The following is a 49,262-nucleotide window of genomic DNA, read 5'->3' as shown; positions in this document are numbered from 1 at the left end:
GGCCGCATCCCGCATCAGACGCTCATCCTCATCAAGCTGATCCTCAAGCAAAAACGGATCAGACCAGGAAAAGGCGAAGGTGTCGTGCTTGGGTGGTTGAATCGTCATGGAGGTTCCCGAATTATTTGAAGCTTGAAATATCAGCTTAGCGTGGATCGCCGGTCAGGGCAAAAGGCTTTTGCCACAGCTTCGCGCGAAAGCCGAATCCGCATAAGGTGCCCCCCATGCAGATACGCCAGCTTTCCGAAACAGTCATCAACCAGATCGCCGCGGGCGAGGTCATCGAACGTCCCGCCAGCGTCGTCAAGGAGCTGGTGGAAAACGCGCTCGACGCCGGCGCGAAAAAAGTCGAGATCGCCACCGCCGGCGGCGGTCTGGGGCTGATCCGCGTCATCGACGACGGCTCGGGCATCGCGCCGGAGGAACTGCCGCTCGCCATCGGCCGGCATTGCACCTCCAAGCTCGCCGACGACATCCACGACATCCGCTCGCTCGGTTTCCGCGGCGAGGCGCTGCCTTCGATCGGTTCGGTCGCCAAGCTCTCGATCCGTTCGCGCACGGCCACCGCGGAAAACGGCGCCGAGATCGCCGTCGAGGGCGGCAAGGTCGCGCCGGCGCGCCCGGTCGCGGCCAATCGCGGCACGCTGGTCGAGGTGCGGGACCTGTTCTTCGCCACCCCCGCCCGCCTGAAGTTCATGAAGGGCGAGCGGGCGGAGACAACCGCGATCGCCGAAATGGTCAAGCGCGTCGCGATCGCGTTTCCGGCGGTGCGATTCGTGCTTTCGGGCAGCGACCGCTCGACCATCGATTTTCCCGCCTGTGCGGATACGCCGGAGGGGCGCCTTTCCCGCATCGCGCAGGTGATCGGCAGGGAGTTCACCGAGAATTCGCTTGAGATCGACGCCTGGCGCGGCGGCGTGCGGCTTGCCGGCCATGTCTCCATTCCTTCCTACACGCGGGCAAATTCGCTCCACCAATTCGCCTATGTCAACGGCCGGCCGGTGCGCGACAAGATGCTCGCCGGCGCGATAAGGGGCGCCTATGCCGACGTCCTGCCGCGCGACCGGCATGCCGTCACCGTGCTCTTCATCGAGCTCGACCCGGCTCTGGTCGACGTCAACGTCCATCCGGCCAAGGCGGACGTGCGCTTCCGCGATCCCGGCCTGGTGCGCGGGCTGATCGTCGGTTCCATCCGCGAGGCGCTGGCGCGCGCCGGCATCCGCTCCTCCACCGCCGGCGCGTCGGCGATGATGGATGCATTCCGGCCCGGCGGCGCCGGCAACGCACATGCCGGCGGCAACGAATACCGGGCGGCTTCGAGCCACGTCTCCTACAGCACCCAACCCGCCTCCTTCGATGCGGCTTCCTCCTTCCACCGGCCGCTCGACATGGGCTTCGCCGAAGCCGCGCAGGCGGTCTTCGAGACCGGGTCGCCTTCCGCCGACGCACGCGCGGCATTCGCATCCGCACCGCCGGAACTCATGCAACGGCCGCTGGGCGCGGCCCGCGCCCAGGTCCACGAGAATTACATCGTGGCGCAGACCGAGGATGCGCTCGTCATCGTCGACCAGCACGCCGCGCACGAGCGGCTGGTCTACGAGGCGCTGAAACAGGCGCTGCATTCGCGCGCGGTTCCCTCGCAGATGCTGCTTCTGCCGGAGATCGTCGACCTGCCGGAGGAGGACGCGGCCCGCGTCGCCTCGCATGCGGATCTGTTGAAGCGCTTCGGCCTCGGGTTGGAGCGTTTCGGCCCCGGCGCGATCGCCATACGCGAGACGCCCGCGATGCTCGGCGAGACGGACGCGGCCCAGCTCGTGCGCGACCTTGCCGACGAGATCGCTGAAAACGACACGTCCGACACGCTGAAGGAAAGGCTGGAGAGGATCGCCGCCACCATGGCCTGCCATGGCTCGGTGCGTTCGGGACGGCGGCTGCGCCCGGAGGAAATGAACGCGCTTTTGCGCCAGATGGAGGCGACGCCCGGCTCCGGCACCTGCAATCACGGCCGTCCCACCTATGTCGAGCTCAAGCTTGCCGATATCGAGCGTCTTTTCGGCCGAAGGTAGAATACCTATCTGCGGCGGCACCCTCCGAACAGGCCGCTTGACCTCACCGCGGTTTTGTGGCGGAACCGTCGCAACGAAAGGCAGGAAGCATGAACCGCTTTGAAGGACCCGGCTCGAAGGAAGCGCGCATCCGCTACCTGGACGGCGATTTTCAGGTCATGACGCCGGGTTCGTTCGTGCGCTGCGCCATCACCGGCGAGTCCATCCCGCTCGACGAGCTGAAATATTGGAGCGTCGCACGGCAGGAGCCCTATGTCAGCGCCGCCGTCTCGTTGCAGCGCGAGATCGACGTCAATCCGGATCTGCGCCGCCGCGGTCGTCCCTGATCCCTAACGCGCCTCGACGCTGCGGCGCCTGAAGGCTTCGATGGTCTGTCCGATGATGGTATGCGGGCTCGTCTCCGGCTCGAAGACCGCGTCGATCTCGATCACCTCGAGCCGTTTCCTGAAGGCGTCGATCTTCGGCGAGCCGTGGTCGAGCCGCACCGCGTCCTTGGCGGTCGTCACCAGTTGCAGGCTTTTCGCGTCCGCCGTCGCCGCCAGATCGTCGATATCCTCCTCGGAATAATAGTGGTGGTCGGCGAAGCTCTTCGTCACCGCCAGCCTGCCGCCGACCGCCGACACGGTGTCGAAGAATTTCTCCGGCTCGCCAATGCCGGCAAAGGCGAGGCAATCCCTGCCGGCTATGCCCGCCGGCGAATGCGGACGCGCCGAGGCCTCGAAGATCGGCCTGCCGGCGCGCGCGGCATAGCGGATGACGAGGTCTGCCGCGTCACCCTCGCCCATCTTCAGGAGGGCGTCGGCATAGCGCATCTGGTCGACCAGCGTGGCACGCATCGGGCCGCCCGGTATGGTGTGGCCGTTGCCGATGCCGCGCCGCGCGTCGACGACGATCAGCGCATAGTCGATGTGGACGCGCGCGCTCTGGAAGCCGTCATCCATGATGATGAAGTCGCAGCCCTCGCGCGCAAGCAGATGCGCGCCGGCGATGCGGTCCGGCGTCACCGCCACCGGTGCCTGACGCGCCAGCAGCAAGGGCTCGTCGCCGACATGACGGGCGATGTCGTGTCCGGCATCGACGATATGCGGGTGCGTGAGGCTGCCGCCATGGCCGCGCGATAAAAAACCGGGCCTGAAGCCCATCGCCTGCGCCTCCCGCGCCAGCGCGATCGCGACCGGGGTCTTGCCGGAACCGCCGACCGTGAGGTTGCCGACGCACAGCACCGGCAGGTCGATCTTCTCGCGCCGCGCGGTCAGGAGACGGCGGCGGGCCACCATCCCGTAGACGGTCGAGAATGGGTAGAGAGCGAGGGCGCGCCAGTCGGCAGGTTGCCACCAGAACGGAGGAGCTTCACTGACCATGCGTCCGGACAATTCGACGTGCGGTTACGATAGGCCTTAATAACCTGCGAAACGCGACATTGCCACCCGACGCCGGCTCACCTCGGCATCGACGAGGCCTATCCGTGTCCATTGCCGTTTTCCAGACGCGACTTGACGATGAGGGGCTGGATGAACGGCTCCAGCGCCTGCAGTGTCTTGGAAAGCGCGCCGCGCATGTCCTCGACCGTCGCCCTGCCGGCCGACATCATCTCGTGGCGCACCTTGTCATTGTTCAGGAGATAGTTGACCGCGCCGGCCAGCATGTCGCGATCACGCACGAATTTCGCACCGCCGCTGGCAATCAGCTTCTGGTAGGATTCGCGGAAATTCTGCACGTTGCGGCCGGCAAGCACGGCCGTGTCCAGCATCGCCGGCTCCAGCGGATTTTGCCCTCCCTCCCCGGTCAGCGAACGTCCGACGAAGGCGACCTCGGTCAGACGGAGATAAAGCCCCATTTCGCCGATCGTATCGCCGAGGAAAATGTGAGTGTTGGGAGAAATCTTGTCGCCGAGGGTGCGCCGCGCGACGTTGAGGCCGAGCGCGGCGCAGCTCTCCGCGATCGCGCCCGCGCGTTCGGGGTGGCGCGGCACGATGATGGTGAGGATGTTCGGGTGGCGCTTGCCAAGCAGCTTGTGAACCTCGGCCGCCACCGTCTCCTCGCCTTCATGGGTGGAGATCGCCGCCCAGGTGGGACGCTGTCCGATCTGGTCTCGAAGCCTTTCCAGTTCCGCCCCGTCGACCGGCGGCGGCACGGTATCCACCTTGAGATTGCCGGATACGGTCACCGGCCGGGCGCCGAGCGCGCGGAAGCGCTCCGCGTCGGTCTCCGACTGGGCCACGACATGGGCGAGGTTCTCGAACAGCGCTTCGGCCAGATAGGAGCGCTTCGTCCAGGCCGCGAAGGAATTGTCCGACAGGCGGCCGTTGACGAGCACCTGCGGCACGCGCCGCCTGCCCAGTTCGAGGATCGTCATCGGCCAGATCTCGGATTCGGCCATGATCGCGAGGTCCGGCTTCCAATGGTTGAGGAAGCGGCTGATGGCAGGCTTCAAGTCGAGCGGCACATATTGATGTATGACGCGCTCGCCGATGCGCTCCTTGGCCACCTGGGCCGAGGTTACGGTCCCGGTGGTCAGAACGACGTTCACGCCGTAACCGAGAATATGCTCGATCAGAGGCACGACGGCGGTGGTCTCGCCGACGCTCGCCGCATGCATCCACACCAGCGGGCCTTCGGGCCTGGGACGTCCCGCCTGCCCGTAGCGCTCGCGGCGGCGGGCGCGGTCCTCCTTGCCCTTGCTGGCGCGCCAGGCGACGTAGCCGCCGACCAACGGGTAGACGGCGGCTCCGCCCCAGCGGTAGGTGGTCAGGATCGCGCGGGCCCAGCGCTCGCTCATCGGGCACCGCCGACAAGCTGGTAGGCGCGCGCCGTCGCCGCGTTGAGCGCGGCGGTCACCTCGCGGCGCTTTTCCTCCATCAGCTTCTCGTCGGCGTCGGACGGAACATGGACGGGTTCGCCGACGATCAGCGCGCTGCGGCCGAAAGGCAGGTTGATGGTGGTCTTGTCCCAGCTCCTCTCCAGCACCTTGCGGCGCGAGGTCGTCACCGCCATCGGCACGATCGGCCGGCCGGAAAGCTTGGCCAGAGTGACAATGCCGAGGCCCGCCTGGCGCGGCGTGCCGTGTGGAATGTCGGCGATCATCGCGACGTTCATGCCGCTGTCGAGCGTCTTCTTGAGCGCGATCAGCGCACGCGCCCCGCCCTTGTCGATGCCCCTGGAGCTCTCCCGGCCGCCCGAGCCGCGGACGACGCCGAAACCCATCTTCTCTGCCACCAGCGCGTTCAGCTCGGCATCGGCGCTGCGCGAGAACATCGCCACGATCTTGAGGTCGCGCGGCTTCATCGCGGGTGCGAGCAGGTGCTGGCCGTGCCAGAGCGCGGCGATCGCCGGCGTCATGGCCTTGAGCACAGGTTCGGGGTCGTGCGACCCCGCGACGCGCGGATTGGTTCGGTCGATGAACTTCATCGCCAGCGCGATCAGATTGACCAGGGCTTTCTTGGCCAGGGTCGACTGCGCGAGCGGCTCCCGCACCTTCTTCCAGACGGTTTTCATGAGACGCGGCTTCTTGCGCCTATCCGCTGTGACGTCAGGCAGTGGGGAAATAGCCTCTTTTTTCATCTGCTCTTTTTATTTGGCGTCCGGATCGAGCAGGCGATGGAGATGGACGACGAAATAGCGCATATGCGCGTTGTCGACGGTCTCCTGCGCCTTCGCCCGCCATGCGGCCTCGGCCGATTTGTAATCGGGATAAATGCCCACGAGATCGAGGCTTCCCAGATCGCGAAACTCGACCCCGCCAGACAGGGACGTCAATTCCCCGCCGAAAACCAGATGCAGGAGCTGCTTTTTTCCGTCTTCTTCTGCCATCGTCGTTTCACATGCTTTGAGGAGCGCGATTGGCGGCAAACAGCCGCTTGAGATGAATTTCCGTTTAAATCAATTCGTTACGATTTGAAACCGCCGCGTGAACAAATCATGTGTCGAAACCGGCGACGATCTCCGCCATCTCGCGTACGAGCCTGCCGCTGCCGGCAACCAAGGCTCCGTGGCGGGGCTCCGGCCCGGCATAACGGGGCGGCTGTCCGCTTGGATCCAGGACCGTCCCGCCCGCACGGCGCAGGATGAGATCGGCAGCGGCGAGATCCCAATCGTGAGAATTGGGCTTTATGAAGGTCGCGTCGATCTCGCCGCCCGCCACCATTGCGATCCTGTAGGCGAGCGAAGGCACATAGGGAAGCGTCGGCCCGCGAATATGAGCGGGGGCGCGATCGAGAAACTGCTTCGGGCCGCCGATCACCGGCCGCGCATGCGGCGGATTGACCGCGAGCGTCACGCCGTTCCTGGTCGCCGGTCCACCGGACATGGCCAGATAGACTTCCTGCTTCGCCGGGCAATCGAGCACGCCGACGAGCGAGGCGCCGTCCTCCACCACGGCGATCGAGACGCACCATGTGCTGTTTCCGGCGATGAAGGCGCGAGTGCCGTCGATCGGATCGACGACGAAGGTGCGCCGCGCCTCCAACCGCTTCTTGTCGTCGACGGTTTCCTCCGAGAGCCAGCCATAGTCCGGCCGCGCCCGCAGCAACGTTTCGCGCAGGAAGCGGTCGACCGCCATGTCGGCCTCGCTCACAGGCGAGCTGCCCTCCTTCATCCATACGTCCGGATCCTTGCGGAAATAGCGCATGGCGATGTCGCCGGCCTCGCGCGCCGCGTCGCGGATCAGCGCGAGTTCGCCCGCAAGGTTCCCGGCAGTCGCGTCACTCACCGGCAAGGGTCATCCCTTCGATGAGCAATGTCGGAGCGGCCGTGCCGAAGTTCCGATCGAGGTCGTTGGCGGGCGTCATGTTGCGGAACATGTCCTTGAGGTTGGCCGCGATCGTCACTTCGGAGACCGGATAGGCGAGCCCGCCGTTCTCGATCCAGAAACCCGACGCGCCGCGCGAATATTCACCGGTCACCATGTCGACGCCCTGGCCGAATACCTCGGTGATGTAGAAGCCGGTCTTCAGCGAACGGATCAGTTCTTCGGGGCTCCGCTCGCCTGGCTCTATCGCCAGATTGGTCGAGGACGGCGAAACCGAGGAGGCGGCCCGCGCGCCGCGCCCGTTCGTCTCCAGCCCGAGTTCGCGGGCGGCGGAGGTCGACAGAAACCAATGGCCGAGCACACCCTTGTCGACCATGACGAGCGCCGTGCCTTCCACGCCCTCGCCGTCGAACGGGCGCGAGGACGAGCCGCGCAGCCGCAGCGGATCGTCGGTGACGGTGATGGAGGCGGAGGCGACCTGCTTGCCCATCATGTCGCGCAGGAAGCTGGTCTTGCGGGCGACCGAAGCGCCGTTGATGGCGCCGGCGAGATGCCCGGCAATGCCACGTGCCACACGCGGATCGCAGATAATGTCGACGGGACCGGTCCGGGCCTTGCGGGCGCCGAGCCGGCGCACCGCCCGCTCGCCGGCCTTTCGGCCGATTTCCGTCGGCGCGTCGAGATCGGCGAAATGAAGCCTGGAAGACGATTCGTAGTCGCGTTCCATCGCCGTGCCCTCGCCCGCCACCACGCTGACGGAGCGCGAGAAGCGCGACGCCTGATAGTGACCGACGAAGCCTTGCGAGGTCGCAAGCACGAGGCCGCCCATGCCGGCGCCAGCACCCGAACCGCCGGAATTGGTGACGCCCGCGACCGCCAAAGCCGCCTCTTCCGCGGCAAGCGCATCCTCCCGCAGCCGGTCGGCACCGGTCTCGGTTCCGTCAAACAGGTCGAGATCCTTGATCTCCTTCGCCAGCAGCGCGGGATCGGCGAGGCCCTGATAGGGATCCTCCGGCGACACCCGCGCCATCGCGACCGCGCGCTCGGCCAATGCCTTGCGGTCCGCGCCGGCTGCCGCCGAGACGCTCGCGACCCGCCGGCCGACGAAGACGCGCAGCGAAATGTCGTCGCTTTCCGACGCCTCCGTCGCCTCGACCTTGCCGAGCCGCACCGACACGCTCGTCGAACGCGCGCGAATGGCGACGGCGTCGGCGGCATCGGCGCCCGCCGACTTCGCGGCCTCCACCAGCGAGGCGACGACATCGGCAAGTCCGTTCCTATCGAGCTTTTCGGTCATGAAATGGTCCTGAACTGGTTCGACGAAGGGCGAGAACCGTGGGCTTTCATTGCACCATCTATTGTTCCAGGCTTCCATGTGCAATGGCTGGCATTGCCGCATGATCATGGAAGAAAGGCTGATTGGCGTGGAAAGCTCCACCTTTTACATTCACGCGCTGCTGCTTTTGGGTGGCGCCGTCGTCGCCGCGCCGATCTTCAAGAAGGCCGGGCTCGGCACGATCCTCGGCTACCTCGTCGCCGGCATCGCGATGGGTCCGGTGGCGCGGCTGATCACCGGCGGCGAGGACATCCTCAATCTCGGCGAGTTCGGCGTCGTGCTGCTGCTCTTCATCATCGGACTGGAGCTCAAGCCGTCACGGCTCTGGGCAATGCGCCGGGCGATATTCGGCCTCGGCGCCGCGCAAGTGCTGGTCACCGGCACGGTGTTGAGCCTGCTCGTCGTGCTCCTCACCGAGTTCGCGCTGGATGCCAGCCTGGTCATCGGCTTCGGCCTGGCGCTCTCCTCCACCGCCTTTGCCATGCAGTGCCTGGAGGACGAGGGCGCGGTCAATCGCAAGCACGGGCAGATGGCATTTTCGATCCTGCTTCTCCAGGATCTCGCCATCGCCCCATTCCTGGCCATCCTGCCGCTGTTGTCGCCGGGAGGACACGGCGTCCATTCCGTCAGCGGCGCACAGTTCCTTGTTTCGCTCTCCTGCATCGCGTTCCTGCTGGTCGCCGGACGCTATCTGCTCAATCCGCTCTTTCGCGTCATCGCGAACACCGGCGCCAAGGAGGCGATGATCGCCGCGGCCCTCTTCGTCGTGCTCGGCTCCGCGCTTCTCATGCAGGCGGCTGGGCTGTCGATGGCGCTCGGCGCCTTCGTGGCGGGCGTGATGCTTGCCGAATCCTCCTTCCGCCATGAGCTGGAAGCCAATATCGAGCCGTTTCGCGGCATATTGCTGGCGCTCTTCTTCATGGCGGTGGGGCTCTCGCTCGACATCGCGGTGATCCGCGAGCACTGGGTGAGCATCCTTGCCGTCGTGCCGCTTCTGATGGGCATCAAGGCGGTCCTCGCCTATGCGCTCTGCCGGCTCCACGGTGCCGCCCACGACGACGCCGTTCGCGTCGCGCTGGTGCTGCCGCAGGGCGGCGAGTTCGCCTTCGTGCTCTTCTCGGTCGCCGCATCGGCGGCGATATTCTCCGCCTCGACCGCCTCGCTGCTCATCGCCATCGTCACCGTGACCATGGCGCTGACCCCGATATCGGTTCGGCTCGCACCCCTCTTCGTCCGCGGCGAGGAGCCCGACGAGATCGAGGAGACGTTCGACGGGGCGGGATCGGACATTCTCATGATCGGCTTTTCCCGCTTCGGCCAGATCGCCTCGCAGGTGCTTCTGTCCGGCGGCTCGGAAGTCACCGTCATCGACCATTCGGCAAAGCGCGTGCGGGCGGTGGAGAAGTTCGGCTTCCGCATCTATTTCGGCGACGGGCGGCGCAAGGACGTGCTGGAGGCAGCCGGCATCAGGCGCGCCAAGATCGTCGCGGTCTGTACCAGGGGCCGGGAAATGACGGACCAGATCGTCTCGCTGATCCAGTCGGAATTCCCCGACGTCAAGCTCTTCGTACGCTCCTACGACCGCAACCACTCGCTGAGCCTGCGCGCCCACGACGTGGAATACGAGATCAGGGAGACGCTGGAATCGGCGCTGACGTTCGGACGGCGGACGTTGGAGGAAACGGGCATTGCGGCCGAGCAGGCGGAGGAGATCGCCGACGACGTGCGCGAGCGCGACGAGGAGAGATTGGCGTTGCAGGCGTCGGGCAAGTTGAATACCGATGGTCGTCACCCCGGATTTGCTCCGGCGACGCCGGAACCGCTCTCCAAGCCGTTGCGCGAAGGGCGCAGGCTGGACAAGAAGCTGGCGGAAGAAGAGGGTGGCAACGCCGCTTGAGATTCCACCATCCATGAGAGATCACATGGCTTCCCTCCTTCCCGCTTTTCCCGGCCGCCGTCCTTTCGGCAACGCCCCGGAACCCGGGAGCCTTGCCTCCTTGGAGGTCTTCCCCCGGTGAGCACGGCGGCCAAGACGGGCGAGCACGCAAAATTCGTCACCGGCTCGACCATGCGCCACGTCGTGGTGATGACCGCGACCGGTTCGATCGGCCTCATCGCCGTCTTCATCGTCGACGCATTGAACCTCTTCTACATCTCGCTGCTGGGCATAGAGGAGCTCGCCGCCGCGATCGGCTTCGCGGGAACGCTGCTCTTCTTCACCGTCTCGCTCGCCATCGGCCTGACCATCGCCACCTCCGCCCTGGTCGCGCGCGCCCTCGGGCGGCGCGACCGCGAGGAGGCGGCGCGCATGGGCGGCGCCTCCATGCTCTTCGTCGGACTTTCCACCACCGCGCTCGCGGCCGCGGCATGGCCGTTCATAAGTCAGTTGCTCGGCCTGATCGGCGCCACCGGCGCGACGCGCGAACTGGCGACGCGCTTCCTGCAGATCGTGCTTCCCTCGACGCCGATCATCGCGCTCGGCATGTGCACCACCGGCATCATGCGCGGCGCCGGCGACGCGCGGCGCTCGATGATGGTGACGCTGGTCGGCGGCATCGCCACCGCCATCCTCGATCCGATCCTCATTTTCGGCTTCGGGCTCGGTCTCGATGGCGCGGCGATCGCAACCGTGCTTTCGCGCTTCCTGCTGCTCGCGGTCGGCCTGCACGGCGCGATCGTCGTTCACAAGCTCGTCAAGCTTCCCACCTGGCAAAGCCTTTCGGCCTCCACCCGCCCGTTCTTCGCCATAGGCATCCCCGCCGTGCTGACGCAGGTCGCCACACCCGTCGGCAACACCTACGTCACCGTCGAGATCGCCCGCTTCGGCGACGGCGCGGTGGCGGGCTGGGCGATCATCGGCCGGCTGATCCCGGTCGCCTTCGGCGTCATCTTCGCGCTTTCCGGCGCGGTCGGACCGATCCTTGGCCAGAACTACGGTGCGCGGCGCTACGACAGGCTGACGGACACGCTGCGCGACAGCCTGATATTCACGGTCGCCTACGTGATCGTGGTCTGGCTGCTGCTCGCGATCTTCGCCGGTCAGATCGCCTCCATCTTCGGCACCACCGGCGACGCGCGCGAACTGGTCATTTTCTTCTGCCTGTTCGCCGCCGGCAGCTTCCTCTTCAACGGAGCGCTGTTCGTCGCCAACGCAGCCTTCAACAATCTCGGCTTCCCGACCTACGCGACGGTGTTCAACTGGGGCCGCTCGACGCTGGGCGTGATCCCGCTGGTCTGGGTCGGCGCGCATTATTACGGCGCCAAGGGCGTCATCGCCGGTTGGGGGCTGGGCGCGGTGATCTTCGGCGTGGCGGCCGCGGTGGTCGCATTCCGCGTCGTGGCGAAGATCGGAGACGGCAAGCCGCCGGCCGATCTCGACGTGCCGGCGCCACCGCCTTCGGCCAATTCGCCGTTCTCGACGGGAAAGGCCGCGACGCTTTCATAGAAGCTTCGCGGGGATCAGTCGTTGATTTCGACCCGTTCGACCGCCGCGTCGATCGCCTGCTTCAGTTCATCCTTGACGGAAACCGTCTCCGAAAGAACGTGCTCGACCTTCAGGAAATCCAGCACCCGGAAGCGCGAGACGCGCGGGCGCAGCATGATCTGCGGACGGCTCCGCTGAAGCTTCAGGGCGATTATCGACTGCATCATGATCTGGTTGGCGCCCAGCATCAGGTCGACCGACGTCAGCTTGCCGCCGGTGGCGACCGGCGTGCCGACGACGTCGATCGCGATGACGATGTCGGCGCGGTTTTCCAGGAGATCGAAGGGAACGGGATTGGAGATGCCGCCGTCGACCAGTGTCCGCCCTTCATGCTTTATCGGACGGAAAACGGCGGGGATCGCCGCCGAGGCCGCCAGCGCGGGCAGGAGCGCGCCCTTGTCGAGCACCATCTGGCTGTGGGCGAAGAAATCCGTCGCGGTGACCTGCAGCGGGATCTGCAGTTCCTCGAAGGTCGCCGGAATTTCTGGCGGCAGGAAGGATTGCAGGATGCGTTCGACATTGAACTGCGTGAAGCCGACGCCCGCGACCATCTCACCGAAGCTGCCGGGGCGCGCGCGCCACATGCGGCTTGCCACCTCGGACGGATGGGCGAGGACATCTCGGGAATAGTCGTGGATGTAGCGCCCGGAGAGCCCAGCCGCCATGCCCGCTCCCATCAACGCGCCGATGGAGGAGCCCGAAATCGCAACCGGCTTTATGCCGAGCTCGTCCAGCGTCTCGATGATATGGATGTGGGCGAGGCCCCTCGCCCCGCCCCCGCCGAATGCAACGGCGAAGGTAGGGCCTGCGGATTTGCCTGAATGCTGCGGGACCTTGCCGGTTTCCGTTTCAGTCTCCGCAGCAGTCTTCATTGTGCCTCTTTGGCCTCGGACTTCGCTTCCGGCCCGATGATCAGCGACGCCGGCTCGCTCGTCAACAATCGTTGCGCCGCGGCCTTCACTTCGTCAAGCGTCACCGCGTTGATCAGATCCGCGCGGCGGTCGATATAGTCGATGCCGAGATCGTCCTTCTGCAGCTCCACAAGCGTGCGCGCGATCGCCGAGGACGAATCCAGATTGTTGATCGGATAGGCGCCGATGACGAAGGTCTTCGCGCCGGCCAGTTCCTCCGGCGTCGGCCCTTCCTCGGCCATGCGGCGTATCTCCGCGCGGATGAGCTCCAGGGTCTCGGCCGCCCTGTCCGACCTGGTCGAGGTGCCGATCACCAGCGTCGAGGCATAGTCGCTGTTGTGAAGCGCCGAACCGACGCCATAGGCAAGCCCGCGCTTTTCCCGGACCTCGTTGAACAGGCGCGAGGAGAAGGTGCCGCCACCCAGTATATGGTTCATCAGATAGGCCGCGAAGAATTGCGGATCGTCGCGCTTCACGCCCGGATAGACGAGCTGGAGGCTCGCCTGCGGCAGCGGGTAGTTGTAGGCCACCTGCTGGTCGAGCTTCAGATCGGCCTCGTTCACCGGCGTGCGGCCGTCCTTTTCCGGCAGATTGCCGAAGACGCGGTCGAGCTCGGTCTTGAGCGCCTCGGCGTCGATCGCGCCCACCACGGCGACATGCAGGTTCGATCTCGCGAAAAGCCTGTCGTGCTGCGCGTGCAAATCGTCGAGCGTGATCGCCTTCAGCGTGTCCGGCGTGCCGTCGCTCCTGCGTGCATAGGGGTGGTCGCCATAGAGCGCCTTGGCGAATTCCTGTCGCCCCTGCGATTGCGGATCGCGCTCGTCGGCGAGGATGCCGGTGAGGATCTGCGAGCGGATGCGGTCGACCGGCGCCTGGTCGAAGCGCGGGCTGTCGACCGCGAGCTGCAGCAGTTCGAATGCCGCGCCCCGCTCCTCGGCAAGCATGCGCATCGAGCCGTAGATCGCATCCCTGCCCGCGTTGAAGCGCATGTCGGCGCCAACCTCGTCCAGGCGTTCCTGGAAGGCGTCGGAATCGAGCTCGCCCGCGCCCTCGTCGAAGAGGCCGGTCATCAGGTTGGCGATGCCTTCCCTGCCGGCGGGATCCTGCGTGCTGCCGCCCTCGAAGGCGAAGCGGATGGTGACGATGGGAACCGTGTAGTCCTCCACCAGCCAGGCGGTAATGCCCTTGTCGGAGACCACTTCCTGTATCTCGACCGCAGCCCGCGCGGGGATCGCGAGCAGCATGGAGAAAAGAGCGAGTGGCAGAAGGAGAAGGGCCAAACGCGTCGCGGCGAAGTTTCTCATGTCCATCCTTCTCATGTCCGGTCGCCTTCCTCGGGCAGCAGGTAGCCGGTCACCGACCTGCGTTGATCGAGATGGCGCCGGGCGGCGTCGCGAATCTGCTCGACGGAGACGGCGCGGATGCGGTCGGGCCATTCCTGGACGCTGCGCACCGTGCCGCCGGTCGTCAGCGTCGAGCCGTAGATGCGGGCCATTCCGGACTGGTCATCCCTGGCAAAGATCATGCTGCGCAGGAAACGTTGCTTCGCCTTTTCGAGCTCGTCCTCGCTGACGCCGTCGGTGGCGATCTTGGCCACCTCCGCGTCGATGGCCTTCTCGACCTCGTCCAGCGTGGCCTCGCCCCGCGGCGAGCCGTAGACGGCGAAGCTCGAATCGTCGAGCGAATTGCCCTGGTAATAGGCCCCGGCCGAGGAGGCGATGCCCTGCTTGACCACCAGTTCCTGATAGATGCGGCTGCGCACGCCGCCGCCCAGGATCTCGGACAGAAGATCGAGCGCCTCGGCCTCGCCGGGCTCGGCCGAGGTGTAGGACGGCACCACCCATTGCTTGGAGAAATTCGGCACGCTGACGCGCGCATCCCGCATCGTGACGGTACGCTTGGTGTTCTGCTCGGGCTCGCTCGGGCGGATGCGCGGCGGCAGTTCGGGACCGCGCGCCACCTGGCCGTAGGTCTCCTCGGCCATTTTCCGCACCTCGGCGGGGTCGACGTCACCCGCGACCACCAGAACGGCGTTGTTGGGAGCGTAATAGGCATCGTAGAACTCGATCGCGTCCGCGCGATTGAGCTTCTCGATCTCGTGCATCCAGCCGATGATCGGCACGCCGTAGGGGTGGTTCTGATAGAGCGTCGCGTTGATCTCCTCGCCGAGAAGCGCGTCGGGACTGTTCTCGACCTGCGAGCTCCGCTCCTCCAGAATCACGTTGCGCTCCGGCTCAATCACCTCGTCGGTGAGGACGAGATTGCGCATCCGGTCGGATTCGAACTCCATCATGGTGCGGAGCTGATCCGGCGCAACCTGCTGGAAATAGGCCGTGTAGTCGTAGGAGGTGAATGCGTTCTCCCGGCCGCCCACCGCCGCGACGCGGGCGGAGAACTCGCCGGCGGGATGTTTCGGCGTGCCCTTGAACATCAGGTGCTCGAAGAAATGCGCGATGCCGGATTTGCCGGGTCTCTCGTCCGCGCTTCCGACCTTGTACCACACCATGTGCGTGACGACGGGCGCGCGCCGGTCGGGAATCACCACGACTTCGAGCCCGTTTGCGAGCTTGAAATCCGCGACCGGATTCTCGTCCGCCTGCGCCAGTTGCGGCCCGGCAATCATGACGAGGCTGAAGGCGGCAAATGCCGAGCGGATCGCGTTGCCTGAGTTTCTTCGCATTCGCGTTTCCTGTTTCTCCACGCAATGGACATATCGCCGCTTGCTGTCGTGGGCAAACGACGGGCAATGACTTGTACGTGAAGCTGGGCCAAACTCGGGCAGAATCGCACGAATGTTCAGTCCAGCCTGCAGAAAGTCACCGTGGTATCGCCGTAGTCGCGGCTGTCGAGCAGCGAAAAGCCGGCGGGCGGACGGAATTGCGCGCTCGAGGCCTCCTCCACCATGCAAAGGGCGCCCGGAATCAGCCAGCCGCCCGCAAGGGCGGCCGCTAGGGCTTGCTCGCCGAGCCCCTTGCCATAGGGCGGATCGGCGAAGACCAGCCCAAAGGGCGCGATCGTGCCGACATCGCCTATGGCGGTCGCGTCGCGGCGGAAGATCTTGGTGCGGCCCTGCAGGCCGAGCGTCTCGACATTGGTGCGGATCAGACCACGGCCTTCCGCCGATTCCTCGATGAAGATGCAATGCGAGGCACCGCGCGACAGCGCCTCGAGCCCCAGCGCTCCCGTTCCGGCGAAGAGATCGAGCACGCGGGCGCCTTCCAGATCGCCGCCGAAATTATGGGCGATGACGTTGAAAACGGCTTCGCGCGCACGGTCGGTGGTCGGTCGGATCGCGCTGGAACGCGGCGCGGCGAGAGGCCGCCCGCGAAACTCGCCGCCGACGATGCGCACGCTCAGCGCTCTCCGCGCGGCTTGCGCGGACCGGTAGGCCGCGGCTTGCCAGCATAGCGCCTGTCCTTGTTGCGCTCCGTCGCGGCCGCCTTCTTCTTCTCGCCCATGGGCTTCGCCCCGGGCGCCATCCACACGTTCGACGTGCGCGAGCGCGGTTGCTCGAACGGCTTTTCCTCGCGTTTGCCCGGCTTGGCGCCGGGTCCAAACGGCTTGCCGCCCCGCGAGGGCCTGGTTTGCAGACGGTCGAGAGCGTTTTCGCGCTTTTCCTCGCGCTCGCGCTTGCGGTTGGGACGAAATTCCTTCGACTGGCCGCCTCTTTCCTCCTCGCGAGCCGCGTCGCGGGGACGCGAAACCGGCTTGTTGGAGAATTCGTTCAGGATCGGCGCATCGAAATTGGCGCCCGATTCCTCGATCAGCCGGTCGCCGAGTTGGTCGCGCAGCAAGCGCCCCTTCAGTTCGCGCACCTCGCCTTCCGCCAGCTCTCCGAGCTGGAATGGTCCGAAGGAAACGCGGATGAGCCGCGTCACGTCGAGCCCGAGCGCGCCGAGGATGTTCTTCACCTCACGGTTCTTGCCCTCGCGCAGGCCGATGGTGAGCCACGCATTGGAGCCCTGCTCGCGGTCGAGCGAAGCCTCGATCGAGCCGTAGAACACGCCATCGACCGCAATGCCGTCCTTGAGGCCCGCGAGCGCCACTTCGTCCACCTTGCCGTGCACGCGCACACGATACCGCCGCAACCACCCGGTCGCGGGCAGTTCCAGGACCCGCGCCAGCCCGCCGTCATTGGTCAGGAGCAGAAGACCCTCGGTGTTGATGTCGAGGCGACCCACCGTCATCAGGCGCGGGAGATTGGCCGGCAAGATGTCGAAAACGGTCTTGCGGCCCTCGGGATCGCGGCTCGTGGTGACCACTCCTCCAGGCTTGTGGAGCAGGAAGAGCCGCGTGCGCTCGATCGGCGGGATTTCCTTGCCGTCGAGTTCGATCCTGTCGCGCGCGGTGACGTTGAGGGCGGGCGATTCAAGCACCTTGCCGTTCACGCTGACGCGCCCGGCGGCGATCATCTCCTCGGCATCGCGGCGCGAGGCCACGCCCGCGCGCGCCAGACGCTTGGCGATGCGCTCGCCCTCGCCGGCTTCCGCGGCCTCCTCACGCGGCTTGAAGGGCTTTGCGCGCGGGCGATCACCCGCTCCGGCGCGAAACTGCTCGCGTTCGGCCCGGCCCGGCCGCTCGCCCCGGGCAGAGCCGCCTTCCTCGCGCTTGCGGTAAGGCTTGGCGCCTTCCTCCCTCGACCGGAAAGGCTTGCCTTCACCGTCACGCTTGCGGAACGGCCGATCTCCTTCACCGCGTTCCCGGAAAGGGCGGTCGCCTTCCTCTCGCGCGCGGAATGGTTTGCGCTCGTCGTCGCGCTTGCGGAAAGGCTTGCGCTCGGATCTCGCCTCGCCGGCATCGTCGCGGCGCTTGGCGAAGGGTTTCTTGCCCTTGTCCGCGCGCGACGGCCCATCGGCGCGGAAGCCCGGCTTCTTCGAGCCGTCGCGCGCTTCGCCCCTGCGATTGTCCTTACCCGCGCCGCCGCGTGCCGGTCGTTTTCGTTCGTCGTTCATGTGGCCTTTGCCTTTCCGGGCGGCTAGTTATCAGAGGTGAATCTCCCTTGCGAGAGAAATGTAGCAGGATGACACGGACGAGACGCCCGGATTTTATGGAAATCGCCTTCGCCGAGGCGGAAGCGGCCCAGGAGCGCGGCGAGGTGCCGATCGGTGCCGTCGTCGTGCGCGACGGCAAGGTGATCGCCAGTGCCGGCAATCGCCCGCGCGAGATGAAGGATCCGACCGCCCATGCCGAAATGCTGGCGATCCGCGAAGCCTGCCGCGTGCTCGATACGGAGCGGCTGGTGGATGCCGATCTCTACGTGACGCTGGAGCCCTGCCCGATGTGCGCGGCCGCCATTTCCTTCGCGCGCATCAGGCGTCTTTATTTCGGGGCTTCGGACGAAAAGGGCGGCGCGGTGGTCAGCGGCATGCGCTATTTCAGCCAGCCGACCTGCCATCACGCGCCGGAAATCTACGCCGGCATCGGCGAGGTCAAGGCCTCAGAAATGCTCAGAGGCTTCTTCAGGGAGCGGCGGAAGGCCTGAAGGTCCGCCGCTTCACAGCCAGGGAACGATGTCGCGCCAGCTCTTGCCCGAAGCGCTGTTGTTCTTGCGCTCCTTCAGCCATTCGTCCTCACCAACGTCGCCCACGGGCGCCGCGTCGGAAGGCTTGCGATAGGCGGTCGGCGGCTCGCTCAGATATCTGCGGGTATTCGGGTCGCCCTGGCGGTTCTGGCGCACGCGCTGATTGAACTGCTCGCGCGTGCCGCGAACGTCCATGGTCTGCGCGCCAGGCGATGAGTCGCGCGTGAAATCGGTCGTCTCACCGGTACTGTTGCGGTTGCCGGTCCGCGCCAGGGGTTCGTAGAACGGGTTGTCCTGGTTCGCCGTCGCGTCGGCGCGGATGCGGGCGCGGCGCTCCTCGGGCGATTCCGGCCATGCCGGGTTTCCGGCGGCGGCGACGTTCTCCTGCGGCTGGGGCAGCACCTCGAGAGAGGCGGGCTTCACCAGTTCCGGCCGCGGCGTATAGGCGATTTCCGACTTCTTGTCCTTGCTTCCGCCGATGGCGAGAATGCCCGTCACGTCGTCCATCAGCTGTGCGTTGGCCGACTTGCCCGTGCCATAGGTGGGGGAGGCTATGCAGCCTGCCAGAAGCGCGCTCAGGCACACAGCCGAAAGGCTGGCGACGAGGGGTATACGTCCCTCATGAGGAATGCGGTTCATCTTCACGTCCAAATCGCCTCTCGCACCGGTGACAAAATCCGGCACGCCACATTTCGCCGAAAAATCCGGCGACAACATGGCGCCCATGCTTCCGTATTCGCGCGATGGCCTTGTAAACCATGCGCCTTGCGAGGGCAACGACCACGGACGAGGCCGCCATCGTTGCCCTCAACTTAGCTGTCAGAGCATGTCTCCCGAAAGTGGTATCCGGTTTCGGGATAAAGACATGCGTAAAAACAAAGACCTAAAGCGCGGTCAGCGAATCTGAAAGATCGCGTCGCGCTTTAGAGCCGCCCCAACGCCTTCAGTTCGTGAAGTGCCGCCGCGTCGCGCGCCGAAACGTCCGGGAATTCCGGATCCGAACCGACATCCTTGGTGATGCGCCATGAGCGGGCGCATTTGGTGCCGCTGGCAAGCGCCGGCACCACGCCTACCCCCTTCACCTCGTCGAGCGTAAATGCGCCTTCCGGCGCGGTCGTGTCGAGGATCGAGATGCCGCTGGTGATGCAGATCTCCGCCATGTCGAGACCGGCGATGGCCGTGCGGAGATCCGGATCCATGACATGGACGATGGGTGCCGCCTCGAGCGAGGAGCCGATGCGCTTCTCACGCCTCTCGATCTCGAGCGCGCCGGTGACGACGCGGCGCACCTGACGAACCTTGCGCCATTTGGCGGCCAACTTCTCGTCGCGCCACTCGGCCGGAACCGCCGGGAACTGCTCCAGATGCACCGAAACGGCGTCGGGATAGCGCTCCAGCCACGCCTCCTCCATGGTGAAGGGCAGCATCGGGGCGAGCCAGGTCACCAGGCTGTCGAAGAGGCGACGCACGACGACGATCGCCGCCTTGCGCTTGCCGCTCGACGGCGCGTCGCAGTAGAGCGAATCCTTGCGCACGTCGAAATAGAAAGCGGAGAGCTCGACCACCATGAAGTCGATCAGCGCGCGGGTGACGCGCTTGAAGTCGAAGGCGTCGTAGCCCTTGCGCACCAGTTCGTCGAGCTCGGCGATCCGGTGCAGCATCAGCCGTTCCAGTTCCGGCATCTCGGCGACCGGCACGTCCTCGCCCTCGTCATGGGCGAGCGTGCCGAGCATCCAGCGGATGGTGTTCCTCAGTTTGCGGTAGGCGTCGATATTGGTCTGCAGCACGTTCTTGCCGAGGCGCTGGTCTTCCCAATAATCGGTCGTCATCACCCAAAGGCGCAGTATGTCGGCGCCCGACTGCTTCATCACGTCCTGCGGCACCACGGTGTTGCCGAGCGACTTCGACATCTTGCGGCCGTCCTCGTCCATGGTGAAGCCATGGGTGATGACGGCATCGTAGGGCGCCCTGCCCCGCGTGCCGCAGCTTTCGAGCAGCGAGGAATGGAACCAGCCGCGATGCTGGTCGGAGCCTTCGAGATAGACGTCGGCCGGCCATTTCAGGTCGGGACGGTCCTCCAGCGTGAAGACATGGGTGGAACCGGAATCGAACCAGACATCGAGAATGTCGGTCACCATCTGCCAGGGCTCGTTGGCGCGGGAGCCCAGGAAGCGCTCGCGCGCGCCTTCGGCAAACCACGCGTCGGCGCCCTCGGCCTCGAACGCTTCGACGATGCGGGCGTTCACGGCCTCGTCCTTCAGCACCTCGCCGTTCTCGTCGGCGAAGACGCAGATCGGCACACCCCAGGCGCGCTGGCGCGACAGCACCCAGTCCGGCCGGTCCTCGATCATCGCGCGCAGGCGCGTCTGGCCGGCGGCGGGCACGAAGCGGGTGGCGTCGATGGCCTTGAGCGCGCGCGTGCGGAGCGTGTCCGGCTCGTTGGAAGTTTCGGCCGCGTCCTTCCCGTAACCGTCCAGTTCCTTGTCCATATAGACGAACCATTGCGGCGTGTTGCGGAAGATGACCGGCTTCTTCGACCGCCAGGAGTGCGGATAGGAATGCTTCAGCCGCCCACGCGCGAACAGCATGTCAGCGGCGATCAGCGCCTCGATGACGGCCTTGTTGGCATCGCCCTTCTTGCCGTTGTCGTCGATGACGCGCGCAGGCCCGCCCTCGCGATCCGGCCCGAAGCCCGGCGCGTCCTTGGTGAAGAAGCCCGCATCGTCGACGGTGAAGGGGATGCGCGTGTCGATGCCGCGTTCCTGCAGCTCCTTGGCACCGTCCATCCAGGCGTCGAAGTCCTCGCGGCCGTGGCCCGGAGCGGTGTGCACGAAACCCGTGCCGGCATCGTCGGTGACGTGGTCGCCGGGGAGCAGGGGCACGGCGAACTCGTATCCGCCGGCTAGTCCCTTGAGCGGATGGGCAAGCGTCATCGCCGCGAGTTCCCTGGCGGGAACATCGCGCAGGCGCTTGAACTGCAGCTTCGCCTTGGCAAAGGATTCCTCGGCGAGCGCGTCGGCGAAGATCAGCTTCTCGCCGGCCTGCGGACCGAAATCATTCTCCGCTCCCGTCACCTCATAGAGGCCGTAGAAGACGCGCGGCGAGTAGGCCACGGCGCGGTTGCCCGGGATGGTCCAGGGGGTGGTCGTCCAGATGACGACATGCGCGCCGGCAAGCTCTTCCGATCCCGACGCGACAGGGAACTTCACCCACACCGTGTCCGACTCGTAGTCCTGGTACTCGACCTCGGCCTCGGCCAGCGCGGTGCGCTCCACCACGCTCCACATCACCGGCTTGGAGCCGCGATAGAGCTGGCCGGACATGGCGAATTTGAGCAGCTCGCCGGCGATGCGCGCCTCGGCATGGAAGTTCATCGTCGTATAGGGATTGTCGAAGTCGCCCTCGACGCCCAGCCGCTTGAACTCCTCGGTCTGCACCTTGATCCAGTGCGCGGCGAAGTCGCGGCATTCCTGCCGGAATTCGTTGATCGGCACCTCGTCCTTGTTCTTGCCCTTGGCGCGATACTGTTCCTCGATCTTCCATTCGATCGGCAGGCCATGGCAGTCCCAGCCCGGCACGTAGTTGGAATCGTAGCCGCGCATCTGGAAGGAGCGGGTGATCACGTCCTTCAGGATCTTGTTGAGCGCATGGCCGATATGGATGTTGCCGTTGGCATAGGGCGGGCCGTCATGCAGAACGTAGAGGGGCCGGCCGGCCGCGCTCTCGCGCAGCTTCCCGTAGAGGCTCATCTCCTGCCAGCGCTTCACCAGAAGCGGCTCTTTTTCGGGCAGGCCGGCGCGCATCGGAAATTCCGTCCGCGGCAGGTAGAGCGTTTTCGAATAGTCGATCTTCTCGGATGTGGTCATCGTCTTGTCGTGTCATCGGCCCGGGGCACGACGCTCGCCGGGCGTTGCTTCAATCAATCGAGCGGATGGCGCGCGGAAGAAGGCGCGCGTAATTTCCCGGACCTTCCGGCAGCCCTTCAGGCCGCCCGGAAAGCCGGGCAAGTAATTCGTATCGTGATCGCGATGTCGAGGACGCGCTTTTTCATGGCTCCGCGCTTTTAGCGGAGCCTTGGCAAGGAATAAAGGGGCTATTGTTCCTGCCCCGAACGCGTCACATCGAGAAATCGAAGCGGTAGGTCGCCATCGCGCCCACCATGACCGGGTTGCGTGACCCGCGCTCGCGCACGAGGCTGGAATCCGCGGCCGGTCCCATCAGCCGGGAATATTCGGCAAACACGCTCGCATTGATCTTGTCGGTTGCCCGCCAGGTGACGGCACCGCCGAGCCCCATCGATTTCACACCGCTGCCCGGCTGATATTCCGAGAGCCCGGACGAAGCCGATTCACCCGACGACACGCCGTAATAGGCATCGAAATAGTCGCTGGTGGCGTAGGACAGGCGCGGGCCGCCCGAAAACTGGATCGTTTCGGTGAAATCGAGGAAGGCGTCGGCCGAAACATCCGTCACCAAACCGCTATGCGATCTTACTCCGCGGCGCATCTCGGCGCGGAAGCGCAGCCAGTCGGTCGGGTAGATTTCGGCGAAGCCCCCGACTTCCGCGCCCATCTTCACCCTGTCGAGACCGGCGAGGTCGCTGGAATCGTCCTCGTCGCGGCGCGGCACGAACTTGCCCGCCATGCCGGCGCGGAAGCCGCCAGTGTCCATCAGCGCCAGCGAGATGTTGTCGTTGCGCGAGGAGAAGCGCGCCGACCTGCCGTGCTTGCCGAGCGAGACCAGCGGCGCGACCTTGAACGCGCTGCTGCTGGAACCCTCGAATTTGGGTGCCTGGATGCCGGCCGCGCCGACCTTCAGATACCAGTCGCCCGAGAACCATCCGAACGGGCCGTCGGCCGCGAGGCCGTTCGACGCGGATGCAAGAAGACACGCGCCCGACAAGAGCGCGACGAGCTGTCGCCTGAACAAGTTTGAAACCCCGCACACTGAACCAATTCGAAGTTGCAGCCGAGATTTCCGTCTTTTGGGTAAAGTTTGATTTAAAGGCGACGCGGTTCAGAAAGCGATTGCGGCATCGAGCGCCGAAAGCGGTCTCACGCCAGCAAGCAGCGCCCTCGCCTCCGCATCGTCGCGCTTCATCTGCTCGACCAGCGCGTCGAGGCTGTCGAACTTCTCCTCGCCGCGCAGGAAACCGAAGAGAGAGACCGCGCAGGTCTCGCCGTACAGATCGGCGGAGAAGTCGAAGACGAAGGTCTCGAGCAAAGGCGCGCCGTCCTCGTCGACCGTCGGGCGGCGGCCGAAATTCGCCACGCCATCGTGCAGCGTGCCATCGGCCCGGCGCAGCCTGACCGCATAGATGCCATGCCTCAGCTCGGCGGATGCCGGCAGGGCCATGTTGGCGGTCGGAAAGCCGAGCGTGCGGCCGAGCCGCTTGCCGCCGGTCACCTCGGCCTCGACGGTGAAGCGGTAGCCGAGCAGGCCCGCGGCCTGCGCGACCTCGCCTTTCTTCAGCAATTCGCGGATGCGGCTCGACGAGACGATTTCGGCCGCCTCGTCGCGGAAGGCATCGACCAGCGCGACGCCGAAACCGAGTTCCTCGCCCTTTTCCATCAGATAGGCCGGGCCGCCCTGGCGGTTGTGGCCGAAATGGAAATCGAAACCGGTCACGACATGGACGATGCCCAGGCCGTCGACAAGCACCCCGCGCACGAATTCGTCGGCGGAAAGACCGGCGAACTGCTTCGTGAAAGCCTGTTCGATGACGGCGTCGAAGCCGAGGAATTCAAGCAGGCGCGCCCGTATCGGCGCCGGCGTCAGCCTGAACAGCGGCAGGTCCGGCCGGAAGACGGTGCGCGGATGCGGCTCGAAGGTCAGGACGAGCGCCGGTACGCCGCGCGCCTGCGCCTCGTCCAGCGCGCGCTGCAGCACGGCCTGGTGCCCGCGGTGCACGCCGTCGAAATTGCCGATGGCGACGACACCGCCGCGCAGCGCGGACGGCAGTCGGGACAAGCTGGATATTCGCTGGAACGCGGTCTCTGGCATCGGCGGAGGATTATCCCAGGCGGGGCATGACGGCCACCGGACTATAGCCGTGCTTTTCCAGAAATGCGGCAAGCCGCTCGGGGTCCGGCGAGGCGGGGTTGCCATATTCCTGGGCGTGGATGCCGGCCGAAATGTAGAGCACGTCGAAACCGCTGTCGGCCGCGCCCTTGACGTCCGTCAGCACGCCGTCGCCGATCGCCAGCACGTCGCCGGCTTCGACCTCACGGCCGAGAACCCCGGCCGCCGCCTTCCTCGCCGCCTCATAGATCGGACGGTGCGGCTTGCCCGCGATCAGGGTGCGGCCGCCGAGTTGCGCGTAATCGCGCGCCAGCGCTCCCGCGCACCAGATCAGCCGCTCGCCGCGCTCGACGACGATGTCGGGGTTGGCGCAGATGAAGGGCAGGTCGCGCGCCCGCAGCCGGGTCAGGATTTCGGCATAGTCCTCCGGCGTCTCGACCTCGTCGTCGACGAGCCCGGTGCAGACGACGGCGGAGGCTTCGAATTCCTCCACGAGGTCGATGTCGAGCCCGTCATAGATCGACATGTCGCGGTCCGGACCGAGATGGAACACGCGGCGCGGTCCCTCGGCGATCAGGTCGCGCGTGACGTCGCCGGAGGTGACCACGCGGTCCCAGGCGTCTTCCGGCACGCCGAGAAGCCCGAGCTGGACCTCGACGCCGTCGCGCGGGCGCGGGGAATTGGTGATGAGGACCACGACGGCGCCCTTGTCGCGGGCACGCCTGAGTGCCGCGGCGGCGGCCGGGAAAGCGGCCTCGCCATTGTGGACGACGCCCCATACGTCGCAAAAGACCACGGAATAATCGCCCACCACCTGATCCAGCGTTTCGATCAGTCCCGTCATTTCAAGGCCACCCAGTCTTTCCATCGACCGGAGTTTTCTCCGGCCGCCACGGGGCTTAGCCGAAGCCGCCCCGCATGTCACCAGCTTTCGCGAAAGGGGCCTTTCGGGCGATGCGGCAACAGCCGGAGGATTGGTTAACGAAAGGTACGGCGGCAGCGGCTTTTTGAAACCCGGCGCAAAACGCCACCTTAACGACTTGCCCCTAGATTGCGCTGCTTCGCAACGAACAGCCATTGGGGGGTTGGGCAGTGCTGCGCAGTTTCATCGAAGACATTCGCGGCAACTTTTCGATTATCACCGCCATAGCGATGGTCCCGATCATGGGTGGTCTGGCACTGGCGGTCGACTATTCGGAAATGGTGCGTCAGCGACAGCAGGCGTTGAACGCGCTGGACGCGGCCGGCATCGCGACGGCAAGACGCGCCGTCGAAGGCGCGACCGAGGCCGAACTCAAGGTTTACGCGAAGAACTTCTTCGAGGCCAATCTCGGCGGCATCGACCCCGCCAAGGCGTCGCTCAATATCGCGCTGCCCAGCAGCGATGCCGGCGGCGGCACGCTGAAGCTCTCGGCCGACCTCAGATACGAGCCCTATTTCTATCCGGTCTTCACCGCGTTGATCGGCACGGGTCAGACGTCGACCGAGCTGGTCTTCGACGCCAGGTCCGAGATAAGGCTGAAGAACACGCTCGAAGTCTCGCTCGTCCTCGACAATTCAGGGTCGATGGACGACAAGGGTTCGGGTTCCGGCAAGAAGCGCATCGTCCTCCTGAAGGACGCCGCCAAGCAGCTCGTCGACACCATCGCGCAGCAGGCCGTGCAGATGAAGCAGGTGGACAAGCCGGTGCAGTTCGCGCTCGTGCCGTTCGCGGCCTCCGTCAATGTCGGCGCCGACAACGCCAATGCGAGCTGGATGGACACCGACGGCCGCTCCCCCATCCACCACGAGAATTTCGACTGGGCGACGATGACGGGCGATCGCAAGGTCCAGTTGCAGTCGGGCATCCACCAGAAGGTCGGCAAGGGCTGGGGCGCCCAGGAAGGCCAGAAGGTCACGCGCTTCACGCTTTTCGACGATCTGCAGCGCATAACGAGCAGGAAATGCAGCGGCACGGAGAGAAACGGCGAATGCCAAAATGGTAGCTGGAGCTACACCTATGCCAGCTATGCGCGGTGGGAGGGCTGCGTGGAAACCCGCCCGCACCCTTACGACAAGGACAACACCCCGCCCAGCCAGGGCAATCCGGCGACGCTCTTCGTGCCGATGTTCGCGCCGGACGAGACGGACAACCTGGACAGCAGGAACAGAAAGGCTCAGGGAAACTGGCGGGCGGATCTCACGACCAGCAGCAACAACGCCTCGCGGCAGGGATACATGCCCAAATATTTCGAAGCCGCGTCGCTCGGAACCGCTGCCGCCGCCACGGGCCAGGGTCCGAATGCGAGCTGCACCACCAACCCGATAACGGCGTTGACCGACGTCTCCACCGCCGCCGGCCTCAACAAGATCAAGGCCGCGATCGACGGCATGCAGCCGCTCGGCGGAACCAACGTGCCGGAAGGCCTCGCCTGGGGCTGGCGCACGGTTTCCGGCGGCGAGCCCTTCGCGCAGGGCCGCCCCGACCACGAGAAGGGCAACGACAAGGTCGTCATCGTGCTGACCGACGGCGAAAACACCTACTACACGCCGGAATCCCTCGGCTCGAACGATCTCGCCGGCAACAAGTCGATCTATTCGAACTACGGTTACGCGGCGAGGAAGCAGCCCGGCGAAACGAAGAGCCGGCTGTTCATGGGCACCTCCTTCAGCGGCGGCAATTCCGACTACGACAATTCGAAATACACCACGGCGATGAACGAGCACATGGACAAGCTCTGCACCAACGCCAAGAACGCCGGCATCATCCTCATGACCGTCTCGCTCGACCTGAGCGAGAAGGACAGCGGGCAGAAGAAGCAGATCGAGGCATTGCGGAAGTGCTCGTCGGATTCACGCTTCCGCAAGGATCCGAACGACCCCTCGAAGCCCGACAAGCTCTTCTGGAACGCCACCGGCGGCGATCTTGCCGACACCTTCAAGAAGATCGCCGACGAGCTTTCGAACCTCCGCATCGTCGGCTGAGGCCGTTGTTTCCGGAGCGGGCGCATGGTAGACGAACCGCGCGCCCGCACATCCGCCGAAAGAGCGCGGCGACTTTGCTTGACTCTTCCCCACGCTGCCCCTATTTCAACGTCGCGTTAGCACTCACTCATTGCGAGTGCTAACGTTGTCCGGCGACGCCGGATGGAGGAACAACCCCTTTATTCCTTATCGAGGACAGACAAGACATGGCAAAGTCGAAGTTCCGCCCGCTCCATGACCGCGTGGTCGTTCGCCGGGTCGAATCCGAAGAGAAGACCTCCGGTGGCATCATCATCCCGGATACGGCCAAGGAGAAGCCCCAGGAAGGCGAAGTCATCGCCGTCGGTTCCGGCGCGCGCGACGAGGCCGGCAAGCTGGTTCCGCTCGATGTCAAGGCTGGCGATCGCGTGCTTTTCGGCAAGTGGTCCGGCACCGAGGTCAAGCTCAATGGCGAAGACCTTCTGATCATGAAGGAATCCGACATCATGGGCATTATCGGCTGATCAGGCCGATTCACCCGGAATTTTTGGATTATCAGGCCGGCTTCAACGCACGGTCTTGAACACAGGAGCTGAACATGGCTGCTAAAGACGTAAAATTCTCCCGTGACGCCCGCGAGCGCATGCTGCGCGGCGTCAACATCCTCGCCGATGCGGTGAAGGTCACGCTCGGCCCGAAGGGTCGCAACGTCGTCATCGACAAGTCCTTCGGCGCTCCGCGCATCACCAAGGACGGCGTCACCGTCGCCAAGGAAATCGAGCTTGAGGACAAGTTCGAGAACATGGGCGCCCAGATGGTCCGCGAAGTCGCTTCGAAGACCAACGACATCGCCGGCGACGGCACCACGACCGCGACCGTTCTCGCCCAGTCGATCGTTCAGGAAGGCCACAAGGCCGTTGCCGCCGGCATGAACCCGATGGACCTGAAGCGCGGTATCGACCTCGCCGTCGGCGAAGTCGTCGCCCACCTCACCAAGACCACCAAGAAGATCAAGACTTCGGAAGAAGTCGCCCAGGTCGGCACCATCTCCGCCAACGGCGAGAAGGAAATCGGCGAGATGATCGCCGAGGCCATGCAGAAGGTCGGCAACGAGGGCGTGATCACGGTCGAGGAAGCCAAGACCGCCGAGACCGAGCTCGAGGTCGTTGAAGGCATGCAGTTCGACCGCGGCTACCTGTCGCCGTATTTCGTCACCAACCCGGACAAGATGGTTGCCGAGCTGGAAGACGCCTACATCCTTCTCCACGAGAAGAAGCTCTCCAACCTGCAGGCCATGCTGCCGGTTCTGGAAGCCGTCGTTCAGACCTCCAAGCCGCTCCTCATCATCTCGGAAGACGTCGAGGGCGAGGCCCTGGCCACGCTCGTCGTCAACAAGCTGCGTGGCGGCCTCAAGATCGCTGCCGTCAAGGCTCCGGGCTTCGGTGATCGCCGCAAGGCCATGCTCGAGGACATCGCGATCCTGACCGGCGGTCAGGTTATCTCGGAAGACCTCGGCATCAAGCTCGAGAATGTCGGCCTCAACATGCTCGGCCGCGCCAAGAAGGTGCAGATCTCCAAGGAGAACACCACCATCGTCGACGGCGCCGGCAAGAAGGCCGAGATCCAGGGCCGCGTCGCCCAGATCAAGCAGCAGATCGAGGAGACCACTTCCGACTACGACCGTGAGAAGCTCCAGGAGCGTCTCGCCAAGCTCGCGGGCGGCGTTGCCGTCATCCGCGTCGGCGGCGCGACCGAGGTCGAGGTCAAGGAGAAGAAGGACCGCGTCGACGACGCCCTCAACGCGACCCGCGCGGCCGTCGAGGAAGGCATCGTTCCGGGCGGCGGCACCGCGCTGCTGCGCGCTTCCGCCAACCTGAAGGTCAAGGGCGAGAACGCCGACCAGGACGCCGGCATCAACATCGTCCGTCGCGCCCTCCAGGCCCCGGCTCGCCAGATCGCTTCCAACGCCGGCGCCGAGGCGTCGATCGTTGCGGGCAAGATACTCGACAACAAGTCGGCCACCTACGGCTTCAACGCCCAGACCGGCGAGTATGGTGACATGATCCAGCTCGGCATCGTCGACCCGACCAAGGTCGTCCGCACGGCTCTGCAGGACGCCGCTTCGGTTGCCGGCCTGCTGGTCACCACCGAGGCCATGATCGCCGAGGCTCCGAAGAAGGAGTCCGCGGCTCCGGCGATGCCGGGTGGCGGCATGGGCGGAATGGGTGGCATGGACTTCTAAGTCCAGCCATTCGGCCAGTGACTATGGAAAGGGCGCCGCAACGGCGCCCTTTTTGCTTGGCCACGCCTGCCGAAAAAAATCAAAAAAGTCGGGAACCTTTTCCCGTGCCAGCTGTTTCATGCCTGTCGAAAGCTATTCAGACGGAGAAATCCAGAAGAAGAAGCTGACGGCAAAAAGCGCTCCCCCATCCTTAAATGCGATGCGGGGAGCGTTTTTGTTTTGAATCACACGCATTTTCCGCCTTTCTTGCCCTTCGCAACCATTCCGCGCCGTCGCCGTTAACGAGAGCCTGAATTTCAGACGGCTCGCGAAGGGAGTGGAAATGGTCAACAAGGATCAAGTGAAGGGTCTCGCCAAACAGGGCAAGGGCGCGGTCAAGGAAGCAGCGGGAAAAGCCACCGGCTCGAAGAAGACCGAGGCCAAGGGCAAGATCGAAAAGGCCGCCGGCAAGGTTCAGAAGGCCGCGGGCGATGCCAAGCAGAAGATCAAGCGCGCGATCTAGGTTCCTCAGCGCGGACTTTATGGAGAGGGCGGCCCCCATGCCGCCCTTTTCCGCGTCCGGAAAAGCGGCGGGCAGTTGCCGCCGCGGGGTCAGGGCGATAGAAGGCAGGCTCATTCGCCGCCTCGCCTCCGTAGATCGACCTAGTGCCCGACGGACCTCCCGCCCTTTTCGGCCTCGCGCTCTCCGCCTTCACGTCGGCCACGCTCCTGCCGGGCACGTCGGAGGCGGTGCTGGTGGCGCTTCATGCCTCGCGGGCGGCGCCCGGCTGGCTGCTGCTCATGGTTGCCGCGGTCGCAAACGTCGCCGGCTCCTGCGTCAACTGGGCGCTCGGCCGTTTCGCACTGCACTTCCGCGACCGCAGATGGTTCCCGGTCGGCGAAGCCGCGCTCGCCCGTGCCCAGAAATGGTACGGCAGGTACGGATGGCCGACACTGCTCCTCTCCTGGCTTCCCGTCATCGGCGATCCGCTGACGCTGGCCGCGGGCATTTTGCGCGTGCCTTTTCTTTTCTTCGTGATTCTTGTGGCCTTCGCGAAGACGGCGCGCTATGCCGCGCTCCTGTGGCTCGCGGGTTTCTTCTGACGAAAACTGGTTTGCAAGACGCGCGATGATGGCCCATACCATCGCCGGCAAGTTAGGGAGCATATGATGACATCGACACGCACCGAGACCGATACTTTTGGCCCGATCGAAGTTCAGGCCGACCGCTATTGGGGCGCGCAGGCGCAGCGTTCGCTCGGCAATTTCAAGATCGGCTGGGAAAAGCAGCCGCTTCCGGTGGTTCGCGCCCTCGGTATCGTCAAGCGCGCCGCGGCCGAAGCCAATATGGAGCTCGGCAGGCTCGATGCACAGCTCGGCAAGGCGGTCGTGCAGGCCGCGCAGGAAGTGATCGAAGGCAAGCTCGACGAGCACTTCCCGCTGGTCGTCTGGCAGACCGGCTCGGGCACGCAGTCGAACATGAACGCCAACGAGGTCATCTCCAACCGCGCCATCGAGATTCTCGGCGGCGAGATGGGCTCGAAGAAGCCGGTCCATCCCAACGACCACGTCAATATGAGCCAGTCGTCGAACGACACCTATCCGACGGCCATGCACGTGGCCTGCGCGGAAGAGATCGTCCATCGCCTGCTGCCGGCGCTGCAGAAGCTTCGCAACGCGCTGAACGACAAGTCCGAGGCCTGGAAGGACATCATCAAGATCGGCCGCACGCACACGCAGGACGCCACCCCCCTGACGCTCGGCCAGGAATTCTCCGGCTACACGATGCAGGTACAGAACGGCATCGAACGCATCGAGAGCACTCTGCCCCGGCTGATGGAACTCGCGCAGGGCGGCACGGCGGTCGGCACCGGCCTCAATGCGCCGATCGGCTTCGCCGACAATGTGGCGGAAAAGATCGCGGCGATCACGCAGCTTCCCTTCACCAGCGCGCCCAACAAGTTCGAGGCGCTGGCGGCACACGACGCCATGGTGTTCAGCCACGGCGCCATCAACACGGTCGCCGCCTCGCTGTTCAAGATCGCCAACGACATCCGCTTCCTCGGCTCGGGCCCGCGCTCGGGCCTCGGCGAACTCGCCCTGCCGGAGAACGAGCCCGGCTCCTCCATCATGCCGGGCAAGGTCAATCCGACCCAGTGCGAGGCGCTCACGCAGGTCTGCGTGCAGGTGTTCGGCAACAACGCGGCGCTGACCTTCGCCGGCAGCCAGGGCCATTTCGAGCTCAACGTCTACAATCCGGTGATGGCCTACAATTTCCTGCAATCGGTCCGCCTGATGGCCGACGCGGCGGTCTCCTTCACCGACAATTGCGTGGTCGGCATCGAGGCGCGCGAGGACAACATCAAGGCCGCGCTCGAGCGCTCGCTGATGCTCGTCACCGCGCTCGCGCCGACGATCGGCTACGACAACGCGGCGAAGATCGCCAAGACCGCCCACAAGAACGGCACGACCCTGCGCGAGGAAGCGCTCGCCACCGGCCTGGTGACCGGCGAAGACTACGACCGCATCGTCCGCCCGGAAGCAATGACGCAGCCGGGCTGAACGCATTCGCGGGGCCGGCTCGACGGAGCCGGCCCTTCGCTTCCGACGCCCGGTTCGCCGGAATGAACGCTGTGTCGTCAAATACGCGTCTTTGGTGAACGGTCGCAATCGACTATCTGTCGGCGATCGATCCACCGGAGACCTACCGATGTCCAACACCGTTCTCGCCGGCCAGAAGCCCGGCATCGCGGCAAACAGCCCGGCCCTCATCCTCGCCGGCCGCGTGCTGCTCTCGATCCTCTTCATCATTGCCGGTTTCGGCAAGCTGACCGCCATCAGCGGCACCGCGGGATGGTTCGGCAGCCTCGGCATTCCGATGCCGACGGTCGTCACCGTCGTCGTCGGCCTGCTGGAACTGTTCGGCGGCCTCGCGATCCTGGTCGGCTTCCAGACGCGCCTTGCGGCCATTGCGCTGGCGGTATTCACCATCGCCGCCTCGCTGATCGCGCATCTCGACTTCGCCGATCAGATGCAGTCCCTGCTCTTCCAGAAGAACCTCTCCATCACCGGCGGCCTGCTGATCCTCGCCGCCGTCGGTGCCGGCGCCTTCTCGATCGACGCCAAGCGCGGCTGACGCAAATCGTCGGCAACGCTGCTGTCACAGGGCCCGCCTCGCGCGGGCCCTTTTTCGTTCCGGCCTGCCTCTCCGGCCGTTCTTCGCAACGAACGGCACGGTTTTTCCGCGGCATCTGGATCAGAACCCTCGCCAGGGAGTATATTCTCCCGCGCAGGTTACGTTACGTAAGGATTGCAAGCTGAGGTTAGCGCGCCACATGCGCCGCAACATCAAGGAGGGAATAATGTCCAGCAGCGTAATCACACTGATCGGCCGCATCCTGCTGTCGGTCATCTTCATCCTGTCCGGCTTCGGCAAGCTGGTCGACCCGGGAACCGCTGAAAACGCCATGTCGACCGCCGGCATGATCGCCTCCAAGGGCCTGCCCGCCTCCGTCTTCCTCGCCTATGTCGTGGGGCTGGTCGAGCTGCTTGGCGGACTGGCCGTGCTTGCCGGCTTCTTCACCAGCGCGGCCGCCTGGGTGCTGGCGCTCTTCTGCATCGCCTCCGGCCTCATGTTCCATGTCGGGGCGACTGGCGATCCGACGATGGATGCGATCAATCCCGCCATGCTGATGAAGAATCTGGCCATGGCCGGCGGCCTGCTCGTGCTCGCGGTCGCCGGGCCCGGCTCGATTTCGGTGGACGCGCGGCGGGACTGATCGCCACGTCCGGAAACGGGCCGATCCGGCAGCTCGGCTCCGCTTCGGAGGAACCCCTTGGCCATCGACATCGCAGCTCTCGTGGCGCGCATACTGCTCGCCGCTCTCTTTCTGGAAGCAGGCGTTTCCGGCCTGTTCGACATGGAAGCCGTGGCCGGCTATTTCTCCGGCCTCGGCCTGCCCTTCGCCTATGCGTTGAGCTTGGCGGTGCCCGTCTTCGAGACAGCGGGAGCGCTCTGCCTGCTGCTCGGCCTGGCGATGCGCCCGGCCGCGCTTGTGCTTGCGCTTTTCGCGGTCTCGGCTGCCTTCATCGGCCATTACGGCCAGGGCGTCGGCGATCCGGTGCTCGCGCTGATGCACCGGCAGGCCTTCATGAAGGACATTGCCGTCGCCGGCGGGCTTGTCGCGCTGGCGGCGCTTGGACCGGGAAGGTTTGCGCTAATGCCGCGACGCCCTCAGGAGCCCGACTGAACTCTCGCCACGATCTCGTCTACCACCGCCGCGTCGGCGGCGCTGCGCGCGCGGCGCGAGGCGACCAGGCAGGCCTCCGACCGCAGGATCACGCCATCGTCCAGTATCTTCAGATGGTTGGCGCGCAGCGTCGAGCCTGTGGTGGTGATGTCGACGATGACGTCGGCCGAGCCGGCCGCCGGCGCGCCCTCCGTGGCGCCGAGGCTTTCCACGATGCGGTAGACCTGGATGCCGTGCTTCTGGGAGAAGAACTGCTGCGTCAACCGCCAGTACTTCGTCGCGATCCGCAGCCGGCGGCCATGGCGCTGGCGGAAATCGGCGGCGACGTCGTCGAGATCGGCCATGGTGTCGACGTCGAGCCATGCCTCGGGCACGGCGACCACCACATCGGCGCGGCCGAAGCCGAGCCTGGCACCGATCGCCACCTTGGCCTCGCAATCGGCGAGCGTCTCGCGAACGAGGTCCTCGCCGGTGACGCCGAGGTCGACCGTGCCCTGCCCCAGCTCGCGCGCGATCTCGGAAGCCGAGAGGAACGTCACCTCGATGTCGCCGCGACCTTCGACGCTCGCGCGGTAGCGGCGCTCGTCGCCCGGCTGCGCCACGGCGAAGCCGGCTTTCGCCAGAACCGCCATCGCCTCGTCCTTCAGCCGGCCCTTTGAGGGCAATGCCAGTGTGACCGTCATGCCTGCCCCCGCAGCGTTTCAATGCGGTCGAGCCAGACCGAGAAGCCGACGCCAGGTATCGACGTCTTCGCGCCGAGAAGCGTGAGCAACCGGTCGTAGCGGCCGCCGCCGACCAGCGGACGCTCGCCGTCTTCCGCGGATATCTCGAAGACGAGGCCGGTATAGTAGTCGAGCGGGCGGCCGAAACCCGCGTCATAGGCGATCTTCGCCATCGGCAGGCCGTGCCGCGCCACCGCCTCGGCGCGCGCGGCGAAGAGATCGAGCGAGGAACCGAAGGAGATGCCGGCGCCCGCGGCGAAGCCGCGCAACTCGTCGGCGGCCTTCTCCAGCGGCGCGCGGATGGCCAGGAATTTCTTCAACGCATCGAAGGCGTCCTTCGACAGCCGCACGCTCCTGAGCTCGGCTTTCTCGATGAGGCGCCGGGCGATCTCCTCCGGCGCGCGGCCGGCGGAGGCGGAAAGGCCGGACGCCTCCATTATGCCCGCGACATGCCCGGCGAGACCGGCATGATCGCCGTCGGCGACGAAGGAGGAGACCGGCTCCGCCGGCGCGGCCTTCTGGGAAGGATTGGCGAGGTCTTCCAGCGCCGCGCTCAACTGCTCGGCGGAACCGAAGGCGCGCGCGAGGCGCTTCTGCCAGCCGCGCGGCAGTCCGAGCGCGGCCAGCACCGCCTCGAAGATGCGCTGGTCGCCGAGCGTAACGGCAAGCTCCACGCCGGGCAGAGCGCGAACGAGCAGCTCATGCGCGTCGGCCACCGAGCGGGCGTCGGTCCCAGCGATGTCCGCCCCGCCCAGATCCTCGATGCCGGCCTGGAAGAATTCGCTGCCGCCCTCGCGGCGCTGGCGGAACACCTCGCCCAGGTAGGAATAGCGGCGCGGCGTGCCCGAGCGCGAGCGGATGTGGTCGAGACAGACCGGGATGGTGAATTCCGGCCGCAGGCACAGGCTCTCGCCGGTCTCGCTCTCGGTGAGGAATATGCGGCGACGCAAATCCTCGCCCGCCATGTCGAGGAACGGGTCGGCCGGCTGGATGATCGCCACGTCGGTGAGCGGCGCCCCACGCTCGGCGAACAGCGCGATAATGTCGGGCGCGAAGTCGGGATAGCGGGAGGTCATGGGCGCAACATGCTTTCTCGAATATCGCCGCATGCCGAAAGAACACCCCCCTCCGGCCTGCCGGCCATCTCTCCCTCCAGGAGAAAGATCAACCCAAGCGAACGCTTTCGCCAATCGGCAGGGTCTGAGGAGAGGTGAACTCGTCGAAACCGCCGATCTCCTCCCTTGAGGGGGAGACGGCCGGCAGGCCGGAGGGGGGTGAACATCACAATTTTTCCGCCCGGTCGGCCGCCTGCGCGGCGAGCACCTTGCGCACCGCCTCGACCAGTTCGCCCTCGGCGACCGAGAACTGCGCCGGCCGGCCTTCGCGCCATGCCTCGTTGTCGGCGATCTCGGCCGACAGCCGCGCCCCCTCGATCAGATCCTTGATCTGAACCTCGCCCTTGGCGCGCTCGTCGCCGCCCTGGATCACGACGCACGGCGCGCCACGGCGGTCGGCATATTTCATCTGCGCCTTCATGCCGGCGCCGCCGAGATACATTTCGGCGCGGATGCCGGCCTGGCGCAGGCTCGCCACCATGCGCTGGTAGCGGCCGAGGCTCTCCGTGTCCTTGTCCATGACGAGCACGACGACCGGCGCGATCACATCCGACATGTCGAGCTTGCCGAGGCTCTTCAGCGCAGCCGTCAAGCGCGAGACGCCGATGGAGAAGCCGGTCGCGGGAACCGGCTCGCCGCGGAAGCGCGACACCAGCCCGTCATAGCGCCCGCCGCCGGCGACGGAGCCGAAGCGCACGACCTGGCCCTCGTCATTCGTCACCTCGAAGGTCAGTTCGGCCTCGCAAACCGGACCGGTGTAATATTCGAGGCCGCGCACGACGGAGGGATCGATGCGGACGCGCCCGTCATCATAGCCGGCCGCAGCGACAAGCGCTGCGATCTGATGCAGTTCCTCCACACCGGCGCGACCCTTTTCATTGTCGGCGACGACCGCGAGCAGATTTTGCGCGGTGATCTCGGCGGACGCGGCGCCTGCCTCGGTGAAGGCAATGACGGTTTCGACCGCCTTCTCCTCCAGCCCGGCGCCCTTCGTGAAATCGCCGCTCTCGTCGAGCCGGCCCTTGCCGAGCAGCGCACGCACGCCTTCCGGCCCGAACTTGTCCAGCTTGTCGATGGCGCGCAGCACGGTGAGCCTGCGTCCGGCATTCTCGTCACCGCCGAGGCCGATCGCCTCCAGTACGCCGTCGAGCACCTTGCGGTTGTTGACCCGCACGACATAGTCGCCGCGCCGGATGCCGACGGCTTCCAGCGTATCGGCCATCATCATCGCCATCTCGGCATCGGCCGCCGCGCCAGGCGTTCCGACGATGTCGGCATCGAACTGCATGAACTGGCGGAAGCGCCCCGGACCCGGCTTTTCGTTGCGGAACACCCAGCCGGACCGGTAGGAACGGTAGGGCTTCGGCAACGTCTCGAAATTCTCCGCCACGAAACGGGCGAGCGGCGCCGTCAGGTCGTAGCGCAGCGACAGCCATTGCTCATCGTCGTCCTGGAAGGAGAATACGCCCTCGTTCGGCCGGTCCTGGTCGGGCAGGAATTTTCCGAGCGCGTCGGTATATTCGATCATCGGCTGCTCGCCCGGCTCGAAACCGTAGAGCTCGCAGACCTCGCGGATCTTCGCCGTCATCGCGTCCACGGCGCGGATGTCGCCGGGATGGCGGTCGACGAACCCACGAGGGAGCCGCGCCTTCATCCTGTCCGCCTTGTCAGCCATGGTTCGATCCGTCTGTTTTCGAGGAAAATCCGCCCCTTCAGGGAGCGCGGGTTTCCTAGCCGATATGCCGGGGAGCGGCAAGGGCGGCGGGAACCTCTTTCCTTTCGCTTCATCCGCCCCTATGTCTGTCGTCATGCGACGCGCCGCGCTCATCCTGATGGTCCTGTGTTCCGCCCTGCTCGGCTGGGTGCCGGTCGCCAACAGCGCACTGCATGCGGCGATGGCGATACCGGCTGCCGGGCACTCGCATGAACACGGCGAGACCGCCGGGGATTGCGTGCGGACGAGCGGGCATGATTGCGACAAGGCGGCAAAGAGCGTCCATCCGACGGCGTGTCCCGCCTGCATCGGGCTGGCGGCGGTGCCGCTCTCGGTGCAGCAGAACGCGGGCCGACCGGCGCGCAACGCGTTGAAGGCGGCCATGTTGGAGACCGACGGACCGGACCTGCCGACGCCACCGCCGCGACGCTGATCGATTTCGTCCGCGTCCCGCGCAGCACCCTGCAGCGCGGGAGAACCAACGCTTCAAAACGAAAGAGATCGAAAATGAAGATCAATCATATCGCCGCTACGGCCTCGCTGGCGCTTGCCCTCGGCATCGCCGTTCCTTCCCTCGCCCAGACGAACCATGACGGGCACGGTTCCATGGGGCACTCCATGATGGAAATGGGTGCTCCGAAGGGCGACCAGGGGCCGTCCAGCAAGGCCTTCGCCGAAGCCAATGCGAAGATGCATGAAGGCATGGACATCGAGTTCACCGGCAATGCCGATGCCGACTTCGTGCGCGGCATGATCGCCCATCACCAGGGCGCGATCGACATGGCACGGATCGAGCTCGAATTCGGCAAGGATCCCGAGCTTCGCAAGCTCGCCGACGAGATCATCTCGGCGCAGGAGGCGGAGATCAGGATGATGCAGGGCTGGCTCGAGAAGAACGGCGGGTAAACTCCCCCTCGTCATCCCGGGCAACCGAGCGCAGCGAGGGCGACCCGGGACCCATTGAGCGGCACGGCCGGGCGGCAAGTTTTCACCGACATAGGTGAAACACGCCGCCCGGTACGTCCAATCCGGAAAACAACTCCGTATCAAAGGCCTCGTAGTCAATGGAGGACCGGGCCGCGCTCGACGATGTTCGGACCAATGGATCCCGGATAGCCTTCGCTTCGCTTCGGCTTCCGGGATGACGATGTGTGATACGTAGCCTTTCGATGCCATCGACGATGAGAAACGCATCAAGAAGTGGCGCCGCAAATGGAAGCTCGAATTGATCGAGGCGATGAACCCCGATTGGCGCGATCTCTACGAACTTCTCGGCCGGTGACTACGTACCCGGCCGCTCGAAACGGGTGCGGTCGGCCTCCACCTCCGCGCGGCAGAAGCAGCCCTCGATGTGGTCGTTGACGAGGCCCATGGCCTGCATGAAGGCGTAGATCGTGGTCGGGCCGACGAAGGTCCAGCCGCGCTTTTTCAGATCCTTGGAAATACGGGTCGAAACCTCCGTCTTCGGGTTTGCCCGCAGCGTCGGATAGTCGAGCACGGAGGGGCGCTCGTGCGGCCGCGGCTCGAACGACCAGAAATAGCGCGCCAGCGAGCCGCGTTCCTTGCGCAGTTCCACCGCCCGGCGGGCATTGTTGTAGACCGAGGCGATCTTGCCGCGATGGCGGATGATGCCGGCGTTCTGGAGATGTCCTTCGATGGCCGCTTCGTCCTCGCGCGCCAGCCGCTCGAAGTCGAAGCCGTGGAACGCCTCGCGGAAATTGTCGCGCTTGCGCAGGATGGTCAGCCAGGAAAGCCCCGACTGAAAGCCTTCCAGGCAGAGCTTTTCGAAAAGGCGGACGTCGTCGCCGACGGGGCGTCCCCATTCGAGGTCGTGATAGCGCAGATAGTCCGGCAGATTGCCGTGCCAGAAGCAGCGCGTCCTGCCGTCCTCGCCCCGCACCAGCCCCGTGTTTTCCTCGTCCATGTCCGCCTTCCGCCTCTCGTTAAGCGTGTCTTTACCAACCTGTTCAACCGCGCGGTAACCACAGCAAAAGCTTTACGGGAAATCGCGCATTTTATGAAAGCGCATTCACGATTTCGTGGCGCGATCTCCTGACAATCGCGGCAACAGGAAGGGAAAGCCACCCGCTTTCCGCCTCAACTGTCGCTTGGAGAACGCATGCGATGAAGAAGTTCCTTCTGTTGACAGGCTCGGCCCTCCTCATCGGCCTGGGGCAGCAGCCGGCGGCGGCTCAGGACCGCTATGCGCAGCGCCCGCCCGTGGTCGTCAGCCCCGACCTTTCCGCACCGTGGGTGATGCAGCTTCAGCGCGCGCCGGTCGCCGCCCACAAGCGCCAGCTCCGCAAGGAGCTTCCCGGCGTGACGATGGGGGTCGCCCGTGAACCGGTCGTGCGTAACCGGCCTCGCGTCGAGGCCCGCCCGCGGCGCTCCGACATTGTGCAGACGGCGGCGGTCGCGGGCGCCGCCAGGGACGTCAAGCCGGCGATCGATTCGAAATACCTGCCGCAGACCGTCGCCTATGACGGGCCGCACAAACCCGGCACCATCGTCATCGACACGCGCGAGAACCTGCTCTATCTCGTCGAGGCGGGCGGCCAGGCGCGACGCTACGGCGTCGGCACCGGCAAGCCGGGCTTCGAATGGGCGGGCGAGCACAAGGTGACCTCGAAGCGCGAATGGCCCGATTGGCGGCCGCCGGCCGAGATGATCGCCCGCGAGAAAAAGAAGGGCCGCGTCCTGCCGGCCCACATGAAGGGCGGCCCGGAAAATCCGCTCGGCGCGCGCGCCCTTTACCTCGGCTCCACGCTCTACCGCATCCACGGCACCAACCAGCCCTGGACGATCGGCCGGGCCGTTTCCTCGGGCTGCATCCGCATGCGCAACGAGGACGTGATCGACCTCTACGGGCGGGTCAAGGTCGGCACGAGGGTGATCGTCAGCTAGCGGGGGAATCTGGAGCGGGGGAAAGGCCAGCCCGCCAACGGGGCCGGCCACAAAAAGGCGGCAGGTTCGCTCCGCTGCCGCGCAAAAAGGGCAGCATGGTCGGGGGGCCATGCTGCCTTTGCCTTTCTGGATGCCGGGCACGGGGCCGGACGACGGCAATTTGTCCATTTTCCTGCCCTGCCCTATAAGAAACGCGGCTGGAGGAGCAGCCGAATCGGGAGGGGGACGCATGGACAGTCTGATCACTGTATTTCTGCCGCTTGCGCTGGCGATCATCATGTTCTCGCTGGGGCTCGGCCTCACGCTCGATGATTTCCGCCGCATACTGGTCAAGCCGAAGGCCTTCGCGGTCGGCGCCTTCGCCCAGCTCATCCTGATTCCGGTCGTTGCCTATATCCTCGCGGTTCTGTTCAAGCTGCCGCCCGAGCTTGCCGTCGGCATGATGATCCTGGCCTTCTGCCCCGGCGGCGTCACCGCCAACCTGCTGACCAAGCTCGCGGGCGGCGAAGTTGCGCTGTCGATTTCGCTGACCGGCGTCATAAGCCTCGTCGCGGTGTTCACCGTTCCGGTTCTCGTGGTCTTCTTCGCCAATCATTTCATGGGGCTCGACGCGCCCGCGATCAACGTCACCGCGCTCGGCGTCTCCATGTTCCTCATCACGCTCGTACCGGTCGCCGTCGGCATCCTGGTACGACGCTTCGCGAAAGACTTCGCCATCAAGCTCGAGGGAATCGTCTCGAAGATCGCGGTGGTGATGTTCGTGATCGTCGTGGTGGGCGCGCTTGGCGCCAACTGGCGCGTCTTCATGGACAACGCCTTGATCCTCGCCCCGGCCCTCGTCATCCTCAACGTCATCCTGCTCGCGGCCGGCCTCGCCTTCGGCAGGCTCTTTTCGCTCACCGAGGCGCAGGGCCGCGCCATCGCCCTGGAGACGGGCATACAGAACGCCACGCTCGGCATTACCGTCGGCTCGCTTATCGTCGAGCAGGCGAGCGCGCTGCCGCCCTTCAGCCTACCCTCCGGCGTCTACGGCATCACCATGTATCTGGTGTCGATCCCGTTCGTGTTCTGGCTGAGGCGAAGGCGGGTTGAAGCCGCCGCGATTCGTTGAAACGGCGTCACCGCAGCCCTATTCGGCGGGCGACCAACTCCGGACCGGTATCCGCCTCCGTCACGCCCCGAGGCCGCGCGCCGCCATAGGCCCAGTCGAGCAGCTTCACCGTATGAATGACCGGCAGGTCCGATCCAGAGGCGATCTGGGTCATGCAGCCGATATTGCCGGTGGCGACCACCGTCGCGCCGGTCGCCTCGATGTTCTTCACCTTGCGGTCGCGCAGGCGGGCCGAAATCTCCGGCTGCAGGATGTTGTAGGTGCCGGCCGAACCGCAGCACAGATGCCCCTCGCGCGGCTCGCGCACCTCGAACCCCGCCTTCGCCAGCAATTCCCTGGGCTGGCGAACGATCTTCTGACCGTGCTGCATCGAGCAGGCCGAGTGATAGGCCACCACAACGCCCGGCCGGATGGCGGGCTCCGGCAGATCGAGCGTGGCCAGATATTCGGTCACGTCCTTGGCCAGTGCCGAGACCCGCTTCGCCTTTTCGGCATAGGCGGGATCGAGACGCAGCATGAAGCCGTAATCCTTGATCGTCGTGCCGCAGCCCGACGCGGTGATGACGATGGCGTCGAGACCGCCTTCGTCGATCTGCCTCGTCCACGCGTCGACATTGCGCCGCGCGCTGTCGAGCGCCTGTTCCTCGCGGCCCATGTGGTGGACCAGCGCGCCGCAGCAGCCCTCCCCTTCCGGCACCACCACCTCGATGCCGAGCCTGGTCAGGAGCGAGATCGCGGCTTCGTTGATGCCCGGCTCCAGCACCGGCTGGGCGCAGCCGGTGAGGATGGCGACGCGTCCGCGCGGCGCGCCCTTAGCCTCGTGGACGGACGGCCTTGCCGCCGCCGATACCGGCGGGACGGCGCCCGGCGCGAGCTTCAGCATCGCCGCCACCGGCTTCAGCGGGCGAACCGCGTCGAACAGCCCGGCAAAGGGTCGCCCGAGCCCCGCCAGCCGCAGGGCGAAGCGGAAACGCCCGGGATAGGGCAGCACGGCCGCAAGAACCGTCCGCGTCAACCGGTCGAAAAACGGGCGCCGATAGGTCTTCTCGATATGCGCGCGGGCATGGTCGACGAGATGCATGTAGTTCACGCCCGAGGGACAGGTCGTCATGCAGGACAGGCAGGAAAGGCAGCGGTCGATATGGGTGACGACCTCCTTGTCGGCCGGCCGGCCGTTCTCCAGCATGTCCTTGATGAGGTAGATGCGGCCGCGCGGGCTGTCGAGCTCATTGCCGAGCGTCACATAGGTCGGACAGGTCGCCGTGCAGAAACCGCAATGGACGCATTTGCGCAGGATCTTCTCGGATTCCGCGACATGCGGATCGGCGAGCTGCTCGGGCGTGAAGGTGGTTTGCAAGGGTTAGAGCATCCAGCTTTCGGGGTTCCTGATGGGCTCGCCCCGGCTCACTGCCTGAAGGCCGACGATGCAGCGCACGATCACCCAGATCGCGACGGCGATCGCCAGCAGGAAGCCGATGAAGACGAACATGAGAAGAATCGACACGAAGCCGCCGAGCAACGCGATCCAGAAGGTACGGATCGCCCAGGTATAGTGCGTCTCGATCCAGCCGCCGGCCTTGCCCCGATTCATATAGGCGAGCACGATCCCGATCAGCGTGGTTATGCCGATCACGAAGCCGACGAGATAGAGGATGTAGATGATCTGGACGTTCGTTGCCCCGGGCTCGAGCCAGCGATCGGTCTGGCGGGCGGGCGGCGGGGGCGGCGTGTTCTGGTCAGTCATGGCATTGTCTCCCATTGGCACGGACGAAAGGCTATCACATCCTCACGTTGCGGCCATCCTGCCGGGGTTGAGGATGCCATTGGGATCGAACTGCTCCTTCAGGCGCGCCGAGAGCGCGGCAAGCGCGGGCGGTTGCGGCTGGAACACCGGCACGGCGGCGCGGATGGCGGGCGCGGCGCGCACCAGTGTGGCGTGCCCGCCGCCGAATTGCGCAAGGAGACGACGCACGGCCTCGACTTCCGGATCAGCCTCCATGCGCAGCCAGACGAGACCGCCCTGCCAGTCGTAGAAGGCATCGACGGCCGCCTCCATGCGCAGCGCCATCACCATCCCGTGGGCCGCCATCGGCGCCATTGAGACGCGCCAGACCGGGCGCCGCGTGCCGTCGGCGAAGGGCATGCAGTCGCGGATTTCGCTCCACAGCAGGCGCGACTGCGGCTCCTCGATCCGCTCGACAACGCCATATTCGCCGAGCAGCCGGACCAGACCGTCGAACCTGTAGGCGACCGACGGGCCGAAGCCCTCGAGCCTGAAAAGCGTCGAGCCCTTGCCCTTGAGCGCGCCGTCGATGACGCGGCCGGTGACGCTTTCGGGCAGATGCGCGGCACCCGCCACCTCGCCGCTCGAGCCCATGGCCAGCGCCATGGCCGAAGCGGCCGCTTCCTCGGTCAGCCCGCGGAGCGCGAAGGTCACTTCGGTCTGTGCGGCCGGCAGGACCTTGAAGGTGAGATCGGTGACGACGGCGAGCGTCCCCCATGAGCCGGCCATCGCCTTGGAGAGATCGTAGCCGGTAACGTTCTTGACCACCCGCCCGCCCGACTTGAACGCCTCGCCCCGGCCGGAAACGGCGTGCACGCCGAGGATATGGTCGCGCGCGGCTCCCGCCTTGATGCGGCGCGGGCCGGCGAGGTTCGCCGCGAGCACGCCGCCGATCGTGCCGCTCTTGCGCCCGCCATCCGCTTCGCCGCCGAGCAGCGGGGCATAGTCCATCGGCTCGAAGGCGAGTTCCTGGCCATGCTCCGCCAGCAACGCTTCAATCTCGGCAAGCGGCGTGCCGGCACGCGCGGAAAGCACCAGCTCCTCCGGCTCGTAGAGCGTCACGCCGGAAAGCCGGGAAAGGTCGAGCGCATGCTCGCTCTGCGCCGGGCGGCCGATGCCGCGCTTGGTGCCGTGGCCCAGCACTTCCAGCGGCGCCTCCTCCGAGACCGCCCATTGCACGGCGTCGAGCACCTCCGCGGATGTCGAGGGTGTGAAGGTGGTCATGGCAGCGCCACCGCTTCTTCCTCGCCCCCGCAAAGCGGGCGAGAGACGTCGAGGCGCAGCCGAGACGGAGAGGGGGACCACGCCTCAACAAGCATCTTCGTTTCCGTTCTTTGGATTGCCATATATGAACCGCGGATCCGCCGAAGCGACATCGCGGCGCGATGGATTCAAGCGAACGACAGCGTTCCGCTCCGCAGCCACCCCTCAAAACCTCGGAATGTCGGGAAACGCCACCTGGCCGCGATGAATGTGCATGCGGCCGAGCTCCGCGCAGCGGTGGAGCTGCGGGAAGACCTTTCCCGGGTTGAGCAGGTGATCCGGATCGAAGGCGCATTTCACCCGGATCTGCTGGTCGAGGTCGGCCTTGCCGAACATTTCCGTCATCAGGTCGCGCTTCTCGACGCCGACGCCGTGTTCGCCGGTCAGCACGCCGCCGACCTTGACGCACAGCCGCAATATGTCGGCGCCGAACTGCTCGGCCTTGTCGAGCTCGCCTGGCTTGTTGGCATCGTAGAGGATCAGCGGATGGAGGTTGCCGTCGCCGGCGTGGAAGACGTTGGCGACCCGCAGCCCGTATTTTTCCGAAAGCTCGCGCATGCCGGAAAGCACTTTCGGCAGTTCCTTGCGCGGGATCGTGCCGTCCATGCAATAATAGTCCGGCGAGATGCGGCCAACGGCCGGAAAGGCCGCCTTGCGACCGGCCCAGAAGATCAGCCGTTCCTCTTCCGAGGTCGAGATGCGGCAGGTGGTGGAACCGTTCTTCAGCGCGATCGCCTCGACCTCGCCGATCAGGTGATCGACCTCGGCGGCGGGTCCGTCGAGCTCGACGATCAGCAGCGCCTCGACGTCGAGCGGATAGCCGGCGTCGAGGAAATCCTCCGCCGCATGGATCGCCGGCCGGTCCATCATCTCCATGCCGCCGGGGATGATGCCGGCGCCGATGATGTCGGCGACGCACTGGCCGCCCTGCTCGCTGGTCGGGAAGCCGAGAAGCACGGCGCGCGCCGTCTCCGGCTTCTTCAATATACGCACGGTGACCTCGGTCACCACGCCGAGCAGGCCTTCCGAGCCGGTCATGATGCCGAGCAGGTCGTATCCTTCCGCGTCGAGATGCTTGCCGCCAAGGCGTACCACCTCGCCGTTCATTAGCACCATCTCGATGCCGAGCACGTTGTTGGCGGTCAGGCCGTATTTGAGGCAGTGCACGCCGCCCGAATTCTCCGCGACATTGCCGCCGATCGAGCAGGCGATCTGCGAGGAAGGGTCGGGGGCGTAGTAGAAGCCCTCGTGCTGGACGGCATTGGTGATGCCGAGATTGGTGACGCCCGGCTGCGCGGTGACGGTGCGATTGGCGTAGTCGATGTCGAGAATGCGGTTGAAGCGGCTCATGACGAGGAGCACGGCGTCCTCGAGCGGCAGCGCGCCGCCGGAGAGCGAGGTGCCGGAGCCGCGCGGCACGACGCGGATGGCACGGTCCGAGCAATATTTGAGGATGCGGGCGACCTGCGCGGTCGTCTCCGGCAGCACCACGACCAACGGAAGCTGGCGATAGGCGGTCAGCCCGTCGCTTTCGAAGGCACGCATCGAATTCTCGGCATCCACCACGCCCTCGCCCGGGACGATGATGCGCATGTCGGCGACGATCTCGTCCCGCCGCGCGATCGTCGCGGCGTCGGGCTTCGGCATGATCAGGCCGGTCATGGGGCTGCCTCATCTCCAAGTGGTAAAATCTCTTTACCAGTTATACGGAAGGCCTGCAACAATCTCTTTCGAAAAGCAGTCAAAGCCGCACGCCTACGTCACTTGCGGATAAAAAATTTGACCACGCCTGCTTCTCGGCACTATTCTAACGTGCCCGGTTCCACATATGAAAGCCAAGTGAGCGACATCTTTTCCCGCATAGAGCATTCGCGCACGGCGGATGACGTGATCGAGCAGATCGAGATGCTGATCCTCGAGGGCGTCGTGCGCGTCGGCGACCGGCTGCCGGGAGAGCGCGAGCTTGCCCGGCAGTTCGACGTGTCGCGGCCGATCGTGCGCGACGCCTTGAAGGCGCTGGAGGCGCGCGGGCTTGTCGTGACCCGTCCAGGCGGCGGGACGATGGTCGCCGACGTGATCGGCGAGGTGTTCGCGCCGCCGGTGATGGAGCTGATTACCCAGCACCGCAAGGCGGCGGCCGACTATCTCGAATACCGGCGCGAGGTCGAAGGCATCGCCGCCGAATTCGCGGCCAGGCGCGCCACCGCCGACGACCGTGCGCTCCTCTCCGACATCATGAGGCGCATGGAGGAAGCCCATGCGCGCGGCGATTTCGAGGAGGAGGTGGCGATCGACGTCGAGTTCCACAACGCGGTCGGCGAATGCGCGCACAACATCGTGCTCCTGCACACGCTGCGCTCCTGCTACCGGCTGCTTTCCGACGGAGTCTTCCTCAGCCGCAGCCTGATCTACGCGACGCCGGCGGCGCAGGACGTTCTGCTCGCCCAGCACCGTGCGATATTCGACGCCGTGGTCTCGGGCGATGCCGCCGGGGCCAGGCAGGCCGCGCGCGGCCATATCGACTATGTCGAGCGCGCCATGGCCGAGGCCGAGCGCTCCGGCGAATGGCAGCGCGTCGCGCGGCTTCGGCTGCGGCAAAGAAAGAACGCCGACGGCATACCCATCGACGCCGAGACCTGATTTACTCCACCGAACGAAGCAACCCACAGGCTCCAGGAAGCAATCGTGCATCTCCCGAACAACCAGAAACCCCGCGTCGGCCTGTTCGTCACATGCCTCGTCGACCTCTTCCGCCCGACCGTGGGTTTCGCCGCCGTCAAGCTGATCGAGGATGCGGGCTGTGCCGTGGAGGTGCCGGCCGCGCAGACCTGCTGCGGCCAGCCGGCCTACAATTCCGGCGACCGGGCGGACACGCGAGCGATCGCCGAGAACACGATCGCGGCCTTCGAGGAATACGACTACGTCGTCGCACCTTCCGGTTCCTGCGCGGGCATGCTGAAGAAACATTATCCGGCGCTCTTCAAGGGCGACGCGGCATGGGAGAGCCGCGCGGCCGCCTTTTCGGAAAAGGTGCACGAGCTGGTGAGCTTCCTGGTCGACGTGCTTCACGTCTCCTCGGTGGAGGCGCGCATGCAGGGCAGCGTCACCTACCACGATTCCTGCTCGGGCCTGCGCGAGCTCGGCATCCGCGAACAGCCGCGCAAGCTGTTGGGCTCGGTGGAGGGCCTCGCCCTCAAGGAGATGCAGGAAGCCGACGTCTGCTGTGGCTTCGGCGGCACTTTCTGCGTCAAATATTCCGACATCTCCAATGCCATCGTCTCGAAGAAGACGGAAAACATCCGCGAGGCGGGCGCCGGCACATTGCTCGCCGGCGATCTCGGCTGCCTCATGAACATGGCGGGCAAGCTGAAGCGCGAGGGCTCGGCGGTCGAGGTGCGCCACGTCGCCGAGGTGCTCGCCGGCATGAGCGACGCGCCGCCCATCGGCGGGAGGGGGTGAGGGTGACGATTGCAGTGAAACCGCTCGATTTCGCACCCCCTCCACCACGCTTCGCGCGGTCCTTCGTGGCGAGCCGCTTGTCTCGCCCGTTCTTCGAAACCCTCGCTTCGCAGGGAAGGATCCAGAGTGCGGCCGATCGCAACGCCCGTTCCTCCCCTGCGAAGCGGGGGGTCCGAAGGACGCCCGAAGGGCCGGAGGGGGCGCTAGGCGCCGGCGTTGCAACGGCTCCCTCATACAGCCGGGAGCTCCGCTCATGCAGATAACCTCTCCCTCCTTCAAGGAAAACTCCCGCGGCGCGCTGGCTGACGCCCAGCTCCAGCGCGCGCTCGGCAACGTCCGCGCCGGCTTCATCGACAAGCGCAGGAAGGCGATCGAAGCGCTGCCGGAATTCGACGCCCTGCGCGACAGCGCGCGCGACATCAAGAACCACGTTCTCGAAAATCTCGACCTCTATCTCGAAGCCTATGAGAAGCAGGTGATCGCGGCCGGGGGGCACGTGCACTGGGCGGAAACCGCCGAGGACGCACGGCGGATCGTGCTCGAGATCTGCCGTAATGCCAAAGCGAAAACGGTGACCAAGGGCAAGTCGATGATCACCGAGGAGATCGGGCTCAACGATTTCCTCGAGGAGAACGACATCCGCCCGGTCGAGACCGATCTCGGCGAATACATCATCCAGCTTCGCGGCGAGCACCCGAGCCACATCATCGCGCCCGCCGTCCACCTCAACCGCGACCAGGTCGAGAGCGACTTCCGCCGCGTGCACACGCATCTGCCCGCCGCGCGCGACCTCACGGAGCCGGAAACGCTGCTCTCGGAAGCGCGCGAGGTGCTGCGCAAGGAATATTTCGCCGCCGATGTCGGCATCACCGGCGCCAATTTCCTCGTCGCCGAAACCGGCTCGTCGATCATCGTCACCAACGAGGGCAATGGCGACCTGACGCAGATCCTGCCGCGCGTGCACGTCGCCATGGCGTCGATCGAGAAGATCGTGCCGACGCTCGAGGACGCGGCACAGATCCTGCGGGTGCTGGCACGTTCCGCGACCGGCCAGGACATGAGCGTCTACACCACGGTCTCGACCGGCCCGCGGCGGCCGGGCGACCCGGACGGGCCGGAGGAATACCACGTCGTCCTGCTCGACAACGGCCGCTCCTCGATGCTCGGCACCGAGTTCCAGGACATGCTGCGCTGCATACGCTGCGGCGCGTGTATGAACCATTGTCCGGTCTATCACGCCGTCGGCGGCCACGCCTATGGCTGGGTCTATCCCGGTCCGATGGGCGCGGTCCTCACGCCCTCGCTGATCGGCGTCGAGAAAGGCGGCCACCTGCCCAACGCCTCGACCTTCTGTGGCCGCTGCGAGAGCGTTTGCCCGATGAAGATACCGCTGCCGAAGATGATGCGGCACTGGCGCGAGCGCGAATTCGAGCGCGGCCTGAATCCCGCCGTGCCGCGCTACGGACTCAAATTCTGGGCCTGGTTCGCGAAGCGGCCGACGCTCTACCGGTTGGCCTCGTCCATCGGCGTTCCCGCACTTTCCGCCCTCGGCGGCGCGAAGAGACGCTTCCGCTCCCTGCCGCTTGCCGGCGGCTGGACGAAATACCGCGACCTTCCGGCACCGGAAAGCCGTACTTTCATGCAGCAATGGAAGCAGCGCGAGGCGCTGAAGCAGGAGGCGACGCGGTGAT

The 49,262-nt window shown here is 65.7% G+C and carries 45 protein-coding genes and 1 pseudogene; 22 read left to right on the top strand and 24 right to left on the bottom strand.

Going from position 1 to position 49,262, the window contains the following annotated elements; translation table 11 throughout:
• The first annotated feature begins 224 nt into the window (after window positions 1-224).
• Window positions 225-2,066 carry a DNA mismatch repair endonuclease MutL gene (mutL, locus tag XW59_RS28725; protein WP_047149018.1) on the top strand — a complete coding sequence of 614 codons (1,842 nt, stop codon included), beginning with the start codon at window positions 225-227 and terminating at the stop codon, window positions 2,064-2,066.
• An 89-nt stretch (window positions 2,067-2,155) separates the two neighbouring features.
• A complete protein-coding gene (locus tag XW59_RS28720; protein ID WP_047149019.1) occupies window positions 2,156-2,392 on the top strand; it encodes a DUF2093 domain-containing protein in 237 nt (78 codons plus the stop codon).
• A 3-nt stretch (window positions 2,393-2,395) separates the two neighbouring features.
• On the opposite strand, the gene lpxK is transcribed toward XW59_RS28720, so the two are convergent.
• From lpxK to XW59_RS28690, 6 genes are all read right to left on the bottom strand, one after another.
• Window positions 2,396-3,427 carry a tetraacyldisaccharide 4'-kinase gene (gene lpxK / locus XW59_RS28715; protein WP_047149020.1) on the bottom strand — a complete coding sequence of 344 codons (1,032 nt, stop codon included), beginning with the start codon at window positions 3,425-3,427 and terminating at the stop codon, window positions 2,396-2,398.
• A 98-nt stretch (window positions 3,428-3,525) separates the two neighbouring features.
• The gene (waaA, locus tag XW59_RS28710) at window positions 3,526-4,845 is read right to left on the bottom strand and encodes a lipid IV(A) 3-deoxy-D-manno-octulosonic acid transferase (protein ID WP_047149021.1); all 1,320 of its coding nucleotides are present in this window, start codon (window positions 4,843-4,845) and stop codon (window positions 3,526-3,528) included.
• Window positions 4,842-5,561 (bottom strand): lysophospholipid acyltransferase family protein, encoded by a 720-nt coding sequence (locus XW59_RS28705; RefSeq protein WP_136068563.1) that lies wholly within the window; start codon window positions 5,559-5,561, stop codon window positions 4,842-4,844. Before XW59_RS28705 ends, waaA begins: the two co-directional genes overlap by 4 nt.
• A gap of 75 nt (window positions 5,562-5,636) precedes the next feature.
• Window positions 5,637-5,876, bottom strand: coding sequence for a DUF4170 domain-containing protein (locus tag XW59_RS28700; RefSeq protein ID WP_047149054.1), 240 nt, complete (start codon window positions 5,874-5,876; stop codon window positions 5,637-5,639).
• Between the two features lie 106 nt (window positions 5,877-5,982).
• Window positions 5,983-6,774, bottom strand: a complete 792-nt coding sequence (locus XW59_RS28695; RefSeq protein ID WP_246666263.1) for a 3'(2'),5'-bisphosphate nucleotidase CysQ — start codon at window positions 6,772-6,774, stop codon at window positions 5,983-5,985.
• Complete coding sequence (locus XW59_RS28690; protein WP_047149055.1) at window positions 6,767-8,110, bottom strand: TldD/PmbA family protein; 1,344 nt, start codon at window positions 8,108-8,110, stop codon at window positions 6,767-6,769. The genes XW59_RS28695 and XW59_RS28690 overlap by 8 nt, the downstream gene beginning before the upstream one ends.
• Before the next feature lie 106 nt (window positions 8,111-8,216).
• On the opposite strand from XW59_RS28690, the gene XW59_RS28685 reads away from it, so the two are divergent.
• Together XW59_RS28685 and XW59_RS28680 are read left to right on the top strand one after the other, a co-directional pair.
• Window positions 8,217-10,046, top strand: coding sequence for a monovalent cation:proton antiporter-2 (CPA2) family protein (locus XW59_RS28685; RefSeq protein WP_047149056.1), 1,830 nt, complete (start codon window positions 8,217-8,219; stop codon window positions 10,044-10,046).
• 117 nt (window positions 10,047-10,163) lie between these two features.
• Entirely contained in the window at window positions 10,164-11,594 is a 1,431-nt protein-coding gene (locus tag XW59_RS28680) for an MATE family efflux transporter (protein ID WP_047149024.1), read from the top strand.
• 14 nt (window positions 11,595-11,608) lie between these two features.
• On the opposite strand, the gene XW59_RS28675 is transcribed toward XW59_RS28680, so the two are convergent.
• The 5 genes from XW59_RS28675 to XW59_RS28655 form a co-directional block, all read right to left on the bottom strand.
• Window positions 11,609-12,505: a patatin-like phospholipase family protein gene (locus XW59_RS28675; protein WP_082137878.1), complete on the bottom strand. Its 897-nt coding sequence runs from the start codon at window positions 12,503-12,505 to the stop codon at window positions 11,609-11,611.
• Entirely contained in the window at window positions 12,502-13,848 is a 1,347-nt protein-coding gene (locus tag XW59_RS28670) for a pitrilysin family protein (protein ID WP_047149058.1), read from the bottom strand. The genes XW59_RS28675 and XW59_RS28670 overlap by 4 nt, the downstream gene beginning before the upstream one ends.
• Window positions 13,849-13,859: 11 nt before the next feature.
• Window positions 13,860-15,167 (bottom strand): pitrilysin family protein, encoded by a 1,308-nt coding sequence (locus XW59_RS28665; protein ID WP_246666264.1) that lies wholly within the window; start codon window positions 15,165-15,167, stop codon window positions 13,860-13,862.
• Window positions 15,168-15,340: 173 nt separating this feature from the next.
• Window positions 15,341-15,895 carry a 16S rRNA (guanine(966)-N(2))-methyltransferase RsmD gene (gene rsmD, locus XW59_RS28660; protein ID WP_047149026.1) on the bottom strand — a complete coding sequence of 185 codons (555 nt, stop codon included), beginning with the start codon at window positions 15,893-15,895 and terminating at the stop codon, window positions 15,341-15,343.
• 2 nt (window positions 15,896-15,897) lie between these two features.
• The gene (locus tag XW59_RS28655; RefSeq protein ID WP_047149027.1) at window positions 15,898-17,496 is read right to left on the bottom strand and encodes a pseudouridine synthase; all 1,599 of its coding nucleotides are present in this window, start codon (window positions 17,494-17,496) and stop codon (window positions 15,898-15,900) included.
• A gap of 95 nt (window positions 17,497-17,591) precedes the next feature.
• On the opposite strand from XW59_RS28655, the gene XW59_RS28650 reads away from it, so the two are divergent.
• Window positions 17,592-18,026: a nucleoside deaminase gene (locus XW59_RS28650; protein WP_047149028.1), complete on the top strand. Its 435-nt coding sequence runs from the start codon at window positions 17,592-17,594 to the stop codon at window positions 18,024-18,026.
• Between the two features lie 12 nt (window positions 18,027-18,038).
• Here the strand turns inward: XW59_RS28650 and XW59_RS28645 are convergent, their stop codons facing one another.
• From XW59_RS28645 to XW59_RS28620, 5 genes are all read right to left on the bottom strand, one after another.
• A complete protein-coding gene (locus tag XW59_RS28645; RefSeq protein WP_047149059.1) occupies window positions 18,039-18,704 on the bottom strand; it encodes a hypothetical protein in 666 nt (221 codons plus the stop codon).
• Between the two features lie 284 nt (window positions 18,705-18,988).
• Entirely contained in the window at window positions 18,989-21,931 is a 2,943-nt protein-coding gene (gene ileS, locus XW59_RS28635; protein ID WP_047149029.1) for an isoleucine--tRNA ligase, read from the bottom strand.
• A 250-nt stretch (window positions 21,932-22,181) separates the two neighbouring features.
• Window positions 22,182-22,994: a MipA/OmpV family protein gene (locus tag XW59_RS28630; RefSeq protein WP_047149030.1), complete on the bottom strand. Its 813-nt coding sequence runs from the start codon at window positions 22,992-22,994 to the stop codon at window positions 22,182-22,184.
• A gap of 87 nt (window positions 22,995-23,081) precedes the next feature.
• Window positions 23,082-24,068, bottom strand: coding sequence for a bifunctional riboflavin kinase/FAD synthetase (locus XW59_RS28625; RefSeq protein WP_047149031.1), 987 nt, complete (start codon window positions 24,066-24,068; stop codon window positions 23,082-23,084).
• A 10-nt stretch (window positions 24,069-24,078) separates the two neighbouring features.
• Entirely contained in the window at window positions 24,079-24,930 is an 852-nt protein-coding gene (locus tag XW59_RS28620; RefSeq protein ID WP_047149032.1) for a TIGR01459 family HAD-type hydrolase, read from the bottom strand.
• A gap of 248 nt (window positions 24,931-25,178) precedes the next feature.
• Here XW59_RS28620 and XW59_RS28615 point away from each other — a divergent pair, with 248 nt between their 5' ends.
• The 9 genes from XW59_RS28615 (at window position 25,179) to XW59_RS28575 (ending at window position 33,500) form a co-directional block, all read left to right on the top strand.
• Window positions 25,179-27,050 (top strand): TadE/TadG family type IV pilus assembly protein, encoded by a 1,872-nt coding sequence (locus XW59_RS28615; protein WP_047149033.1) that lies wholly within the window; start codon window positions 25,179-25,181, stop codon window positions 27,048-27,050.
• Between the two features lie 206 nt (window positions 27,051-27,256).
• Window positions 27,257-27,553 (top strand): co-chaperone GroES, encoded by a 297-nt coding sequence (groES, locus tag XW59_RS28610; RefSeq protein WP_047149034.1) that lies wholly within the window; start codon window positions 27,257-27,259, stop codon window positions 27,551-27,553.
• Between the two features lie 74 nt (window positions 27,554-27,627).
• Entirely contained in the window at window positions 27,628-29,271 is a 1,644-nt protein-coding gene (gene groL / locus XW59_RS28605) for a chaperonin GroEL (RefSeq protein WP_047149035.1), read from the top strand.
• Window positions 29,272-29,593: 322 nt separating this feature from the next.
• Window positions 29,594-29,773, top strand: a complete 180-nt coding sequence (locus tag XW59_RS28600) for a CsbD family protein (RefSeq protein ID WP_047149036.1) — start codon at window positions 29,594-29,596, stop codon at window positions 29,771-29,773.
• 143 nt (window positions 29,774-29,916) lie between these two features.
• Entirely contained in the window at window positions 29,917-30,354 is a 438-nt protein-coding gene (locus XW59_RS28595) for a YqaA family protein (RefSeq protein ID WP_047149037.1), read from the top strand.
• Window positions 30,355-30,420: 66 nt separating this feature from the next.
• Window positions 30,421-31,812: a class II fumarate hydratase gene (gene fumC, locus XW59_RS28590; protein ID WP_047149060.1), complete on the top strand. Its 1,392-nt coding sequence runs from the start codon at window positions 30,421-30,423 to the stop codon at window positions 31,810-31,812.
• 148 nt (window positions 31,813-31,960) lie between these two features.
• Complete coding sequence (locus tag XW59_RS28585) at window positions 31,961-32,386, top strand: DoxX family protein (RefSeq protein ID WP_047149038.1); 426 nt, start codon at window positions 31,961-31,963, stop codon at window positions 32,384-32,386.
• Window positions 32,387-32,612: 226 nt separating this feature from the next.
• A complete protein-coding gene (locus tag XW59_RS28580) occupies window positions 32,613-33,029 on the top strand; it encodes a DoxX family protein (protein WP_047149061.1) in 417 nt (138 codons plus the stop codon).
• Window positions 33,030-33,086: 57 nt separating this feature from the next.
• Window positions 33,087-33,500, top strand: a complete 414-nt coding sequence (locus tag XW59_RS28575; RefSeq protein ID WP_047149039.1) for a DoxX family protein — start codon at window positions 33,087-33,089, stop codon at window positions 33,498-33,500.
• Here XW59_RS28575 and hisG read toward each other — a convergent pair.
• The 3 genes from hisG to hisS all read right to left on the bottom strand — a co-directional run bounded on the left by hisG (window position 33,485) and on the right by hisS (window position 37,012).
• Complete coding sequence (gene hisG, locus XW59_RS28570; protein WP_137327117.1) at window positions 33,485-34,183, bottom strand: ATP phosphoribosyltransferase; 699 nt, start codon at window positions 34,181-34,183, stop codon at window positions 33,485-33,487. The two genes, XW59_RS28575 and hisG, sit on opposite strands and share 16 nt — an antisense overlap.
• Window positions 34,180-35,298, bottom strand: a complete 1,119-nt coding sequence (locus XW59_RS28565) for an ATP phosphoribosyltransferase regulatory subunit (RefSeq protein ID WP_047149041.1) — start codon at window positions 35,296-35,298, stop codon at window positions 34,180-34,182. Before XW59_RS28565 ends, hisG begins: the two co-directional genes overlap by 4 nt.
• A 205-nt stretch (window positions 35,299-35,503) precedes the next feature.
• Window positions 35,504-37,012, bottom strand: a complete 1,509-nt coding sequence (gene hisS / locus XW59_RS28555; RefSeq protein WP_047149042.1) for a histidine--tRNA ligase — start codon at window positions 37,010-37,012, stop codon at window positions 35,504-35,506.
• 121 nt (window positions 37,013-37,133) lie between these two features.
• Between hisS and XW59_RS28550 the strand changes: the two genes are divergently transcribed.
• The 3 genes and pseudogenes from XW59_RS28550 to XW59_RS29735 all read left to right on the top strand — a co-directional run.
• Window positions 37,134-37,484, top strand: a complete 351-nt coding sequence (locus tag XW59_RS28550; RefSeq protein ID WP_047149043.1) for a hypothetical protein — start codon at window positions 37,134-37,136, stop codon at window positions 37,482-37,484.
• A gap of 74 nt (window positions 37,485-37,558) precedes the next feature.
• A complete protein-coding gene (locus XW59_RS28545) occupies window positions 37,559-37,957 on the top strand; it encodes a DUF305 domain-containing protein (protein ID WP_047149044.1) in 399 nt (132 codons plus the stop codon).
• Window positions 37,958-38,219: 262 nt separating this feature from the next.
• Window positions 38,220-38,333 (top strand): annotated as a pseudogene (locus tag XW59_RS29735) (GIY-YIG nuclease family protein); the annotation flags it as partial.
• Here XW59_RS29735 and XW59_RS28535 read toward each other — a convergent pair.
• Entirely contained in the window at window positions 38,334-38,975 is a 642-nt protein-coding gene (locus tag XW59_RS28535; protein WP_047149045.1) for a DNA-3-methyladenine glycosylase I, read from the bottom strand.
• 200 nt (window positions 38,976-39,175) lie between these two features.
• Between XW59_RS28535 and XW59_RS28530 the strand changes: the two genes are divergently transcribed.
• A complete protein-coding gene (locus XW59_RS28530) occupies window positions 39,176-39,955 on the top strand; it encodes a L,D-transpeptidase (protein ID WP_047149046.1) in 780 nt (259 codons plus the stop codon).
• Window positions 39,956-40,184: 229 nt separating this feature from the next.
• Window positions 40,185-41,066 carry a bile acid:sodium symporter family protein gene (locus XW59_RS28525; protein ID WP_047149047.1) on the top strand — a complete coding sequence of 294 codons (882 nt, stop codon included), beginning with the start codon at window positions 40,185-40,187 and terminating at the stop codon, window positions 41,064-41,066.
• A gap of 7 nt (window positions 41,067-41,073) precedes the next feature.
• On the opposite strand, the gene glcF is transcribed toward XW59_RS28525, so the two are convergent.
• From glcF to XW59_RS28505, 4 genes are all read right to left on the bottom strand, one after another.
• Window positions 41,074-42,423: a glycolate oxidase subunit GlcF gene (glcF, locus tag XW59_RS28520; RefSeq protein WP_137327116.1), complete on the bottom strand. Its 1,350-nt coding sequence runs from the start codon at window positions 42,421-42,423 to the stop codon at window positions 41,074-41,076.
• Window positions 42,424-42,426: 3 nt separating this feature from the next.
• Window positions 42,427-42,810 (bottom strand): membrane protein, encoded by a 384-nt coding sequence (locus XW59_RS28515; RefSeq protein ID WP_047149062.1) that lies wholly within the window; start codon window positions 42,808-42,810, stop codon window positions 42,427-42,429.
• A 42-nt stretch (window positions 42,811-42,852) separates the two neighbouring features.
• The gene (glcE, locus tag XW59_RS28510; RefSeq protein ID WP_047149049.1) at window positions 42,853-44,073 is read right to left on the bottom strand and encodes a glycolate oxidase subunit GlcE; all 1,221 of its coding nucleotides are present in this window, start codon (window positions 44,071-44,073) and stop codon (window positions 42,853-42,855) included.
• Window positions 44,074-44,277: 204 nt separating this feature from the next.
• Complete coding sequence (locus tag XW59_RS28505; protein ID WP_047149050.1) at window positions 44,278-45,774, bottom strand: FAD-linked oxidase C-terminal domain-containing protein; 1,497 nt, start codon at window positions 45,772-45,774, stop codon at window positions 44,278-44,280.
• 177 nt (window positions 45,775-45,951) lie between these two features.
• On the opposite strand from XW59_RS28505, the gene XW59_RS28500 reads away from it, so the two are divergent.
• The 3 genes from XW59_RS28500 (at window position 45,952) to XW59_RS28490 (ending at window position 49,261) form a co-directional block, all read left to right on the top strand.
• Window positions 45,952-46,752: an FCD domain-containing protein gene (locus tag XW59_RS28500; RefSeq protein ID WP_047149051.1), complete on the top strand. Its 801-nt coding sequence runs from the start codon at window positions 45,952-45,954 to the stop codon at window positions 46,750-46,752.
• Window positions 46,753-46,797: 45 nt separating this feature from the next.
• Complete coding sequence (locus XW59_RS28495) at window positions 46,798-47,571, top strand: (Fe-S)-binding protein (protein ID WP_047149052.1); 774 nt, start codon at window positions 46,798-46,800, stop codon at window positions 47,569-47,571.
• 253 nt (window positions 47,572-47,824) lie between these two features.
• Complete coding sequence (locus XW59_RS28490; protein ID WP_047149053.1) at window positions 47,825-49,261, top strand: LutB/LldF family L-lactate oxidation iron-sulfur protein; 1,437 nt, start codon at window positions 47,825-47,827, stop codon at window positions 49,259-49,261.
• Window position 49,262: the final 1 nt, after the last annotated feature.

The organism is Aquamicrobium sp. LC103 (genome assembly GCF_001014615.2).
In the GTDB taxonomy this organism is placed as follows: Bacteria; Pseudomonadota; Alphaproteobacteria; order Rhizobiales; family Rhizobiaceae; genus LBCQ02.
This window is presented reverse-complemented; position numbering and strand designations above follow the sequence as displayed.

Bases quoted from the DNA above. Each gene is read 5' to 3' on its own strand.
- mutL (WP_047149018.1), top strand. From the start codon at position 225: ATGCAGATACGCCAGCTTTCCGAAACAGTCATCAACCAGATCGCCGCG.
- XW59_RS28720 (WP_047149019.1), top strand. From the start codon at position 2,156: ATGAACCGCTTTGAAGGACCCGGCTCGAAGGAAGCGCGCATCCGCTAC.
- lpxK (WP_047149020.1), bottom strand. From the start codon at position 3,427: ATGGTCAGTGAAGCTCCTCCGTTCTGGTGGCAACCTGCCGACTGGCGC.
- waaA (WP_047149021.1), bottom strand. From the start codon at position 4,845: ATGAGCGAGCGCTGGGCCCGCGCGATCCTGACCACCTACCGCTGGGGC.
- XW59_RS28705 (WP_136068563.1), bottom strand. From the start codon at position 5,561: ATGAAAACCGTCTGGAAGAAGGTGCGGGAGCCGCTCGCGCAGTCGACC.
- XW59_RS28700 (WP_047149054.1), bottom strand. From the start codon at position 5,876: ATGGCAGAAGAAGACGGAAAAAAGCAGCTCCTGCATCTGGTTTTCGGC.
- XW59_RS28690 (WP_047149055.1), bottom strand. From the start codon at position 8,110: ATGACCGAAAAGCTCGATAGGAACGGACTTGCCGATGTCGTCGCCTCG.
- XW59_RS28685 (WP_047149056.1), top strand. From the start codon at position 8,217: ATGGAAGAAAGGCTGATTGGCGTGGAAAGCTCCACCTTTTACATTCAC.
- XW59_RS28675 (WP_082137878.1), bottom strand. From the start codon at position 12,505: ATGAAGACTGCTGCGGAGACTGAAACGGAAACCGGCAAGGTCCCGCAG.
- XW59_RS28670 (WP_047149058.1), bottom strand. From the start codon at position 13,848: ATGAGAAACTTCGCCGCGACGCGTTTGGCCCTTCTCCTTCTGCCACTC.
- XW59_RS28665 (WP_246666264.1), bottom strand. From the start codon at position 15,167: ATGATTGCCGGGCCGCAACTGGCGCAGGCGGACGAGAATCCGGTCGCG.
- XW59_RS28655 (WP_047149027.1), bottom strand. From the start codon at position 17,496: ATGAACGACGAACGAAAACGACCGGCACGCGGCGGCGCGGGTAAGGAC.
- XW59_RS28650 (WP_047149028.1), top strand. From the start codon at position 17,592: ATGGAAATCGCCTTCGCCGAGGCGGAAGCGGCCCAGGAGCGCGGCGAG.
- XW59_RS28645 (WP_047149059.1), bottom strand. From the start codon at position 18,704: ATGAACCGCATTCCTCATGAGGGACGTATACCCCTCGTCGCCAGCCTT.
- ileS (WP_047149029.1), bottom strand. From the start codon at position 21,931: ATGACCACATCCGAGAAGATCGACTATTCGAAAACGCTCTACCTGCCG.
- XW59_RS28625 (WP_047149031.1), bottom strand. From the start codon at position 24,068: ATGCCAGAGACCGCGTTCCAGCGAATATCCAGCTTGTCCCGACTGCCG.
- XW59_RS28620 (WP_047149032.1), bottom strand. From the start codon at position 24,930: ATGACGGGACTGATCGAAACGCTGGATCAGGTGGTGGGCGATTATTCC.
- groES (WP_047149034.1), top strand. From the start codon at position 27,257: ATGGCAAAGTCGAAGTTCCGCCCGCTCCATGACCGCGTGGTCGTTCGC.
- groL (WP_047149035.1), top strand. From the start codon at position 27,628: ATGGCTGCTAAAGACGTAAAATTCTCCCGTGACGCCCGCGAGCGCATG.
- XW59_RS28600 (WP_047149036.1), top strand. From the start codon at position 29,594: ATGGTCAACAAGGATCAAGTGAAGGGTCTCGCCAAACAGGGCAAGGGC.
- fumC (WP_047149060.1), top strand. From the start codon at position 30,421: ATGACATCGACACGCACCGAGACCGATACTTTTGGCCCGATCGAAGTT.
- XW59_RS28585 (WP_047149038.1), top strand. From the start codon at position 31,961: ATGTCCAACACCGTTCTCGCCGGCCAGAAGCCCGGCATCGCGGCAAAC.
- XW59_RS28580 (WP_047149061.1), top strand. From the start codon at position 32,613: ATGTCCAGCAGCGTAATCACACTGATCGGCCGCATCCTGCTGTCGGTC.
- hisG (WP_137327117.1), bottom strand. From the start codon at position 34,183: ATGACGGTCACACTGGCATTGCCCTCAAAGGGCCGGCTGAAGGACGAG.
- XW59_RS28565 (WP_047149041.1), bottom strand. From the start codon at position 35,298: ATGACCTCCCGCTATCCCGACTTCGCGCCCGACATTATCGCGCTGTTC.
- hisS (WP_047149042.1), bottom strand. From the start codon at position 37,012: ATGGCTGACAAGGCGGACAGGATGAAGGCGCGGCTCCCTCGTGGGTTC.
- XW59_RS28550 (WP_047149043.1), top strand. From the start codon at position 37,134: ATGTCTGTCGTCATGCGACGCGCCGCGCTCATCCTGATGGTCCTGTGT.
- XW59_RS28545 (WP_047149044.1), top strand. From the start codon at position 37,559: ATGAAGATCAATCATATCGCCGCTACGGCCTCGCTGGCGCTTGCCCTC.
- XW59_RS28535 (WP_047149045.1), bottom strand. From the start codon at position 38,975: ATGGACGAGGAAAACACGGGGCTGGTGCGGGGCGAGGACGGCAGGACG.
- XW59_RS28530 (WP_047149046.1), top strand. From the start codon at position 39,176: ATGAAGAAGTTCCTTCTGTTGACAGGCTCGGCCCTCCTCATCGGCCTG.
- XW59_RS28525 (WP_047149047.1), top strand. From the start codon at position 40,185: ATGGACAGTCTGATCACTGTATTTCTGCCGCTTGCGCTGGCGATCATC.
- XW59_RS28515 (WP_047149062.1), bottom strand. From the start codon at position 42,810: ATGACTGACCAGAACACGCCGCCCCCGCCGCCCGCCCGCCAGACCGAT.
- glcE (WP_047149049.1), bottom strand. From the start codon at position 44,073: ATGACCACCTTCACACCCTCGACATCCGCGGAGGTGCTCGACGCCGTG.
- XW59_RS28505 (WP_047149050.1), bottom strand. From the start codon at position 45,774: ATGACCGGCCTGATCATGCCGAAGCCCGACGCCGCGACGATCGCGCGG.
- XW59_RS28490 (WP_047149053.1), top strand. From the start codon at position 47,825: ATGCAGATAACCTCTCCCTCCTTCAAGGAAAACTCCCGCGGCGCGCTG.